Origin of the sequence: Saccharothrix sabaoui (assembly GCF_051756985.1) — a bacterium.
GTDB lineage: Bacteria > Actinomycetota > Actinomycetes > Mycobacteriales > Pseudonocardiaceae > Actinosynnema.
In genome coordinates, this window is sequence record NZ_JBPKJK010000024.1 from 1 (window position 1) to 57,671 (window position 57,671).

Annotated in this window: 51 protein-coding genes and 1 pseudogene (1 of these 52 running past the window's edge); 29 read left to right on the forward strand and 23 right to left on the reverse strand. The window is 70.7% G+C overall.

Going from position 1 to position 57,671, the window contains the following annotated elements; genetic code table 11:
- Nucleotides 1-241 (forward strand): hypothetical protein (locus tag ACR807_RS09870; protein WP_438920930.1); only part of this gene is annotated, 241 nt, incomplete at its 5' end.
- Here the strand turns inward: ACR807_RS09870 and ACR807_RS09875 are convergent.
- Nucleotides 182-913, reverse strand: a complete 732-nt coding sequence (locus ACR807_RS09875; protein ID WP_438920931.1) for a hypothetical protein — start codon at nt 911-913, stop codon at nt 182-184. The two genes, ACR807_RS09870 and ACR807_RS09875, sit on opposite strands and share 60 nt — an antisense overlap.
- A 55-nt stretch (nt 914-968) precedes the next feature.
- Nucleotides 969-1,412, reverse strand: coding sequence for a hypothetical protein (locus ACR807_RS09880; protein WP_438920932.1), 444 nt, complete (start codon nt 1,410-1,412; stop codon nt 969-971).
- A 668-nt stretch (nt 1,413-2,080) separates the two neighbouring features.
- Between ACR807_RS09880 and ACR807_RS09885 the strand changes: the two genes are divergently transcribed.
- From ACR807_RS09885 to ACR807_RS09900, 4 genes and pseudogenes are all read left to right on the forward strand, one after another.
- Nucleotides 2,081-2,533, forward strand: a complete 453-nt coding sequence (locus tag ACR807_RS09885) for a hypothetical protein (protein ID WP_438920933.1) — start codon at nt 2,081-2,083, stop codon at nt 2,531-2,533.
- A 115-nt stretch (nt 2,534-2,648) separates the two neighbouring features.
- Nucleotides 2,649-3,133, forward strand: a pseudogene (locus ACR807_RS09890) (helix-turn-helix domain-containing protein).
- Between the two features lie 727 nt (nt 3,134-3,860).
- The gene (locus tag ACR807_RS09895) at nt 3,861-4,163 is read left to right on the forward strand and encodes a hypothetical protein (RefSeq protein WP_438920934.1); all 303 of its coding nucleotides are present in this window, start codon (nt 3,861-3,863) and stop codon (nt 4,161-4,163) included.
- A 230-nt stretch (nt 4,164-4,393) separates the two neighbouring features.
- Nucleotides 4,394-5,845, forward strand: a complete 1,452-nt coding sequence (locus ACR807_RS09900) for an FAD-binding oxidoreductase (RefSeq protein WP_438920935.1) — start codon at nt 4,394-4,396, stop codon at nt 5,843-5,845.
- A 1,132-nt stretch (nt 5,846-6,977) separates the two neighbouring features.
- Here ACR807_RS09900 and ACR807_RS09905 read toward each other — a convergent pair.
- Entirely contained in the window at nt 6,978-7,208 is a 231-nt protein-coding gene (locus ACR807_RS09905; RefSeq protein ID WP_438920936.1) for a hypothetical protein, read from the reverse strand.
- A 420-nt stretch (nt 7,209-7,628) separates the two neighbouring features.
- Between ACR807_RS09905 and ACR807_RS09910 the strand changes: the two genes are divergently transcribed.
- The 6 genes from ACR807_RS09910 to ACR807_RS09935 all read left to right on the forward strand — a co-directional run bounded on the left by ACR807_RS09910 (nt 7,629) and on the right by ACR807_RS09935 (nt 12,686).
- Nucleotides 7,629-8,492: a pyridoxamine 5'-phosphate oxidase family protein gene (locus ACR807_RS09910; RefSeq protein WP_438920937.1), complete on the forward strand. Its 864-nt coding sequence runs from the start codon at nt 7,629-7,631 to the stop codon at nt 8,490-8,492.
- A gap of 167 nt (nt 8,493-8,659) precedes the next feature.
- Nucleotides 8,660-8,791 carry a keywimysin-related RiPP gene (locus ACR807_RS09915; RefSeq protein ID WP_438920938.1) on the forward strand — a complete coding sequence of 44 codons (132 nt, stop codon included), beginning with the start codon at nt 8,660-8,662 and terminating at the stop codon, nt 8,789-8,791.
- Nucleotides 8,792-8,797: 6 nt separating this feature from the next.
- Nucleotides 8,798-10,702, forward strand: a complete 1,905-nt coding sequence (locus ACR807_RS09920) for an asparagine synthase-related protein (protein ID WP_438920939.1) — start codon at nt 8,798-8,800, stop codon at nt 10,700-10,702.
- Nucleotides 10,674-10,940 (forward strand): lasso peptide biosynthesis PqqD family chaperone, encoded by a 267-nt coding sequence (locus ACR807_RS09925; RefSeq protein ID WP_438920940.1) that lies wholly within the window; start codon nt 10,674-10,676, stop codon nt 10,938-10,940. The genes ACR807_RS09920 and ACR807_RS09925 overlap by 29 nt, the downstream gene beginning before the upstream one ends.
- Nucleotides 10,937-11,383, forward strand: coding sequence for a lasso peptide biosynthesis B2 protein (locus tag ACR807_RS09930; RefSeq protein WP_438920941.1), 447 nt, complete (start codon nt 10,937-10,939; stop codon nt 11,381-11,383). Before ACR807_RS09925 ends, ACR807_RS09930 begins: the two co-directional genes overlap by 4 nt.
- A gap of 190 nt (nt 11,384-11,573) precedes the next feature.
- Nucleotides 11,574-12,686 (forward strand): T6SS phospholipase effector Tle1-like catalytic domain-containing protein, encoded by a 1,113-nt coding sequence (locus ACR807_RS09935; protein WP_438920942.1) that lies wholly within the window; start codon nt 11,574-11,576, stop codon nt 12,684-12,686.
- A 188-nt stretch (nt 12,687-12,874) separates the two neighbouring features.
- Here ACR807_RS09935 and ACR807_RS09940 read toward each other — a convergent pair whose 3' ends face one another.
- Complete coding sequence (locus tag ACR807_RS09940; RefSeq protein WP_438920943.1) at nt 12,875-14,965, reverse strand: tetratricopeptide repeat protein; 2,091 nt, start codon at nt 14,963-14,965, stop codon at nt 12,875-12,877.
- A 498-nt stretch (nt 14,966-15,463) separates the two neighbouring features.
- Between ACR807_RS09940 and ACR807_RS09945 the strand changes: the two genes are divergently transcribed.
- Nucleotides 15,464-18,250: a toll/interleukin-1 receptor domain-containing protein gene (locus ACR807_RS09945; protein ID WP_438920944.1), complete on the forward strand. Its 2,787-nt coding sequence runs from the start codon at nt 15,464-15,466 to the stop codon at nt 18,248-18,250.
- A gap of 145 nt (nt 18,251-18,395) precedes the next feature.
- On the opposite strand, the gene ACR807_RS09950 is transcribed toward ACR807_RS09945, so the two are convergent.
- From ACR807_RS09950 to ACR807_RS09960, 3 genes are all read right to left on the reverse strand, one after another.
- Complete coding sequence (locus ACR807_RS09950; protein ID WP_438920945.1) at nt 18,396-18,578, reverse strand: hypothetical protein; 183 nt, start codon at nt 18,576-18,578, stop codon at nt 18,396-18,398.
- A 578-nt stretch (nt 18,579-19,156) separates the two neighbouring features.
- Nucleotides 19,157-20,116 carry a diacylglycerol/lipid kinase family protein gene (locus ACR807_RS09955; RefSeq protein ID WP_438920946.1) on the reverse strand — a complete coding sequence of 320 codons (960 nt, stop codon included), beginning with the start codon at nt 20,114-20,116 and terminating at the stop codon, nt 19,157-19,159.
- Between the two features lie 134 nt (nt 20,117-20,250).
- Entirely contained in the window at nt 20,251-20,376 is a 126-nt protein-coding gene (locus ACR807_RS09960; RefSeq protein ID WP_438920997.1) for a hypothetical protein, read from the reverse strand.
- A gap of 583 nt (nt 20,377-20,959) precedes the next feature.
- Here ACR807_RS09960 and ACR807_RS09965 point away from each other — a divergent pair.
- Nucleotides 20,960-23,851 carry an AfsR/SARP family transcriptional regulator gene (locus ACR807_RS09965; protein ID WP_438920947.1) on the forward strand — a complete coding sequence of 964 codons (2,892 nt, stop codon included), beginning with the start codon at nt 20,960-20,962 and terminating at the stop codon, nt 23,849-23,851.
- Between the two features lie 80 nt (nt 23,852-23,931).
- Here ACR807_RS09965 and ACR807_RS09970 read toward each other — a convergent pair whose 3' ends face one another.
- The 6 genes from ACR807_RS09970 to ACR807_RS09995 form a co-directional block, all read right to left on the reverse strand.
- On the reverse strand, nt 23,932-25,629 hold the full coding sequence (locus ACR807_RS09970) for an AMP-dependent synthetase/ligase (protein ID WP_438920948.1): 1,698 nt from the start codon (nt 25,627-25,629) through the stop codon (nt 23,932-23,934).
- A 63-nt stretch (nt 25,630-25,692) separates the two neighbouring features.
- Nucleotides 25,693-26,451, reverse strand: coding sequence for an SDR family oxidoreductase (locus ACR807_RS09975; protein WP_438920949.1), 759 nt, complete (start codon nt 26,449-26,451; stop codon nt 25,693-25,695).
- Nucleotides 26,452-26,458: 7 nt separating this feature from the next.
- A complete protein-coding gene (locus ACR807_RS09980) occupies nt 26,459-27,382 on the reverse strand; it encodes an alpha/beta fold hydrolase (RefSeq protein WP_438920950.1) in 924 nt (307 codons plus the stop codon).
- Nucleotides 27,383-27,434: 52 nt separating this feature from the next.
- Nucleotides 27,435-27,848, reverse strand: a complete 414-nt coding sequence (locus tag ACR807_RS09985) for a RidA family protein (RefSeq protein ID WP_438920951.1) — start codon at nt 27,846-27,848, stop codon at nt 27,435-27,437.
- A 61-nt stretch (nt 27,849-27,909) separates the two neighbouring features.
- Complete coding sequence (locus tag ACR807_RS09990) at nt 27,910-34,107, reverse strand: non-ribosomal peptide synthetase (RefSeq protein ID WP_438920952.1); 6,198 nt, start codon at nt 34,105-34,107, stop codon at nt 27,910-27,912.
- A gap of 49 nt (nt 34,108-34,156) precedes the next feature.
- Nucleotides 34,157-35,947, reverse strand: a complete 1,791-nt coding sequence (locus ACR807_RS09995; protein WP_438920953.1) for a non-ribosomal peptide synthetase — start codon at nt 35,945-35,947, stop codon at nt 34,157-34,159.
- An 826-nt stretch (nt 35,948-36,773) separates the two neighbouring features.
- On the opposite strand from ACR807_RS09995, the gene ACR807_RS10000 reads away from it, so the two are divergent.
- The 4 genes from ACR807_RS10000 to ACR807_RS10015 all read left to right on the forward strand — a co-directional run bounded on the left by ACR807_RS10000 (nt 36,774) and on the right by ACR807_RS10015 (nt 40,327).
- A complete protein-coding gene (locus ACR807_RS10000; RefSeq protein ID WP_438920954.1) occupies nt 36,774-37,106 on the forward strand; it encodes a transposase in 333 nt (110 codons plus the stop codon).
- Nucleotides 36,992-37,312 (forward strand): transposase, encoded by a 321-nt coding sequence (locus ACR807_RS10005; protein ID WP_438920995.1) that lies wholly within the window; start codon nt 36,992-36,994, stop codon nt 37,310-37,312. The genes ACR807_RS10000 and ACR807_RS10005 overlap by 115 nt, the downstream gene beginning before the upstream one ends.
- A gap of 145 nt (nt 37,313-37,457) precedes the next feature.
- A complete protein-coding gene (locus ACR807_RS10010; RefSeq protein WP_438920955.1) occupies nt 37,458-38,426 on the forward strand; it encodes a helix-turn-helix domain-containing protein in 969 nt (322 codons plus the stop codon).
- Between the two features lie 116 nt (nt 38,427-38,542).
- Nucleotides 38,543-40,327 carry an alpha/beta fold hydrolase gene (locus ACR807_RS10015; protein ID WP_438920956.1) on the forward strand — a complete coding sequence of 595 codons (1,785 nt, stop codon included), beginning with the start codon at nt 38,543-38,545 and terminating at the stop codon, nt 40,325-40,327.
- A 120-nt stretch (nt 40,328-40,447) separates the two neighbouring features.
- On the opposite strand, the gene ACR807_RS10020 is transcribed toward ACR807_RS10015, so the two are convergent.
- On the reverse strand, nt 40,448-41,254 hold the full coding sequence (locus tag ACR807_RS10020) for a DUF4394 domain-containing protein (RefSeq protein ID WP_438920957.1): 807 nt from the start codon (nt 41,252-41,254) through the stop codon (nt 40,448-40,450).
- A 123-nt stretch (nt 41,255-41,377) separates the two neighbouring features.
- Here ACR807_RS10020 and ACR807_RS10025 point away from each other — a divergent pair, with 123 nt between their 5' ends.
- Nucleotides 41,378-41,893 (forward strand): sigma-70 family RNA polymerase sigma factor, encoded by a 516-nt coding sequence (locus ACR807_RS10025; protein ID WP_438920958.1) that lies wholly within the window; start codon nt 41,378-41,380, stop codon nt 41,891-41,893.
- 209 nt (nt 41,894-42,102) lie between these two features.
- On the opposite strand, the gene ACR807_RS10030 is transcribed toward ACR807_RS10025, so the two are convergent.
- The gene (locus ACR807_RS10030; RefSeq protein ID WP_438920959.1) at nt 42,103-46,122 is read right to left on the reverse strand and encodes a Dyp-type peroxidase; all 4,020 of its coding nucleotides are present in this window, start codon (nt 46,120-46,122) and stop codon (nt 42,103-42,105) included.
- 283 nt (nt 46,123-46,405) lie between these two features.
- Between ACR807_RS10030 and ACR807_RS10035 the strand changes: the two genes are divergently transcribed.
- Complete coding sequence (locus ACR807_RS10035; RefSeq protein WP_438920960.1) at nt 46,406-46,552, forward strand: hypothetical protein; 147 nt, start codon at nt 46,406-46,408, stop codon at nt 46,550-46,552.
- Between the two features lie 45 nt (nt 46,553-46,597).
- On the opposite strand, the gene ACR807_RS10040 is transcribed toward ACR807_RS10035, so the two are convergent.
- On the reverse strand, nt 46,598-47,068 hold the full coding sequence (locus ACR807_RS10040) for a transposase (RefSeq protein ID WP_438920961.1): 471 nt from the start codon (nt 47,066-47,068) through the stop codon (nt 46,598-46,600).
- Between the two features lie 379 nt (nt 47,069-47,447).
- On the opposite strand from ACR807_RS10040, the gene ACR807_RS10045 reads away from it, so the two are divergent.
- The gene (locus tag ACR807_RS10045; RefSeq protein WP_438920962.1) at nt 47,448-47,618 is read left to right on the forward strand and encodes a hypothetical protein; all 171 of its coding nucleotides are present in this window, start codon (nt 47,448-47,450) and stop codon (nt 47,616-47,618) included.
- A 92-nt stretch (nt 47,619-47,710) separates the two neighbouring features.
- On the opposite strand, the gene ACR807_RS10050 is transcribed toward ACR807_RS10045, so the two are convergent.
- Together ACR807_RS10050 and ACR807_RS10055 are read right to left on the reverse strand one after the other, a co-directional pair.
- On the reverse strand, nt 47,711-47,959 hold the full coding sequence (locus ACR807_RS10050; RefSeq protein ID WP_438920963.1) for a transposase: 249 nt from the start codon (nt 47,957-47,959) through the stop codon (nt 47,711-47,713).
- 100 nt (nt 47,960-48,059) lie between these two features.
- Nucleotides 48,060-48,590, reverse strand: coding sequence for a hypothetical protein (locus ACR807_RS10055; protein ID WP_438920964.1), 531 nt, complete (start codon nt 48,588-48,590; stop codon nt 48,060-48,062).
- Nucleotides 48,591-48,915: 325 nt separating this feature from the next.
- On the opposite strand from ACR807_RS10055, the gene ACR807_RS10060 reads away from it, so the two are divergent.
- Complete coding sequence (locus ACR807_RS10060; RefSeq protein ID WP_438920996.1) at nt 48,916-49,623, forward strand: integrase core domain-containing protein; 708 nt, start codon at nt 48,916-48,918, stop codon at nt 49,621-49,623.
- Nucleotides 49,624-49,712: 89 nt separating this feature from the next.
- On the opposite strand, the gene ACR807_RS10065 is transcribed toward ACR807_RS10060, so the two are convergent.
- The 3 genes from ACR807_RS10065 to ACR807_RS10075 form a co-directional block, all read right to left on the reverse strand.
- The gene (locus tag ACR807_RS10065; RefSeq protein ID WP_438920965.1) at nt 49,713-50,969 is read right to left on the reverse strand and encodes an MFS transporter; all 1,257 of its coding nucleotides are present in this window, start codon (nt 50,967-50,969) and stop codon (nt 49,713-49,715) included.
- A gap of 292 nt (nt 50,970-51,261) precedes the next feature.
- Nucleotides 51,262-51,462 (reverse strand): hypothetical protein, encoded by a 201-nt coding sequence (locus ACR807_RS10070; protein ID WP_438920966.1) that lies wholly within the window; start codon nt 51,460-51,462, stop codon nt 51,262-51,264.
- Nucleotide 51,463: 1 nt separating this feature from the next.
- A complete protein-coding gene (locus ACR807_RS10075) occupies nt 51,464-51,790 on the reverse strand; it encodes a hypothetical protein (protein WP_438920967.1) in 327 nt (108 codons plus the stop codon).
- Nucleotides 51,791-51,916: 126 nt separating this feature from the next.
- Between ACR807_RS10075 and ACR807_RS10080 the strand changes: the two genes are divergently transcribed.
- The 3 genes from ACR807_RS10080 to ACR807_RS10090 all read left to right on the forward strand — a co-directional run bounded on the left by ACR807_RS10080 (nt 51,917) and on the right by ACR807_RS10090 (nt 53,134).
- On the forward strand, nt 51,917-52,054 hold the full coding sequence (locus ACR807_RS10080; RefSeq protein WP_438920968.1) for a hypothetical protein: 138 nt from the start codon (nt 51,917-51,919) through the stop codon (nt 52,052-52,054).
- Between the two features lie 97 nt (nt 52,055-52,151).
- Nucleotides 52,152-52,301 (forward strand): hypothetical protein, encoded by a 150-nt coding sequence (locus tag ACR807_RS10085; protein ID WP_438920969.1) that lies wholly within the window; start codon nt 52,152-52,154, stop codon nt 52,299-52,301.
- Nucleotides 52,298-53,134, forward strand: coding sequence for a hypothetical protein (locus tag ACR807_RS10090; protein ID WP_438920970.1), 837 nt, complete (start codon nt 52,298-52,300; stop codon nt 53,132-53,134). Before ACR807_RS10085 ends, ACR807_RS10090 begins: the two co-directional genes overlap by 4 nt.
- 237 nt (nt 53,135-53,371) lie before the next feature.
- Here the strand turns inward: ACR807_RS10090 and ACR807_RS10095 are convergent, their stop codons facing one another.
- Together ACR807_RS10095 and ACR807_RS10100 are read right to left on the reverse strand one after the other, a co-directional pair.
- Nucleotides 53,372-53,953: a hypothetical protein gene (locus tag ACR807_RS10095; protein WP_438920971.1), complete on the reverse strand. Its 582-nt coding sequence runs from the start codon at nt 53,951-53,953 to the stop codon at nt 53,372-53,374.
- A 248-nt stretch (nt 53,954-54,201) separates the two neighbouring features.
- Entirely contained in the window at nt 54,202-54,378 is a 177-nt protein-coding gene (locus tag ACR807_RS10100) for a hypothetical protein (protein WP_438920972.1), read from the reverse strand.
- Nucleotides 54,379-54,635: 257 nt separating this feature from the next.
- Between ACR807_RS10100 and ACR807_RS10105 the strand changes: the two genes are divergently transcribed.
- The 5 genes from ACR807_RS10105 to ACR807_RS10125 all read left to right on the forward strand — a co-directional run.
- Nucleotides 54,636-54,854 carry a hypothetical protein gene (locus ACR807_RS10105; RefSeq protein WP_438920973.1) on the forward strand — a complete coding sequence of 73 codons (219 nt, stop codon included), beginning with the start codon at nt 54,636-54,638 and terminating at the stop codon, nt 54,852-54,854.
- Nucleotides 54,855-54,999: 145 nt separating this feature from the next.
- Nucleotides 55,000-56,229 (forward strand): sensor histidine kinase, encoded by a 1,230-nt coding sequence (locus tag ACR807_RS10110; RefSeq protein WP_438920974.1) that lies wholly within the window; start codon nt 55,000-55,002, stop codon nt 56,227-56,229.
- 3 nt (nt 56,230-56,232) lie between these two features.
- The gene (locus ACR807_RS10115) at nt 56,233-57,078 is read left to right on the forward strand and encodes a hypothetical protein (RefSeq protein WP_438920975.1); all 846 of its coding nucleotides are present in this window, start codon (nt 56,233-56,235) and stop codon (nt 57,076-57,078) included.
- 40 nt (nt 57,079-57,118) lie between these two features.
- Entirely contained in the window at nt 57,119-57,289 is a 171-nt protein-coding gene (locus ACR807_RS10120; RefSeq protein WP_438920976.1) for a hypothetical protein, read from the forward strand.
- Nucleotides 57,274-57,671: the 5' portion of a LuxR C-terminal-related transcriptional regulator gene (locus tag ACR807_RS10125; RefSeq protein WP_438920977.1), read on the forward strand. It continues 19 nt past the right edge of the window; 398 of the gene's 417 nt are visible here — the first part of the coding sequence; it begins with the start codon at nt 57,274-57,276; the stop codon falls past the right edge of the window. The genes ACR807_RS10120 and ACR807_RS10125 overlap by 16 nt, the downstream gene beginning before the upstream one ends.

Sequence of the window (57,671 nt, forward strand, 5' to 3'; positions counted from 1 at the left end):
CGTGGCGTCGCTGCTGAGCCTGCCCCTGAGCCTGACCGGGTTCGCCTGGTACGCCGTGCGTGCCCGCCGCAGCGGCGGAGGGCAGTCGCTCATGTCGCCGTTCCAGGAGATCTGGGACCCGATCGCCCACAGGACGAGCATCGAGATCCGGGCGGAGGCCGAGCGGACTCCGCAGACACCCTCACCAGGCGACCCGCCGTTGCCCCTGCCGCGGCGCCCCGACGAGCCCGCCGATCAGTGACGAGGGCGTCCGCTCATCGGCAGGAGCGAACGCCGGGCGGAGTCGAACGCGTGCCCGCGTGCGGCAACGGGTTCCCGGTGGGCGGCACGGTGACCGGGCGGTGCCAGCCGGGTGTGGGCAGTTCCCACGGCTGGGCGATCGCACCTCCGGGCTCGATCCGTACGCCTGGACTTGAGTGGCGTCCTGCGTCCGACCGGCGCGCCGCGACGCCTTCACCAGGTGGCACATCGTCGGTGGCGCGGACGTGCGGCCCGGCAGTGGATGCGGCTCGTCGTGCTCCAGCGACTCCCGGAGCACCGAGTCGGCCTCGTCGTGGCGTCCGAGCAACCCGAGCAGTTCAGCCGGCTTGATGCTGGCCACCCCGCCCGCCTTGGCGGCCTGTACCCGTAGTGGACGCTCTGCCTCTTCGAGGCAGTCCAACTCGCCGAACTTCTCCACCGGCAGGTTCGCTCCCCGCAGGCTGTGCTCGGCGCTGAGGGCGTACCACTGGACCGCCTCCGGGACGCGGTCGTGCCGCACCAGCCAGGCGCCCAGCGCCCACATCGCGCCGATCGGATTGCCCATGCCGGCGAGCTCGCGCAGCAGGGCGAGGCATTCCTCATCCCTGTCCCGGCGGTCGAGCAGGCCGTGCAGTTCGCCGGGTGAACAGTCGAGCGGCTCTCCGGGCACCATCACGCCTTCAACGCCCGCAGCGCCGTTGGTGAGGTCACCTCACCGGAACGAAGCGTCAGAACTGCGGGTCCAACTCGCTGGCCCAGGTCCGGTCGCCGGCCGGGATCTGCCAGTAGGTGCGCCCGTCGATCGGGAGGAACGCGGCGGCGCGCCCCGCGGCCTGGGGGTCGAGCCGGCACAGGGTGGAGTAGTTCACCGGTGACAACCCGGTGCCGACGAGGTTGCAGCTCCACCGGTACTCACCCGCGGCCAGTGTGATCATCCTGTTGCCCGGGTCGTCCAGGCCCGCGATGCGGTGCCTCCACTCGTAGCGACCAGCGGCCAGCGTGATCAGCTTGGCGCCTCCGGACGGCAGCGCGGCACTTCCGGTCGAGGTCGAGGCGAGCAGGATCGTGCGGGAAATCCTGGCTGTCTCGGCGGCCATGGCCGGGGCGGTGCTGACCAGCCCGGACACCAGCACCGCCACTGCTGCGACCGCCGCTGTGCGAATCTTGCTCACGTCGTCTCCACTTCGATGGTCGAACGCGTACCCGGCCCACCCTGACGTGAACGAGGACCGGCGCGCCGGTGCACGGGCGATCACCACCCGGACGAACCAACGAGGGATCGCGCCGTTGACGCCGTGGTGTTCTTCAACACCGTGACCGACTGGTGGTTGCGGTGATGGTGCGCTCGGGGCCGTGGCAGGCGGAGTTCGACGGGACCGGTCGCAGACGCGGCGCACCGCGTCGCCCTCCTCGGGCACGACGTCCTCCGTGTTCCGTGCGCACCGGACGGAAGCTGCCTCCACCGTCGTGATCGGGACGACCGCAGTCCTGCGGTGATTACCACGAGCGGTGCTCGGCCACGCGACGCGCCCGCTCTCCGTTCCCGGCTGTTCAGGACCTGGGCCTGGTTTTCGGGTTTACGCTGCTCAAGCCCGTTTCAGTGCTTTGCCGGCCGATCGGGTTGACGTCGAGGACTTGTGGACTCCGGCGTCGGAACCGTTCGAAATCCGCCTCGAACGGCGCGCGGCCGTACGGGTGGCACCCCGTGTTCGCGGCGCGGCAGGCCGGTCCATTGGTGAGCATTAACGAGTCAGACCGAATGTTTGTTACTGCTTAACACCACCTGGACGGACTGCGAATGAACCGAATGTGGAAGCGCGTGGCTGTGGGCGTAGCGGCTGTGTCCGGAGCGCTGTTGGTCGGCGCCCCGGCGGGCGGCGCCGCGTCGACCCAGGCGGAGGCCGCCGACCTGTTCTGCCTCGTGCAGGCCGGGGAGACGACCCGGTGCGCGCCGACCCAGGCGGAGATGCTGGAGATGGCGCCCGCGGCCAGCCACGTCCTCAACCTCTGGGAGCACCCCGACTACGGGGGGTTCCACCTGGAGGTCTGGAACCCCAGCGGCGACTGCACGCCGGAGTCGGACTTCTCCCCGGCCGACGCCGGGTCCGACATCCCCCTGCTCAACGGCCAGCGGTGGGTGTCCTCGGTCCGCAAGATCGACACCGGCCACTGCAACTGGATGTTGGTCGGCCCGAACGGGTACCGCTCGACGGAGGTCGAGAACGACTGGCCGCGTCTGGGCACCCTCGGCAACAACTGGGACAACCGCGCGGTCAGGGTCCTGGTCGACTAGGTGTTGCGGGTCATGACGTTGGTGACGGCTGGTAGGGCCTGAGACGAGGGACGGGTCTTTCGGCGGTAGGACGAGAAGTGCGACCAACTCGTCCGCCAAGCAGAAAGACCCGTCCGTGCTTCACGGTAACGCGCCGCTGTCCGTCGAAGGCCGCCACCGCCTGGTCCAGCGCTGCAGAACCCGTTCCACCGCCCATGTCGCAGCGGAGATGGGCATCTCACGCCAGTGCGCCTCCAAGTGGGTCAACCGCTACCGCCGCTTCGGTGAGGCAGGTCTGGCCGACCGCCCCAGCGCCCCGCACCGACAGCCCGCCGCCACCCCCGCCGAGGTGGTGGCCCGAATCGAACGGCTGCGGCGGGAGCGCAAGTGGTCGGCCCGCCGCATCGCCCTGGAACTCGCCGAAGGTCGAGCGCTACCAGCGCATCCTGGCCGAGGAACTCCTCTACGCGCACGTCCGGACCAGTGAACAACACCGCACCGACCCTCGCGGTCTGGAACGTGCACTACAACTACCATCGCCCCCACACCGCCGCCGGAAACCGACCACCAGCCACACGGCTCCACACCGGCGTCACCAACGTCCTGGCCTCGTACGACTAACCGTCACCACCGAAAGTGCGCCAGAGCCTCAAGATCGGTGTGTTCGGCCCGATTGAGCGTGGTCGAACGCAAGGCGGACGAGGCGATGGCGGCGGTGCGGCACGCGGAGCGACTGTGAGCTGATGCCCGCACCGGGCTGCTGGACGTGCTGAGGGGATCGGCACACCACGATCTCGCCGAGCAGTGGGCCGCCTTGAGGCCGAGAACGCCTTCGACCTGACAACCCTTTCGCGGCGGTGCTCGGCGTTCACGGCATGGCGGGAAGCATTGGACACGGTGCTGGTCGGGCTTCGCGATCCTGCACCCACCGGTGCTGCATCCGGGGCTGCGCCGGCACGGACGCCCCGGCGATCACCGGACGCCGCTCACGCGCCGGGACCGGCACCTGCGCGGACGCGACAGCCCCAGTCGGAGACCGGCGACCGCGCGACCGCCCACGACGGCTCCCACTACCCGGAGCAGGCACGATGGGCAGTGGACGATCTGCCCCGCCGAGTGCGGCGCGGCGCCGAAGGCGAGAAGACCGTCGGTCGCGTGCGTGTGGGCGAGGTCGACCACGGCACCATGACCTCGGGCCGGGACGACACCTGGACGCCGGCCGTCGACTCCCGCACGGCCCGGCTGGTGCCGGGCACCACCGCGTTCCGATCATCGCGCGTTCCGCCCGGATCGACGTCCTCGGCACCGCCGCGAACCACCGCGACACGATCGGTGGACGACGGCGTGGGTGTTCGGCGCGGCGGTGCGTCCCTGGGCGCCGCGGGCGGGGGCAGTCGGTCGGGCGGGTGTGGTGTTGGTCGGTCCGGGTGGCGCGGAAGCCGGCGACCTCGCACCGGTCGGCGCGGCTCCGGGCGCGGTGGTCGGTACCGGGGTCGGTTTCGAGGATCAGGACGACGCGGCGGCCCTCCTCCGCGATCGGGAGCCCGAAGCGCCGACGGCCTCCGCCGGTTTCGGACTCGGCACCCACGCCGCGTGGCGGGAAATCCCTTCGGGTGCCGACCAACCACTGTGGACCCGCGAGTTCGGATGAACCCGTTGACCCGGCTGGCTGAACGGCCTTCCCGAGCCCAACCGGTGCGGAGATGCTGATCGTGCGGGTGCCCCCTGTGGGCGTCTGTCGCAGGTCCCACCCGGTCCGGTCGCATCGGTGGATCCTGCGGCCCATGTCCGGTCCGTGCCGGGATCGACGCAGTGGAGGGAACGAGCATGCCGGTCAGTCGGAGAACCCTGCTCAGTGCCGGTGCCGCCACCGCGGCCGCGGTGGCTTTCGAGCACAGCGCCTCCCCAGTGGCGGCGGGTACCGGGCTCGGCGTGGACGCCGCCGCCTGGCGGGAACTGCGCCGGACCCTCAGCCCGGCCGCTTGGTCGTCCACCGCCGCGCGGCGCTTCGCGGACTGCGCCCCGGTGGACAACCAGCGCTACGCCTCCCCACCCCCGCTCAGGGAGATCGTCTGCCAGGACGAGCACGACGTGCAGGCCGCCGTGCGGTGGTGCACGAGGGACGGGATGCCCTTCAGGCTCCGGTCGGGCGGCCACAACTACGCCGGCTACTCGACCACCGGCGAGGGGGTGGTGATCTGCATGGGGCGGTCCATGCACTGGGTGCGCCCGCGCGGACGGCGGCTGCACCTGGGCGGTGGCACGACCAACTCCGACGTGTACGACGCTCGCGGCACGGGGCTGTACTTTCCCGGTGGGCGCTGCCCGGGTGTCGGCGTGGCCGGGCTTACCCTCGGCGGCGGGCTCGGGTTCAACGACCGCAAGTGGGGGTTGACCTGCGACCGGCTCGTCGAGACCCGCGTCGTGCTGGCCGACGGCACTCTGGTGCGCGCCAGCGAGGACGAGAACGCCGACCTGTTCTGGGCCTGCCGCGGCGGGGCGGGTGGCAACTTCGGCGTCAACACCGCCTTCGTCTTCGACGCCGTGCCGGTGGAGCGGTTGCGCGCCACCGTCTTCGACCTGACCTTCGCCCCGGAGGCCGGTGTCCCGGTGGTCGAGGAGCTGCAGCACCTGCTCGACACCGACCACACCCGCGCCCTCGACGTCCGGATCGGGTTCCGGCACACGCGCGACGGCGAGGCGTCGCTGTGGGTGCTCGGGCAGCGCCTCGGCCCCGAGGCCGTCCTGCGCCGCCTGTTCCACAGGTTGCTGGCCTTGCGCTCGACCCGCGCCGTCGTCGAGGAACTCCCGTTCTGGGAGGCGCAGGACCGCTTGATGGACGTCCCGGAGCACAGGGAGTGCTACACCTCGAAATCCCTCGTCCCCGACAGGTGGCTGGACGTGGGCGCGCTGACCGCGGTCATCGGGTGGGTCCGCGACTGGGACCCGGGTTCGGCGCGGGCGGACGGCTACGTGACCCTGTTCGCCATGGGCGGCGCCGCAGCGGACCCCGGACCGCACGAGACCGCCTACCCCCACCGCGCGGCGCGCTTCGTCATCGACATCGGCAGCAGGTGGGCGCCCGGCGCCCCGGTCGAGGAGGTGGACCGGCTGCTCCAACGGACCCGTTCCCTGCACGACGACCTGCGCGTCCGGCTGGGCACCGACGCGGCCTACGTCAACTTCCCCGACCCCGACCTGCGCGGCTGGTCACGTGCCTACTACGGGGCCAACTACGAGCGCCTGGTCGCGGTCAAGGGCATCTACGACCCCTTCAACCGGTTCCGCTACCCCCAGTCCGTCGGCACGCCCGAGGCGGGGGCGACACGGTGACCCGGGCGGGCATGCCGCGCGGGCGACCCGGATCCGCGCTCCGGTCGGGGCATCCGGTCGAGGGGAGCGGTGACCCCGGTGTCGCGTCTGCCGGCCGTGAGGGCGGCTCCTCGGTATGCCGGCGAGGTACCCTCGCCGGCGGTACCGCGACCGAGCACTTCCTCTGCCGGTGTGCGGTGGGGTCACCGGGCACACCAAGTCCACCCTCGTCGTCAAGTCACCGAGGCCCGCGGGGACCGCGGTCGGGCTGCTGCCCACCACGGTCGGGGAGGACGGCCGGAGCACCGACACCCGGGTCGGGTTCGCCGCGACCCCGGGACGTCCTGGGCGTCCCTCACCGTCACGGCGCCCACCGCGCTGACCGCGCTGACGAGGACCTGACGCGGTCGGGCGTCGAGGTCATCGCCGACCGGGGCTCGACCGACTGCTCGCTGAGCCTCGGGCAGTCGGTCGTCTGTAGTGTCTCGGGTGACGCGTGAAGGCATCGAGAGCAGCACCGTCCTGTACGTCGCCGCCGTCACCGCCGAAGGTCGCCGCTCCGGCGCCAGGACCGGAAGGTCTCCGGCTGGACCTCCACGAAGGTCCCGTGGAAATGACGGGGACCGCGCGCACGAACGGGCATCGAGCAGCGGGGCGCCGACCACCGGGGTGGTGAGTCGCCCCGTGCCCGGCGGTGGCCGCGTCACCGGCCACGGGAACAGCGGATCGTGGCGCCTCCCGAGCTGGGGGTAGTGCTCGCGGCCGGAGCACTACGGCAGTTGCAGGCAGCCAGAGCCCCGAGCGTCGTGGACGCTGGTCGAGTCGGACGCCGGGCCGCCCTCCACCGTTCAGCAGGAAAGGTCCGGCCGCTCGCGTTGATCGTGATGGCGCCGGCTCCCTCGTAGGTCACCCGCGATGCGCAGTCGAAGCACCCGACCTCGAGGGCGTGTCCATCGCCGACCGCGCCCCGTACCGGCAGCCGACGTGCAGCGGACCGGCCTGGGCTGCGGTCGCCGGGCCGGTGAGCAGGGCGGCGGTGGTGGTGGCCGGCAGGACCGTCATCAGCCCGCGCGTGTCTCCTCCGTGGTCATCCGTTGTCGTCGTGCGCCCCTGCCGCGGCCATGACCCGTGCCCGGCCGCGGCAGGGCCGGGGTCAGCGAGGGGTGATCGCGTAGACGTTGCCCTCGGTGCGGCCCATCGACAGCACGCAGCCCCAGTACTGGTGGGGTTCCACCGGCCTGTCGCCGTCGGGTTCGCGCAGCGCGCCACCCCACAACCGGGCGCAGTACCCGAGGAAGTTGGCCTTCTGCTGCGCGAAGTCGTTGTCCGCAGGCGGGTCTATCTCCGTTTCGGGCAGAGCCGAGAGGTTTTCGGTCGTGCTCATCGAGTTGACCCCTGCCGGTGTTCGGGCCGCGTTGTCGACCGCCCGGGAGGTGATCTGCGCCGTGCGCGAATGCCCGCGGTGACACCTGCGGGTACGGAACCGACATAGGGCGGGCGCGGTGCTCGCAGGCGTTCCTCGTTGCGCACCAACCGGATAGGCGCGAAGTTCCGACTACCGGATGACATCCGGTCGCCGTGCCGCGAGCGCGATCGGTGTTCGGATTCACCTCCGGGGATGTGCCGTCACCACATGGTGGGGCGCCGTTGCCCTGTCTCGACAGCGCTCCACCTGGGATTACCCGACCGAGTGACTCGTGGTCCGCGGCTCCGAACCCCTGTTAGCGTCCGGTCGCGGAACGAGGCGAACAGCCGACGCGGAACTCGACGCGACCAGGACGTCACCCGATCCACCGGAGAACACATGACCACCGACGAACCGACGGTGCAGGGACCGCCCAAACCCCCGCGGTACGAACCGGACAAGTACACCCGGCCCTCCTCCAACATGTCCTGGCACCTGGTCAAGTACGACAAGAAGACGGTGCACGCGATCCTCAAGGAGGGCTGCTACTGCCACGTGGGGTTCACCGCCCCCGACCCCGACAGCCCCCCGGACGCGCGGTACGACCTCAAGGCGCCCGCCGTCCTGCCCCGGCTCTACGGCTTCCAGGAGAAGGGCCCGCCCGACAACCCCACCGGCGTCGTCTACCTGCACGGTTCCCGCGACTCCCGGATGACCCGGTTGATCACCCCGGAAAAGTCGGGAGCCGTGCCGGTGCCGCAGAAGATGGTCTGCCTGGCGGTGACCCACGTGGACGCCCTCGTGCTGGCTCGCTCGACCCTGCACAACGCCGTGGCCTACCGCTCCGCGGTGGTCTACGGGCACGCTGTCCTGGTGGAGGACCGGCACGAGAAGGAGGAAGCCCTGCGGGTGATCACCGAGCAGGCGGCCCCCGGCCGCTGGGCCGACTCGCGCCCGCCCAGCACCGACGAGCTGGGGTGGACGGCGATCACCCGGGTCGAGATCGAGCGCGCTTCGGCCAAGGTCCGCACCGGCGGACCGGCCGTCGACAAGGCCGACGGCGGCGGGCACTGGGCGGGAGTGCTGCCCATCCGCCCGGTCTACGGCCCACCGATCTCCGCCCAGTACCTCCCCGCGCACGTCGACGTCCCCGCGTACGTCCGGCTGCTCACCGGCATCCGGGGCGGCGTGGACATCACCATCACCCCGCCCCCGGAGGGCCCGCCACCCCCCGAGGGCTCACCGGGCGCTCCCTCCGTCTGAGACGGACCCGTAGCCCTGTCGGGGCGGTGGTCGTGCACGTGCCGTGGTCGCGGGTCCCCTCATGGGGTGCTCCTGGGACGGGTGGCGTTTTCCCGCCGCCGAACGGGAAAACCGAGCCGATGCGGCCGGACGTGGCCGTAAAACCGTTGGAAGACAAGGAGAATGACATGGACGTGGAGATGACGACCGCAATGCCGTACGAGCCGCCTGCCCTGGTGGAGGTGGGCGGGTTCAGCGAGGACACCCTCGGGTGGGGCCATTGGTTCTTCGACGGCTACAGCGAGGGCGACCGGGGATAGGCGCTGATGTCCGGGCGAGGTTGGTTGGTGCTGCCGGACGCGCCGGGAACCCGGTCGTGGTGGCCGGGGCTGACCGGTGCGGTGGCCGGGTGCGAGGTCGTGCCGCACGCCTCGGGACGGCCGTGGCTGGTGGGGTCGTGGGCGCCCGGTGAGCTCACCCTCGCCCGGAGCGGGTCCACCCTGGTGGCGGTGATCGGCACGTCGCCGGTCACCGCCGCCGGGGCGGCCGAGGTCGCCGCGCGCATCGGACGGGTGGAGGACTTCGGCGCGTCGACGTTCGCCGGTTGCGCGCACGTGGTGGTCTCGGTCGACGGGGTGGTGCGGGCGCAGGGCACGCTCAGCGGCCTGCGGCAGGTGTTCCACACGCGCCACGACGGGCTGGTGGTGGCGGGCGACCGCGCCGACTGGCTGGCCGCGCTGACCGGTGCGGGCGTGGACGAGGAGCTGCTGGCGGCCCGGGTGGTGTGCGGAGGGCGGGAACCGCCGCCGCTGGCGGGGCGCCCGCTGTGGCGGGGCGTGCACGCCGTGCGGTCCGACCACTACCTGCGCGTGGAGGCCGACGGTCGCGCCGCGCGTGAGGTGCGCCGGTGGGTTCCGCCGGCCCCGGAGGTGCCGCTGGCGGTGGGGGCGCGGCGGTTGCGGCAGGCGCTGACCGAGGCCGTGGCCGCGCGCCGCCCCGACACCGGTCCGTGGGGCAGCGACCTGTCCGGCGGGGTGGACTCCACCTCGCTGTGCTTCCTGGCCGCCGGTGCCGACGCCGGCGCGGGGCTGGTGACGCTGCGGTGGGGCGAGGCCGAGGCGGGCAACGACGACGCCGCCTTCGCCGCCCGCGCCGCGGCAGCGCTCCCGGCGGCCCGCCACCTGGTCGTGCCCCAGCGCGAACTGCCCGCCCTGTTCAGCGATCCCGGCCGCCCCGGCGACCCGGAGGCCCCGTACCGGTTCGCCCGGACCCTGGCCCGCACCACCCGCACCGCGCTCCTGCTGGCCGAGCACGGCGTGGGGGTGCACCTGGCCGGGCACGGCGGGGACGAGGTCTTCCACGAGAGCCCCGCCTACCTGCACGACCTGCTGCGCACCCGGCCGCAGGCGGCGCTGACCCACCTGCGCGGCTTCCGCGCGCTGCGCCGCTGGCCGTGGTCGGGGGTGATCAGGGCGCTGGCCGACCGGCGCGGCCCGGACGCCTGGTGGCGCGAGCAGGCCGACCTGCTGACCGGGCCGCGGCCCTCGCCCTACGCGCCGACGTGCCTGCGGTGGGGCCCCGCGCTGCGCGCCTCGGCGTGGGCGACCCCGGAGGCGGTCGCGGCCGCCCGCCGGGTGCTGCGCGCCACCGCCGAGCACGCCGAGCCCCTGGCACCGCAGCGCGGGCAGCACGCCACCCTCGCCGTGCTCGGCGGCAGCGGACCCGCTTACCGGTCGTTGGCGCGGGTGTTCGCGCAGGCCGGTGTGCGGCTGGAGATGCCCTGCTTCGACGACCGGGTCGTCGACGTCGCCCTGTCGGTGCGCGCGCACGAGCGACGCACCCCCTGGCGATACCGGCCGCTGCAGGCCGAGGCCCTGCGCGGCATCCTGCCGCCGGAGATCTCCGCCCGGACGACCAAGGGGGAGTTCGGGCAGGACGTGCGCGACGGACTGGCCCGCAACCTGCCCGCCGTGCTGGCCCTCTTCGCCGACTCCGCCCTGGTTCGTGCCGGCCTGGTCGACCCCGACGCGCTCCGCGACCGCATGACGGCGCCCCAAGCCGACAACACGGCCCTGTTCGCGCTGGAGGACCTGATCGGCTGCGAGACCTGGCTCCGCGCCACCACCGCGGCCACCTCCGCGCTCACCTCCGCGACCGCCGCCACCCCGCACGCGATGACCGCACCGGACCCCGGGAGCAACGATGAACCTGCGCCTGCGCCTGCGCCCTGACGTGACCACCACCGACACCGAGCACGGCACCGTGCTGCTCGACGAACGCAGCGGCCGCTACTGGCAGCTCAACCCCACGGGCACCCGCATCCTGCACGCCCTGCTCGCCGACCAGCCCCCGGAACGGGTCGCCGCCGACCTGGCCACCCGCCACGGCCTGTCCCCGGAGCGGGCCAGGGCCGACGTCACGACCATCACCGACCGGCTCCGGGCGGCGAACCTGGTGACCGGGCCATGACCGTCCCCGTCACCCTCGAACAGCGCGTCCGCCTGCCCGTGCACCGGCGCCTGCTGCCGCTGCTCGCGGTGGCCCTCGCCCGGCCGCTGACCGGGGTGAGCCCCCGGCGCCTGCGCGCCGTCCTGGCGACCGCCCGCCGCGGCGCCCGGCCCGCCACCGCGGCCCAGGCCGCCGCCGCCCGTGTCGAGGTGGTCTCCGTCAGCCTGCGCTGCGCGGGGCAGGGCTGCCTGCAGCGCTCGATCGCCACCGCCCTGCTCTGCCGCGCCCGCGGCACCTGGCCCACCTGGTGCACGGGGGTGCGCACCCACCCCTTCGCCGCCCACGCCTGGGTCGAGGTCGACCACCGCCCCGTCGGCGAGCCCCACCCGCCCGGCCACTACCGCACCCTCATCGCCATCCCGCCCCGCCAACCGCGCGGCACGCGGTCCCGGCACCGCGGTTGACGACGGACGGTCGTCGCCCCCGTCGTCCCCTGCCCGTCGTCCTCCTGCCTCGCCGGCAGCGGGGCAGGAGGAACGGTCACCGGCCGTTCCACCGCTGGTCGAGTGAGCGGCTCGATCACGTCGGCGCCGCGCTGCCCCCTCGTGCCGCGCACGTCGCGGTACCCGCCCCGCCCGACCACGTGGAGGACGTGTGACGACCCGCCGACCCGAGGACACCGGCCGCAACCTCGTGCTGTGCCTGGACGGCACCTGCAACGAACCCGAAGCCGGCACCACCAACGTCGCCCGCGCCTACGACATCGCGGTCAAGGACCAGGGGCAGGTGGTCTACTACAGCCCGGGTGTCGGCACGATGGGCGCCCGCGGCGCCGTCACCGGCCTGGGCAAGGCCGCGACCCGGTTCGCGGGCGTGGTCGTGGGCTACGGCGTGCGGGAGAACATCGAGGAGGCGTACCGCTTCCTGATGCGCTTCTACCGCCGGGGGGACCGGATCTTCCTGTTCGGGTTCAGCCGCGGTGCCTACACCGCCCGAGCCCTCGCCGGCCTGCTGCGCACCGTCGGCCTGCTGCGGCCCGGAGCGGACAACCTCGTGCCCTACGCGCTCAAGCTCTACACCCGCAGCGGCAGGGCCGGGCGCGGGCGGGACGAGGCCGCGTTCTGGAGTTCGTGCTCGGACTTCCAGGACAAGTTCGGCAACCCCGACTTCCCCGGGCGCTTCGCGGCGCAGATCCGCTACCTGGGCGTGTGGGACACCGTCAAGACGGTCGGCTGGCTGAACTGGCGCGCCCGCTACGAGCAGGCCCGCTGGCCCTTCACCCGGAAACTGCCCAACGTCACGTGCGGCAGGCACGCGCTGGCCATCGACGAACGACGCCGCCACTACGAGGAGTACCGCTTCCACCGGGCGGAGACCGGCCACGGCGGGCGGCTGCGCGAGATGTGGTTCGCCGGTGCGCACAGCGACGTCGGGGGCACCTTCCCCGACGACCACCGCCTGTCCGACATCGCGTTGCACTGGGTCCTCCGCGGCGCCGTCACGGCCGGGCTGCGCGTCGACCCCGCCGCGTACCTGCGGCACGTCACGGTGCCCATCGACGACGGCCCGCCGTCCACCCACGCCCTCGGCGCCATCCACCCCAACGGCATCGCCTGGGCCCTCGTCGGCCCCGGCCGGCACCACCGCGTCATCGCCCCCGGGGACGAGGTCCACCCCAGCGTCCACGAGCGCATCACCTCCACCCGCGGCACCGCCCACCCCTACCGGCCCGCGCTCCCGGCCACGGCGGCGCCGGGCCGCGCGTGACGCACCGCCTGCGCCCGTCGCCGGCTCCCGTGCGCGCACCTCCGTCATCGAAGTATTGCGACGACCAGGTGAACTCGCCGTGGGTGCAGCAGTCGTAATGCCACACCTCACGATCACCCCCCCGGAAGGCCCAGGGGCAGAGTCGCCGCAGCTCGGTACCCCACTGCAGGGTCCTGGCACCCCACAGGTCAACCCGGCCGCGCGATTGCGCGCACCAGCGCGGATGCCGCCGCCGTGCGGTTGTCCTCCAGCGCGGCGATCGCTGCGGACAGCAGTTGCGCCAGCGGGTCAGAGTCGGGCAGCAGTGCGCGCAGTCGCCGGCACGACTTGGCCGCGTAATTCAGGTTGCCCACCTGGTGGTGTAGTTCTACCGCCCGCTTGAGGTGCGTCCCGGCCGGACCGACTCGGCCGGCGTCCGACTCCAGGTCCGCCATCGAGTCGGCGACGTGCGCCAGCCCGTAGAGGTTGCCCGACCGGGTGTACAGCTCTTCGGCGCGCTGGTGGTAGCGCTTGGCCTCAACCGGCTCGCGCAGGGCTCGGCACGCCTGGCCGAGCAGGCCGGCGGTACTGGCGGTCCCGGTGTCGTCACCGAGGAGTTCGTACAGTTCGAGGGCACGTGACCCGGCGTCGAGGGCTCGATCGAACGAGCGGGCGTGCAAGTGCGCCGCAGCGAGGCCGTTGAAGGCGTTCGCGCGTCCTGGCACGTCGCCGAGCATGTCCAGGTTGTCGAGCGCCTCGAGGTACAGCTCCGCGGATCGCTCGTGGTCGCCGTTCTCCCGATGTGCCCGGGCGAGCTGCTGCTGCAACCGGACCTCGACCTGGGCGTCGCCGAGTTTCCGGATCGCGACCAGAGCAGTCGCGTGGGTGTCGATCCACTCTTGTCGGCGCGCGGTCAGGTACGCGAAGTTCGACGTCGTCCACGCGAGCTGCCAGACGTACGGGTGGAATTCGTTCTCGGCTGCGACGCCGATCGCGGCGAGGACGTTGTCGTACTCCGCGTCGAACCACGCCAACGCGTCGGCGCGGTTCGCGAGGCTCGGCAGGAGGTCCGGGCGCAGGCAGGGCTCCATCGGCACGGGCCGTCGGTGGGCGTTGATGAGCCGGTCGGCGCGACTCGCCGCGTGCACCTGGTGGTTGAGCAGCGCGACGAGTACCGACGCACACCGTTGCGCGGAGTCCAACCGCTTCGCCGTGTCCGCGCCGAAGGCGTGGGTCAACGCGTGGAACGCGTATCGACCGGCCGATGTGCGGCTCAGCAGGTGGCATCGGATCAGTTCGCTGATGACCTCGCGAGCCTGGAAGAGGTCGCCGTCGATCATCGCCGCCGCAGCCGATGCGTTGAACTCCGAGCCGGGGTGCAGCGCCAACGTCCGGAACCCCTCTGCCACCGCTGGTACCAGGTTGTCGTAGGACAGGGCGAAGACCGCCCGCATGTCGGCCACGTCCGGCATCCGGAGGGTGTCCAGGGCTGCGTCCTTGCTCTCCAGGGCTTTGACGACGGGGGTCAGCAGGCTGGCCGGTTCGTCTGCGGCGCGTGCGGCGACGATGTTCAGCGCCAAAGGGTGTCCACCGCAGGCCGCCACGATGCGCTCCACGGCCTTGTTCTCCGACTCGACGCGGGAGGTGCCCAACCGCCTCGCCAGCAACTGGACGGATTCCTCGGTGGTCAGCGGCCCCAACGGGATGCGTTCGGCGTCGTGGTGCACGTCCAAGCCGTCGAGACGGTGCCGCGCGGTCACCAGCGTGAAGCAATCGAGCGAGGTGGGCAGCAGCGGCCGGACCTGCGCGCTGTCGCGCACGTTGTCCAGGATCAACAGCAACCGCCGCTGGTGGAGCATGCCGCGCAGCAACCCCGTCCGGGCGTCGGGGTCAGGCGGAATGGACGCCAGCGGCACGTGCAACGCGTTGAGGACCAACCAGGCCGCGGTACCGGAGTCGAGCGCGGCTCGCGTCTCGTCGAAACCGCGCAGGTCGACGTAAACCTGGCCGTCCGGGAACAACTCGCGTTGAACGTCCGCCCAACGAACGGCCAAGGCGGTCTTGCCTATTCCGGGCGGTCCGTCGAGCACGCAGACCCGGCTGCCGGACGACGACGTCACCAGCTCGTTCAGCCGTCGGATCTCGGCCGCGCGGCCGACGAAGCGGCGCGTGCCGGAGGGCAGGTTGTAGGGAATCGAGGAGGGCGCTCGGTCGGTGTGCAAGGTGACCCCGCCGTTGATGACACCGGCTTGGACCATCGCCGCTATCGACTGGGCATGCGCCGTGTTCTCCGTTGTCATCCACCACCCCCTTCGTGCACCTGGGCGAACCGGTAGGACGAGGGCCTCCGTCGATCCCAGGGATTCGGAGCCGCACTTCGGTCGTCCGAAGGTCTTGCTTCACTCGTGGACGAGAAGCATGTACGGGCGACGCTTCGGCCATTCTTCTCGGGTTTGTGCGAACCGGCCCCTGCGACTGGCGCACGACTGATCATAGGTCGTGCCGTACGCGTTGGGCAGGGCTTACTGCGACGCCCAAGCCGCGGTCATCGCCCGTTCGGGTTGACGGAGCGGGCTCACCATCCTCGTGATCGCCCGGGTGGTTCGTCGACCACACGCTGCGGATGACGTTGTGCGCTGTCGGCGCCGCCTTGTACTGGTGGATCCACCGCTCACCGTCTGCCGGTGCCGCAACAAGCGGTCGGACGGGTGTCGTGCCGGTGAACCGCTGCGGGGATCGGAAGGAGTCTCCTACACTCGACGGCTCGGTCGACCCCTCGATGCGGAGACTGGTACCTGGTGAGTGGGACGGACTACGACAGCTTCATCTCCTACAGCCATCGCGGTGACCGACCGGTCGCCAAGGCGCTCCAGCGCACGCTGCACCGGCTGGGGCGACGCTGGTACCGGATGTCGGCGTTGCGGGTGTTCCGCGACGACACGGCGTTGGCCGCCGCACCGAACCTGTGGACGGCCATCGAGCGCGCGCTGCTGCGGTCGCGGACGTTCGTGCTGCTGGCCTCGCCCGAGTCCGCCGCGTCGACGTGGGTGGGCAAGGAGGTCGCGCTGTGGCGCGAGGAGCGCTCGCGCGACGACTTCTTCCTCGTCCTCACCGCCGGCGAGCTGGTCTGGGACGACGCGGCGGGCGACTTCGACCACGACCGGTCCACCGCGCTGCCCGAGGCGGCGCGCGGGTGGTTCGACGCCGAACCGTTGTGGATCGACCTGCGCGGCCACCGGGAACGCATCGAGCGCGCGGGTTTCCGCGACTCGGCCGCGGCGGTGGCGGCGGCGATCCACGGCGTGGCCAAGGACCGGTTGTTCAGCGAGGACGTGCGGCAGCAGCGGCGGCTGGTCTCGGTGCTGTCCGGGTTGCTGGTCCTCGCGCTGGTCGCCGGCGGTGTCGCCTTCTGGCAGCGCGGCGTCGCGCTGGAGCAGCGAGACCGCGCCGACGCGCAGGCCCGGGTCGCGCTGTCCCGCGCACTGGCCGCCGAGTCCGACGTGCGAACCGCCACCGACCCGCAGCTCGCCGCGCAGTTGGCGCTGGCATCCCGCGCGGTGGCGGGAACGGCGGAATCGGGTGGGGCGCTGCTGCGCAGGCTGGACGAGAACCGCCACATCCTGGCCTACCCGCGGCGAGGAAGTGACCAGCCCAGTACCTTCATGCACGCATCCTCCGGCACGGCATCCCGAGTCGCGGTCACCGGTGACGGGTCGGTCGTGGCGTTCGCCCACGAGGGTGACCCGGAGGTGACGATGTGGCACGTGCGGGAGCGTCGAGAGGTGGGACGGCTGCGCACCGGCAAGCCGGAGCCGGAGTTCGGCATGACCTGGAACGGCCTCTCGTTCGACCGCACCGGGTCGGTACTCGTCGCCTCCGACGGCCGCGACCTCATTGTCTGGGACACCGCCGAACGGAAGGTCGTCCGCACTGTCCCGGGTGCCGGCATGGTCGACGACTTCGATCTTTCTCCCGATGGCCGGTGGATGACGCACGTCGACTCGGATTCGGACGTGCAGACGGTGCGGCTCTGGCGCGTCGACACGGGGGAGGAGGTGGTCGTGCCCACGCGGCCTGCGCCGCCCTCGATGCCGATGGTGGAGTTCGACCGCGACAGCACGTACTTGTACGTGTCGTTCCCCGACGGCATCCACGCCTTGCGTCTGGAAACCGCCTCCTGGTCCGGCGATCCGGTAGTGGTCCCGGACGAGGGGCGATTGCACGCTGTTGCGCACGATGCGCGCCAACTCTTCCTGGTCGGGGAGGGCGTCGTCCAGCGGTGGCACGAGACCGGAGCGCGGCTTGACGACGTGCCTCTGGCCGGCATGACCCCGGGCACCACGGTGGACGTGTCTGCTGACGGCCGGACCATCGCGGCGACGTCGGGGACGCGGATCGTGGCGGTCGACACGGTGACCGGCCGCAGCACCGACCTGGTTACCCACCGTTCGGCTACGGTGGATTCCGCGCTGTCCGGAACGGGTGACGTGGTCGTCTCGATCAGTATGAACGGTGACGTCGTGGTGTCCACACCGACCGTCGACCACCGGTCGCCGGCGAGCACACCGAATTCACGGCCGATCCTGTCGGCAGCCGTCGCGGCACGGGCACCGGTGGCGGCGTTCGGCCGGAAGGACGGGATCGACGTCGTGGACCTGTCGACCTTGGAGACGCGCCGGCAGTTCCAGACCGGCTTGTGGCCGGAGGAGCCAAGGATGGCGCTCAGCCCGGATGGGCGGCGGCTCGCCGTCCTGGAGGAGGAATCCGTTCACGTCCTCGACGCCGACACCGGCGCTGCCATCGCGCGGTGGCCGAGGGCATGGCCCGGGGCGGTGCTGGACGGCGCAGTGGGTGTCGCGTTCGTCGGTGACGGCACGCGGCTGCTGGTCGAGTCCGACGGCGGCCCCGGTCTCCTCGACGTCGCGACAGGCGAGGTCGTGCAGGTCTTCCCGGTGAGGGAGTCCACTGGCGGTGGGTTCGTCACCACCTCCGACGGCCGCTTCCTCGCTCTTTCGCTCAGATCCGTCTCCGCCAGAGTCAGCGAGGGTGGCTCGGTTGTCGAGATCTGGCGTTGGGATGGCCATCGCTACGTCGATCCGGTGCGCGTCTCCGAACCGGTCATTGCTCGAGCCCTGGCGATCACCGAGGACGGGGCCACCCTGGGAATCGCCGACATCGACGGGCGGGTTGTCCTGGTAGATCTCACCCATCCGGAGGAACGCCGGTACCTCCGAGGCGGGGACGCGTACGGCTGGATCGCCTTCACCTCCGATGGTGACACGGTAGTCCAAGCGGATTGCAGGTCCGGCGGCGTGATCTCGTGGGATGTCGCGGAGGGTGTGCAGGGGGCGGCGTGGCACCGGCGACCTGTCCCCGAACAGGCGACCTGCCCGGACACCGTGCCGCTGAAACCGACGCCCGCCAACGGGATCCTCGTAAGGGACGCGGAGAGCGGGATGACGCTGTGGCGGATCGATGTCGCCGCTGCCGCAGACGCGCTGTGCTCCGCCAACGGCGCCCTCGACGAGGCGAATACGGCCCGCTACCTACGCGGTCTGACCGGCTCGGTTCCCACCCCCTGCTGAGGAGTGCCACGCAACTCGCCTTGTGGTTGTCGGCCGAGCGCTCCTCGGTCAGTCGATGAGGGCGCGATCGTGAAGGCGGGCGATGCCTGTGGGGTGCCAGACGTCGGCCACGGGGTCCGGCCGTGGGAACGGTCTGCCCGGCGGGTCAGGCGACATGGGTTCTTACCCGTTGACGAGGCGGCCGAGGACTGGCCGGCGACGTGTCGAGGTGCAGCGCGGCTCTGCGGTCGGCTGGTCTGACCGTGGTGGTGGCCGACGCGGTGAGCCGGTCGACGAGGGCGGGGGCGTCGGGCAGTGCGTACTTCTGCTCGACTTCGATGTCCTTCACACGGGGGCATCCCGGTGTGGTGGCGCGCCCATGCCCCCGCGTCCTGTACGACCCCACCGAGTTCGCCGCTTCCGACGAACAGCGCGGTCCCCACCGCGAGCACCACGGGATACGCGCCGCTCACGTAGGCCAGCGCCGTCAGTTCCGGACGGCGCAACGGGGCGAGCAGGATCAGGGTCACGCCGGCGATCGTGGCGGGGTTGAGGGAGTCGAGCGCCGCCAGCCCGGCGATCACCGCCGGTCACATCGACGGGCCGGCAAAGGCGCAACGCCTGCGGTCGCTGTCCTGAACCCGTCTCCCAACTCCTGCCAAGAGCTCATCACGGAGCAGCGCAGCCCCCGGCAGGATCGGTGCGCCCTCGCGCGACGGGCAACCGTGGCGGCGGTCACCTGCCGGCCGTCGCTGGTGCTGTGCCGGTCCGGGCAGGGGAGTGAGGCATCCTCGGTTCCGACCATGCTCGCCGCGTGCAGGTCGTCATGCTCGCGCGGCAACCGCGCCAGCGCTCTCGCGGTCACCCGGAGTGTTGATCGCAGCCGGCGATCGACGACGGCTTTCGAGCGGACGGGGATCGTCGAGTTCACGTCGGCACCTTGACGACGAGCGCTCCGGGGTCCACCTCGACCTTCAGCGACCTGGTTGTTCCGCAGACTTCTCCGTCGACCTCGAACGGTTTGGTGCGGCTGCTGCGCAGCTCCAGGCGTCGGAACCGGAACCGCTCCACCGCCGGTCCGTCCACCCGGCGGGAACCGATCAGGCGTCCCGCCGTGACGAGCCAACCCCTGGTGTGCACGTTACGCAGCAAGGCCAGGTCCAGGAGCCCGTCGGCGGGATCCGCCTGCGGCAGGAGGGAAACCCCGCCCTGCAAGGCGCCTATGTTGCCGACGACCGCGCCCAGGACGCGGCGGGTCAGCCAGGGGCCGTCGTCCAACCGGACGGTCACCCTGCCGGCGCCCGACCTCAGGCCCTTGAGGACCGCCGGTAGGTATGCGGGCCATCCCAGGATGCGTTTCATCCTGGGCGAGGTGTCGCGGACCATCTCCGCGTCCAGACCGATGCCGCCCATGCCGACGAAAGGGCGGCCGTCCAGCAGACCCATGTCGACGCGGCGGTCCACCCCGTCGAACGCCGACGTGACGGCGTCTTGCACCCCGCTGCCGATCCCCAGGTTCCGGGCCACGAGGTTGCCCGTGCCGATCGGCACGATTCCCATCGCCACGCCGGTGTGCGCCAACCCGGCGGCCACCGCGTTCACCGTGCCGTCCCCACCACACGCCAGGACCAGCCGCGGGTGGTCGCGCAGGGCGAGTGCCGTCACCCCTGTCCCGGCATCGTCACGGGTGGTCTCGAACCACCGCGGCTCGCACCAGCCGCGGTCGCGGGCGGTACGGGATACCAGGTCCCGGAACCCGGGGTGATCCACCACGGCGACCGGGTGGACGACCACTGCCACACGAAGCCTGTCACGCCCTGGATCCACCCGAACCGCCTTCACGAGGTCGACACCGGTCCGGGTGCCCCGCGACAGGCGAACGTACACGTGGGACGCGACACGCGAAGCGTTGCGAGCCCGGCCGGGTCCGCAACGCGGTCACGTCCGTCACGGCGGCTTCCTGCGCGCCTCACTTCCCCCGTTCTGGACGATCTACGACCCGGAGGTGGTCAGGGTCGCGCTCAAGCGCCCGGACGCGGCTTCGACCCCTTGATCCGTTCGACGAGTTCGTCGCGGTACTCGCGCACCGCCTGGAGCTTCGGTTCGTCGCCGGCCGCCCGTGTCAACGCGCCTTCCAGGATCTTCACCCCCTGGTGTTCGTGCCACGGACGACTCCCTCCAGGCCCTGTCGGACCACGTCTGGAAAACCACCGGCTACCGGGGGAAGCTCAAGGGTGCGGCATTCGAGTGAATCTGTTGCTCTCTTGTCGTAGCCGGTGCTCGTCCGTGTCGCCGTGGCGAACCCCGGACGACCGAGGACGGTCATCGTGACGAGCACGTCGACAGAGCGGGTGGCGCTGGATGGCCGGCTGCGCCGCCCGCCATCCCGGGTACGCCCGAAGGGCGGCAGCGCGAGACCTCGGCCAGGCCGGTGGCCGGCCGCGGGGTGATCGTGGCCGCGGGCTCGATGCGCTGGTGGGGGAGTGCGAGCGGCACGGGGTGCGGCTGTGGCTGTCGGAGGCGGGCGCGCCCGCGGAGTTCGGCAGCCCGGTGCACCAAGTCTTGGTGACGGTCTCTCGCTTTCCTCCGTCGGGGTCGGGCACCGGTGGCGGTTCGCGACCTCCGACCGTCCCGGCTCGGACCGGCCGTGGGAGCCGCTGTCGTGATGCGGAATTCGACACGCACTCGACTCGCATTGAACCGCCTGGTCGTGTTCGGTACACAGGACTGGTGGTAGGCGACGGCGAGCAAGGCGCACCACCGGAGGTCGCGGCCTGCGTGCTGGGCAACCTGGAAGTCCGGTGGAACTCCGTGCCGGTGCCGCTCGGGCACGCCAAGCAGAAAGCGGTGCTGGCGGTGCTGTTGACCGAGGCCGACCGCGCGGTGTCGGTGGACCGCTTGACCGAGGGGGTGTGGGGCGGGCACGCGCCGGCCCGGGCACGGTCGGTGCTGCGGACCTACGTGTCCAACCTGCGCCGGGCACTGGACGGCACCGGGATGACGATCACGTGGAGTGACACCGGCTACCAGTTGACCGCCGTCCCGGGCAGCGTGGACCTGCACCGCTTCCGCCACCTGCTCGCCCAGGCCCGCGACAGCGACGATCCGCGCGGCGCCCTGGCGCTGGTCGACCAAGCGCTGGCGCTGTGGCGGGGCGAGCCGCTGGCCGGGCTGGACACCGCATGGGCCCAGACCACGCGGGAGCACCTGCGCCGGGAACAGGCCGCGGCCCGAGCCGACCGGACCGATTGGGCGCTGGAGTGCGGCCGGCACGGCGAGCTGCTGCCCGAGCTGGTCACTCGGGCCGCCCAGGACCCCCTGGACGAACGCCTGGCCGGGCAGCTGGTGCTCGCGCTGTACCGCTGCGGCCGCCAGGCCGACGCGCTGGAGCACTACCAGCACACCCGGCGACGGCTGGCCGAGGAACTGGGCATCGATCCCGGCCCGGCACTGCAGCAACTGCACCGGCGCATCCTCACCGTCGACCCCACCCTGACCGGCCCGACCGTGCCCGCGGCTGCGGAGAGCGCCCTTCCGGCGGTGGTGCCGCGCCAGTTACCCGCTCCGCCGGCGGCGTTCGTCGGCCGCCGCGACGAACTCGACCGGCTCGACACCGCGCTGAACACCTCGGCGCCCGACACCTCGGACCCGGCCGGCGTGGTGGTGATCTCCGCCCTCGCCGGCGCGGGCGGCATCGGCAAGACCTGGCTGGCGCTGCACTGGGCTCACCGCCACGCCGACCGGTTCCCCGACGGGCAGTTGTTCGTCGACCTGCGCGGTTTCAGCCCCGACAGCCGGCCCCTCGACCCCGTGGTGGCGGTGCGCGGCTTCCTCGACGCACTCGGTGTCGCCCCGGGCAGCCTGCCCGCCGACCTCGACGGGCAGACGGCGCTGTACCGCAGCCTGATCGCCGACAGGCGAATGCTGATCGTGCTGGACAACGCCGCCACCACCGACCAGGTCACCCCGTTGCTCCCCGGCACCCCCGCGTGCGCCGTCCTGGTCACCAGCCGCACCAAGCTGGCCTCGCTGATCGACCGGCACGGCGCCCGCCACCTGCAACTGGACACCTTGTCCGGGGAAGAGGCCCGTACCCTCCTGGTCGAGCGCCTCGGCGAGCAGCGGGTGGCCGCCGAACCCGAGGCGACCGACGAACTGGTCCAGCTGTGCTGGCACTACCCGCTGGCGTTGGCGATCATCGCCCGCCATGCCCGCCTGCACCCGCGGGTCCCGCTCGCCGAACTCGTCGCGGAGCTGCGCGAACTGGGTCTGGAGCTGCTGGACGACGACGATCCCGCGGCCAGCCTGCCCGCCGTGCTGTCGTGGTCCCTGCGCGGCCTGACCGCCGGGCAACAGGAGGTGTTCGCACTGCTGGGCGTCGCTCCCGGCCCGGACATCGGCCTGCCTGCCGCGGTTTCCCTCACCGGCCTGTCGGCGGAACAAACGCGCAAGGCGCTCAACGCCTTGGAAGGCGCCTCTCTCGTCGACAGGCGCGCCCACGGCCGCTACGCCATGCACGACCTCATCCGCGACTACGCCACCACCCTCGCCCACGAGCTGGCCGAGTCGTCGCGGCAGGCGGCACTGCGTCGGGTGGTGGACTTCTACCTCCACACCGCCCACGCCGCGGATCGGCTGCTGGACCCGAACCGCGCACCGACCAGGCTCGCCGCTCCCGTCTCCGGCTGCCGTCCCCAGCCCTTGGACGACCAGGCCGCGGCGCTGCGGTGGTTCGCCGACGAGCACACCTCGCTGCTGGCCGCCCAGCGCCTCGCCGCCGACCACGACTGGGCTGCGCAGGTCTGGCAGCTGGCCTGGTGCCTGGACACCTTCCAAGTGCGGCACGGGTACCTCCACGACGCGGTCGTGATGTGGCGGCGGGGAGTGGCCGCCGCCGACCGCGACGACGACCCGGCCGTCCGCAGCCTGGCCCACCGCCTGCTGGGTGACGCGGCCGGTCACATCGGGGCGCACGACGAGGCCGCGGAGCACCTGACCCACGCCCTGAGGCTGGCCGAGCACACCGGCGACCGCGATGCCCAGGTCCGCGCCCAGTACACCCTCTCCCGGGCCTGCGAGAAGCGGGGCGACCACCAGCGGGCGCTGGAGCACGCCACCCGTGCCCTTCGGTTGTGCTCGGAGTTGGACAACCCGGTGGTGGAAAGCATGGTGCTCAACACGGTGGGCTGGATGCAGACGCACCTCGGCGACCACGAGGCGGCTCGCGCCTCCTGCGAGGCCGCCCTGCACCTGGCCCACCGCGTCGACGACCACGAATGCGAGGCCGATTCCCTGGACAGCCTGGGGTTCATCGCGCACCGCACCGGCGACCACGTCGGAGCCCTGGAGCACTACCGCCGCGCCCTCGCCCTGTTCCGCGACCTCGACAGTCCTTACGACGAGGCCGCCACCCTCGACCGGCTCGGCCACACCCACACCGCCCTGGGGCGTCGCGAAGAAGCCCGTGCGGCGTGGCGGGAGGCACTGGAGCTGTACCGGGCACAGGAACGAGGCGGTGACGCCGAGCGCATTCGGCACCAGCTCGACGAGCTCGACCGCACCACAGCCCGGGCACAAGCGCCGACCTCGAGTTCAGCCGGTCACAGCAACAGTGCTGGTTGAGGCAGGTGTGCGCGGCGAGGGCGGGGATGCCGGACCGGGCACCATCGCTCAGCACAGCTCACCGGCGTCCTGCCGCATCCTCAGGAAGGTCGGGCGTAGATCTCGTCGATGACATCGGAGTAGCGTTCCGCGACCGCGGGGCGCCTCACCTTCAGGGTGGCGGTCAGTTCGCCGTCGGCCACCGACAGCGACTTCGCCAGGATTTCGAACCGCCGGACCCGTGCGGTCGGGGCGAACGCCGAGTTGACCCGGTCCACTTCGTCCCGGATCAGGTCGCGGACATCCTGGTTGACGGCGAGCACGGCGAGATCCGCCGGGAGTTGCTTCTCCTGCGCCCACGGGAAGATCTCCGCCGGGTCCAGGGTGATCAACGCGACCGGGTACGGTCGCTGGTCGCCGATCAACACCGCCTCGGCGATCCAGCGACAGCGCCGCAGTTCGTTCTCCAGGTTGGCGGGCGTCAGGTTGTCGCCGCCTGACGTGATGATGACCTCCTTCTTCCGGCCGGTGATGGTCAGGAAGCCCTCGGTGTCGAGCGATCCGAGGTCACCGGTGCGGAGCCAGCCGTTGTCGACGACCTCCGCCGTGGCCTCCGGGTTGCGGTGGTAGCCGACGAACACGTTCGCCCCCCGGACGAGGACTTCGCCGTCCTCGGCGATCCGCACCTCGACGCCCGCATCCGGACGACCGACCGTCCCGATCCTGCAAGCCTCCTCCCTGTTCATCGAGATGACCGCCGTCGTCTCGGTCATCCCGTACCCCTCGAAGATCGGGACCCCGTGCCCGGAGAAGAAGTTCAGGATCTCCGGGGCGATCGGCGCGCCACCCGTGATGGCCATCCTCAGTCGATTGCCGAACCGGCCCTGCACGTGCGCCGACACCGCCTTCTCCGACTGCGTCCCGACCAGGCCCGACACGGCACCGTAGATTTTCTCGAACAACCGCGGCACGGACGGGAGGATGGTCGGGCGGACGTCCGGCAGCTCTTCCGCGATCCGGCTGGTGTTCCCGCCGAAGTACGCGAGGGTCGCGCCGTTCTCGAAGCTGAGGAACTGCACCGCGCGGGCGATCAGGTGGGACAACGGCAGGTACAGGTAGGTCACGTCGTCCGGCGTCGGCGAAAGGTTGATCTGGTCCGCGTCGAGCGCTGCGCGCCAGTTGCCGTGACTCAACAGGCATCCCTTGGGGTTGCCCGTGCTCCCGGAGGTGTAGACGATCGTCGCGATCCGCTCGGGGGTGACAGCCCGCGCACGTCGTTCCACATCCTCGGCCGGTACCTGCCGCCCCCTCTCGACGACGTCGGCCATCGTCATCGCGACCGGTTCCGGGCTCGTGGCCGGATCGATCGAGATCACGTGGTCCAGGTGCCGGAGTCCTGGCTTCAGGGCGGTGACCTTCGCGAGCTCCTGGACATTTCCGCAGATCGCCACCCGCACGTCCGCGTCCTGCAGTATCCACTCGTACTCGGCCGCCGAGTTGGTCGGGTAGACGGGAACGCTCACCGCGCCGACCTCGGCTATGGCGAGATCGCAGACCGTCCACTCGGCGCGGGTTTCAGCGCATATCGCGATGTGCTCGCCGGCCGCCACGCCCAGGGCCAGCAGGCCGCGGGCGAAGTGGCGCACATCCGCGGCCATGTCGGTGTAGGTCCGTTCGAGCCATTCGCCGTTGCGCTTGAACCGAATCGCGGTTCGCGTTCCGTGCTTCGCCCCCGCGGCAGAGGCGAGGAGTGCCATGGTCGGCACGGCGAGCGGTTCGTGTACCACCTCGCGCGTCATCACAACTTCCTCTCGCATTGTCGAGCACGGTGGTCCGTGCCGCTTCGACACCGATCCCGGTCGTCAGGGGGCGGCCAGTGCGCCGCCGTCGACGACGATGGTCTGCCCGGTCATCCAGGACGACGTCTCGCCCGCCAGGAACACGGCGACGCCGGCGATGTCCGAGGGCTCACCGATCCGACCCAGCGGGATCAGCTTCTCGAGTTCCTCTTCGTGACCTTCGAGCAGCACCTGCGCCATCCGCGTCCGGACGACACCCGGCGCGATCCCGTTGACACGCACTCGTGGCGCGAGTTCCGCGGCGAAGCTCTTCGTCAGGGAGATGCCGGCGGCCTTCGCCGAGTTGTAGTAGCCGATCCCCGGCTCGGTCGCGTAGCCGCCCACCGAAGAAATGTTGATCACGTTGCCGCCCGCCACCGCCATCGACGCATGCCAGACCGCCTGGGTCCACAACACGATCGACAACTGGTTGACCTGCACGATCTTCGCGGCCCGCGGTACGTCGAGATCGACCAGGGGTCCGACATAAGGGTTCGTGCCGGCGTTGTTCACCAGGATGTCGATCGACCCGAACTCGGCCGTCGCCGCGGCGACGCACTCGCACACCTGCTCCTGTTCCCCCACGTGCGCCGCCTTCGCCAACACGCCGATGTGCGGGTTGGCGTCACGGATCGAGGCCGCAACCCGGTCAAGCGACTCCTGACGTCGGGACACGATGACGACGTTGCAGCCCTCGGCGGCGAACGCCTCGGCGATGGCGCGCCCGATCCCCCTCGACGCCCCGGTGACGAGGGCCGTCTTCCCGGCGAGTCCCGACTGCATCCGACACCTACCTCGGACGTCCGGCGTGCGCGTCCGCCGCCGTGCTCGCGGCTGCCCCTGCGGGTTGCGAGCGCACTCCGGGCAGGAACGCCAGGATGATCTCCGCCAGCCGACCCGGCTCCTCGAAGTGGACGGCGTGACCGGTCCTGAGGTTCTCCACCGCGGGTGCCTTGCCGGCGACCACGAACTCCCGCACCCGTTCGACGTCGACCAACCTGTCCTGCGTGCCGAACACGACGAGGACCGGCACGTCACCGGTGCGGGAGAACTCCTGCACCGCCCGCGCCGCGATCTCCCCGCACACTTCGACCATCCCCTCCGTCACCTTGACGAGGCGCAGCCCGTCGTCGACGACGAACTCCTGCCAGTCCGGCCGTGACGTGAAGTCGGTCGGCTGCAGCGGCACCGTGATGAACGCCCGCGTCGGCTCGGGCACCAGACCGAACTCCCGGACGACCTCCAGGGCCGACTCGACGGACAGCCGCAGGACGTCCCCGTACCTCTCGTTGAAGTAGAAGCCCGGAGCGATCAGGGTCAAGGACGAGACCACGTCCTCGTCGGCCACCTGCGCAGCGGCCACGGACGCCACCTGCCCGCCGAAGCACCACCCCGCCAGGTGCACGCGCCGGAACGACCCCTTGAGCGATCGGACGAACTCGACGACGTCACCGATGACGCGCTCGGTGGACTCCAGATGTCCCCGGTCCACCGTGTTGAGGCCGGAACCGCGCCGGTCCGGAGCGATGAAGGACACCTCCGAGTTCTCGACGACGGCCTCGGCGAGCGGCGCCTGCCATCCCGAGTGGCTCACCCCGCCGTGCAGGACCACGACCACATCGTCGCCTTCCGGTGCGCCCCAGAGGCGGTAGTGCGTCACGTAGCCGTCCGATTGTTCGTAAGTCCGGACACCGGACTCGGGCAGTACGATCATTTCTTCCCTCTCCGTGCACTGTTCGGCATGTCGTGGGTCGACCAGGTGCGGCTCATTGCTGCGCGTCGTGACCGGCCGCGTCCGAGCGGCAGGCCCACGCGTCCACCTCCACGCGCAGTGCGGCGTTGGCGAGGCCCGCCACGTACAGGATGATCATCGGCGGCTCGTTGGCGCCCAGCCATTCCCCGAGTACGCCCACCAGCTCCCTGAAGTCCAGCTCGCCGACCAGGTAGACGGTGATCTTCACGAGGTCGGCGACGGTCATACCGGCCGCTTCGAGGTTCCGGCGGAGATTTTCGAGGGCCACCGCGAACTGCTCGATCGGATCTTCCGGCACTTCCCCGTCCAGGCCGACACCGACCTGCCCGGCGAGGACCAACCAACGGTGCGGACCCGTGACCTCGATCTGGTGGGTGTAACCGCCCAGAGGTGCGTGCACCGTGCCGGGGTTCCTCGGGCTCTTCATCGAGCGACCTCCTCTTCGTCGTCGAAGGCGGCGCCTGGACGATCAGGTCCGCCGCAGGTCTTCACTCGCCGGGTGGCAGGCTGTCGACGGCGAGCTCGTCCACGTGATCCACGAGGTGGGCCAGGACCGTGTCGTACAGCCTGCCGATCTCATCGAGCCGATCCTGCGGAACGACCTTCGAATTCGCGTTGAGGGTGATGACCACGCGAGCCTGCGCGATGTCATGACCGACGTTCGTGAGCAGCGGAGCGTCGACGTGTTCGAACCACTTCACGTCCTCGACCACGCCGGTGCCGTCGGGGCGCCGGGCGACGTCGCCGTACGCCGTGAAGTGCGTGTAGTTGAAGACCGTCTCGAACACCGTGGCCCGACCGAGGTCCTGCTCGATCCGCGCGAGGGGGTACCGTCGATGCGGGAGGATCTCCAGGTCGCTGTCGAACGTCTCCTTGATGAGCTCGCGCCACGTCCGCGCGTCGACCCGCTGCCGGAACGGCAGGAAGTTCAGGAACAGCCCGAGCACCCGCTCCCCGTCGTCCTCCTCCAGCCTGCCGTTGCTGAACAACCCCGTGACGACGTCCGGGTCCCGCACGAGCCGGCTCACGACGCACAGGTGGCAGGCCAGCATCACGTACTTCAGCGAGACGCCGACCTCGGACGCCACCGCCCGCAATTCACGCTGCCGCGCTTCGCCGATCAACAGCTTCGTCTCGCTCCAACGGTCGACCGCACCCGCGGTAGCCGGCCTCGGTAAGGCGGCGAACGTGTGCTCGGCCAGCTTCTCCGCCCAAAAATCCCGCTGTGCGGCGGATGACCGCAGGCAGTCGAGCTCGGCCCGCACGTAGTCCCGGTACCTGAGCGACGCGACAGCGGTCACCGGCCGGGGTCGCCCCGCCAGCAGCGCGCCGTAGACCGCCAGCAGGTCACGCACGAACAGCGACAGGCTCCAGCCGTCGAGGATCGAGTGGTGGAAGCTGACGGTCAGCGTGAACTCCCCGGCTCCTCCCCGGTGCGCGAAGAACCGGACCAGATGCGGATCGGCCCAGTCGAAGCCGGTCTGCTTCTCACGCTCGAACCACTCCGCGAACAGCCGCTCCCGCTCGCCCTCGTCCACCGAGCCGAGATCGGTCACCTCCACGGCGGGAACCACCGCTGAATGCACCAACTGCATGGGAACGGAGTAGTCGTGCATCGAGAACGCGGTCCGGAACACGTCGTGCTCTGCCACGAGCCGATCGACGGCGAGCCGCAGGTGATCCTCGTCGAGGGGCAGTGCCAGGCGGTAGCTGAAGACGTCGTGGTAGGTCGCCTGCGCCGCATCCTCGGCCGTCTTGCGAAGCATCCGGACCTGCATCGCCGTCGCCGGGTAGGCGTCGACCACCCCGGCGGGGAACAACCGCTCCGACTGTGCCACCAACTCGAACGGCACCGCGCGTCGATCCAACGGCGCACCGGCCGGCGGGCTGGTGCTCGCGATCGCCGCGAGACGTCTCACCGTCGGGTGGTCGAACAGGTCCTTCATGGTCAGGCCCAGACGAAGCCTCTTGAACGCGGACACCACCCGGATCGCGGTGATGGAGTCGACGCCCAGTTGGAGGAAATTCTGGTCGCTGCCGAGAACCTCCACCCCGATCGTCTTCGCGATGACGCCGGCGATCGTCTTCTCCAGTTCCGAGCGGGGCCCTGCACCGGCCGGCGGGGCGGCCGGGGCGCCCGAGTCCGCGGCGAGCTCCGCCGGAAAGGGCTCGCTGCGCGACACCAGGTCGTCCACGGCGTCGAGGTACTCGGCGACGTAGCGCTCCGCCAACGGGACGTCGAGCTTCGCGCCGTCGTAGTTGACGATCAAGCGCATCCGTCCGAGGAAGTGGTCCCGGTGGACGTGCACGACGATGGGGAAGTTCGTGTGCTCGAAATAGCGTGCACCGTTGATCCGGGCCGCTCGGGCGTCACCGCCCTGGTAGACGTGGAAATCCGTGTAGTTGAAGACCGAGTCGAACCACACGCCGTCCTGCGCCGTCCGCTGGATCTCCGACAAGGGGAAGCGGCGGTAGGCGAGGGCGCTCTGCTCGATGTCGAATACCCTCTTCACGAACCCGTCCCACGCTTCTTCCCCCAGTTCGACGGGGAACGGGAGGGTGTTGAGGAACAGGCCGACCATCTCCTCGCCGCCGCGCGTCTCGAGCCTGCCGTTGGCCACGATGCCGGACACGACTCGACGTTCGTCGAGGAGCCTGCCCAGGACGCGCATGTGCACCGCCAGGTACACCGCCTTCTGCGGCACCCCCAGCCTGCCGGCGAGCCTTCGCACGGCGTCGGCCGACGCCGGTGGCACGACACGGTCGACGGATGCCGGGATCGGCAGCGCATCGGCTGCTTCGTCGGTGCGCGACCGCGACAACACAGATGCGGAGAAGCCGTCGAGGGCCTGCGACCAGAACGCGACCTGCATCGGGTCACGTGCGGCCTCGCGTTCGAGGGCGACGTACGAACCGTATCGCCCGGGTTCCGGAGTGGTCTCGACCTCGCGGCCGTCCACCAGGTCCGTGTAGACCCGCAGGAACTCCTCCACCACGAGTGCCACGCTCCAGCCGTCGAGCAGGGCGTGGTGGAACGAGACGGCGATGTTCATCTCTTCCGCCGAGCGGACGTGCACCTGGACGCGGAGAAGTCGTCCGCCGTTCAGGTCGAAGGCGCGGTGCCGCTCCGCCTCGACCCAACGATCGATGATCCCGGACTGGTCCGGCCGCGCCAAGTGCGTGAGGTCCACGATCCCGACAGGGATCTCCGACGTGGGTCGAACGACCTGCAGTGGTTCGCCGCAACCGTCGAGGTCGAACGTCGAGCGGAGTTGCGGGTGCCGCGCGACGATCACCTGGAACGCGTCGTCCACACATCCGACGTGCACCTTCGCGTCGACTTCGTAGTCGAAGACGTCGTGGTACACCGAGGATTCCTCGTGCAGCATCGAGTGGTAGATCATCCCGGCCTGCAGCGTCGTCAACGGCCAGGCATCCTCCGCGGCACCGCCGAGCACCCGCCTGTCCGCCGGGTCGACCAGGGAGAACGGGACCCCGGTGGCGCCGGCCGGTGCCTCTGCTCGCCGCGACACCATCAACTCCGCGAGCTCGCGGATCGTCGGTCGGGCGAAGATGTCCTGCACCTCCACCGCGTAGCCCGACTCCCGGAGCCGGGCGGCCACCCGGACGCTCTGGATGGAGTCCCCGCCGTGGTTGAAGAAGTTCGCGTCGACGCCGACGCGGTTCAGTCCGAGGACTTCGGCCCAGACCTGTGCGAGCAGTGCCTGTTCGGGCGATGTCGCAGCACCGGGTTCCTCGGCGCGATCGGAGTCGGCGAGCGGGTCCGGGAGGGACCTGCGGTCCAGCTTCCCGTTGGCCGTGGTGGGCAGGGCCGGGAGCTCGACGATCACCTGTGGGATCATGAATTCCGGGAGCCGCTTCGCCAGGTGCTCCCTGATGACCGCCCGGTCGAACTCCGGTGCGACGACGTAGCCGACCAGGATCTTGCTCGTCGGCGTCTCGCGGACGACGACCGCCGCTTCCTTGACGATCGGCACGTCCATCATCGCCGCACCGACCTCGTCGAGTTCGATCCGGAAGCCGCGGATCTTCACCTGGCTGTCGATGCGTCCGAGGTACTGGAGCTGTCCATCGGCGAGGTATCTCGCGAGGTCGCCGGTCCGGTACAGCCGTGCCGTCGATCCGTTCGAGAACGGGTTCGCCACGAACGACTTCCGGGTCAACTCGGGTTGATCGTGGTACCCCGTGGCCAGGCCCACGCCACCGATGCACAGCTCGCCGGGCACCCCGGTGGGCTGAAGCTCCAAGTGCTTGTCGACCACGTACAGCTGCACGTTCGCGATCGGCCGACCGATGGGCACGACCTGGCCGGGGTAGTCCCGTGCGCACGGCCAGTACGACACGTCGATGGCGGCCTCGGTCGGACCGTAGAGGTTGTGCAGCTCGCAGTCCAGCTTGTCGTGGAAGTCCTCGACGGTCTTGTACGGCAGGGCCTCACCGCTGCAGATCACCCGGCGCAGCGAGCCGCCGAAGTCGCCCAGGTCCTCCTCGTCGAGGAAGACGCTGAGCATCGAGGGCACGAAGTGCGCCGTGGTGATCCGGCGATCCCTGATCAGGCGCTTGAGGTAGTCGGCGTCACGGTGTCCACCGGGTTCGGCGACGACGATCCGGGCCCCGGACATGAGTGGCCAGAAGAACTCCCACACCGAGACGTCGAAGCTGAAGGGCGTTTTTTGCAGGACACGGTCGGTCGCGTCCAGCCGATATTCCGACTGCATCCAGCACAGCCGGTTGAACAGCGACACGTGCCGGTTGACGACGCCTTTCGGGCGCCCGGTCGACCCGGAGGTGTAGATCATGTACACGGGGAAGTCCGGCGAGAGCCGACGGGTGAGGTCGGTGTCCTCCTCGGCACGCGCTTCCGTCACGGACAGCACGGCTACCTCGTACTCGCCCCCCGCCAGTTCTCGACGGTACCGCTCCTGGGTCATGATCAATCCGAGATTCGCGTTCTCGATCATGTACCGCGTCCGGTCGGCCGGGTACTCGGGATCGATGGGGACATACGCCAAGCCCGCCTTGACGATGGCGACCAGCGCAACAACCATCTCCGACGAGCGCTCCATGTAGACCCCGACGAACGGCGAAGCACCCGACTGGTCGCGTGCGCGCAGCGATCGGGCGACCTGATTGGCGAGTCTGTTCAGCTCGTCGTACGTCATCGTCGCATCGAGGAACTCCACGGCGACCGCGTCCGGAGTCCGGGCAGCTCGGGCTTCGAACGCATCGACGACTGTCGACTGCGGGTAGTCGACCTGATCGCCTCGTGACCGGAGCAGGATCTCCTGCCGTTCGTCGAGCGGGAGAAGGCCGAGGCGGGAGACCTCGCTCTCGGTGTTCATCGCCAGCTCACCGAGCAGATGGGTGTAGTGCCCCAGCATCCGTCGGATGGTGTCCTGCTCGAAGAGGTCCGTGTTGAACTCGACCTCGAACTCGTAGGTGTCGTCGTGCTCTCGGACGTAGAAGAGGACGTCGTACTTGGCGGCTCTGCGGGTGACCGGGAAGAGTGAGCAGGTCGTGCCACTGCCGAGGTCGAGGAGCGCTTGTCCGCCCAGCATTGTGAACATGGTCTGGAAAACCGGGTGGTAGCTGGGGTCGCGCTTGACGTCCAGGCTCTCCAGCACCTTCGGGTAGGGGGCGGCACCATTGCGCAGAGTTTTGTGCGTGACGTCCGCGACGCGGTCGAGGAGAGCGGGGAACGTCATGCGGTCCTCGATCCCCAGTACCAACGCGGTCGTGTTGACGAAGCACCCGACAACGTTCAGGAGGTCCTCGTCGTCCCGGTTGAGCAACGTGCTGCCGATGCTCAAGGAGTCCTGACCCGTGTAGCGGTTGAGCAGAACCGCGTATGCCGCGAGGAACACGGTGAACTCGGTGCTCCGGTAAGATGCGCGACACTTCGCCAACAGTGCTGCGACATCGGACTTCGGTACGTGGACCGAACAGGTCGAGCCTGCGAACGTCTGCTGAGGCGGCCGCGGGTGGTCGAGGGGCAGCCGGAGAAGTTCCGGTCCGTCCAGGAGAAGGTCGCGCTGCTGGTCGATCCTTGCCGTGAAGACACCCTGCTCGAAATCCCGCCGCAGCGCCACCGCGTAGTCGGTGTAGGTGACCGCCGGCTCCTCCGGGGACGCGAACTCCCCCGACCCGACCATCGCCCGGTAGTCCTGGCCGAGTTCGTCGACAACGACCGAAAAACTCCAGCCGTCGGTGGCGATGTGGTGGATGGTCAACCCGACCACCGCCCCGTCGTCGACGAGTACGACGAGAGCCCGCAGCACCTCGCCCTCGGCGAGGTCGAACGGCCGTGCGTAATTTTCCGCGATCAGCTCCCGGGCCTGCGAGAGGGCCTCGGTGCCGTGACCCCGGAGATCGACGACCTCGAAAAAATCCCGCACATCGGCACGGACGACCGCCCGCAAGCCGCTCGTCGTCTCCACCACGGCCGTGCGAAGTGCCTCGTGACGCCGGACCAGCCGGTTCAGCGCGTGGCCGAGCACGTCCACCTGCACGTCCCCGGTCAGGCGGAAGGCCATGAGCTCGTTGTACGCGGGGCCGCTCGATCGCGAGGCGCGGTCCGCCAACCACACGGCTTCCTGGGTATAGGTGAGCGGAACACTCCTGGCCTCGGTTGCCGGTGTTCGCTGTGGATCGATGAGCGTACTCATCCCGAGTCCCCCATGTGAGCGGTCGCGTTGGACCTGGATTTGCGGATCTTCAGAATTTCGGCAGGGATCGCGGCGTGCTGCTCAAGCTGTCCCCGTCCTTCAGTCGACCGATCAGGTCGCCCACGGTCTCGGCGGCGAGAACGTCCGCGGGCTCGACCGGCAGGTCCCACGTGGCGCGGATCCGGTGCGCGACACGCACGGCCAGGATCGAGTTCCCGCCCAACTGGACGAAGTTCGCCCCGGACGGCACTTCGGCAGTTTCGAGCAAGTCCCGCAGGATGGTCAGGATGCCCGCGTGCACAGGATCCGAGGGCTCTTCCGGCCGCCTGGTCCCCGAATCGGCCGAGTCGAGGTCGAGGAGCTGCAGCATCGCCCCCCGGTCGGCCTTCCCCGTTGCGCCCAGCGGCAATTCCGGCAGGAGGACCCAACGCGCCGGCACCATGTACGCCGGAAGGTCGCGGGCGAGCAAGGCGGGAAGGGTTGAAAGCACTTCCTGCGCATCGGCCGTGGTGTCGGCCGTGCGCGGCAGGACGAAACCGACCAGTGTCGCGGCCGGACCATCTCCCACCTTTTCCACGAACGCGGCGTCGACCACGCCGGACTCGACGATGACCCGTTCCACCTCTTCGAGCTCGATGCGGAACCCGCGGAGCTTGACCTGGCGGTCCCGGCGGCCGACCATCTCGAGCGCGCCGGTCGACAGCCTCTTGACCAAGTCGCCGGTCCGGTACACCCGGGCACCCCTGGTCGGCTCGATGACGAACCGATCGGCGGTGAGATCGGGAGCGCCGAGGTAACCCGAAGCGACTCCCGGCCCACCCAGGCAGAGCTCACCGACGCCACCCTGCGGAACCTCCCGCAAGTGCTCGTCGAGGACGAGCAGGTCGGTTTCCTGCAGCGCGTACCCGATGGGCACCCGGCCAACGCCTGCGAGGCTCTCCGCAGTGCACTCGAAAAAGGACGCTATCGCCGAACCCTCGGTCGGGCCGTAGCAGTTGACCAGGCGAGCGGGAGGCCGCGTTTCGAGGACCCTGCGCACCGTCGCGACGTCGAGTTGTTCGCCTCCGACCAGCAGGTTCTTCACCGTGTGGAACGCATCCGGCCGCTCCCGGGCCACGGAGTGGAACAGCGAGGTGGTCAGGAGCATCGACGTGATGGCCTCGTCGCCGAGAAGACGGAGCCAGTCGTCCATGGTCATGCTGGTGAGCTGGGGGAACGGCACCACGGTCGCCCCTGAGGCCAGGGCGCCCCAGATCTCCCAGGTGGTCCCGTCGAACGCGGGGTTGCAGGTGCTCGCGATCCGATCGCCCGGTTCGATCGTGCAGAAGTTCGGCGACACGACCAGTCGGACCACACCCCGGTGGGGGATGACCACCCCTTTTGGACGTCCTGTGGATCCGGACGTGTAGGTGACGTAGATGGTGTCGTCACCTGCGGCCGACCCGGTCGGCACCTGCCCGGCGGGTAGCCGGTCGGGGATGCCCAGGGATCGCACGGGCCATGATCCGGCACGGTCGTCCGATTCGGCGCAGACGACATTTTTCACGCCCGAGTCCTGGAGGATTCCGCGGATGCGGTCGCTCGGCGCGAAGGTGTCCAGCGGCAGGTACGCCGCTCCGGCGCGAAGGATGCCGAGCAGGGCCACGACCAGGTCGGCGGAGCGCGGCAGGCTGACGGCGACGAGATCCCCTTTTCGCACCCCGGCGCCGGCCAGGTGCGCGGACAGCCACGCGGACTTCTCCCAGAGTTCACGGTAGGTGAGAACTGCTCCGCCCAGCGGCTCCCGCACGGCTTGGGAGTCCGGTCGTCGTCGGACCCAGTTCGCGACGAGGTCGACCATTCCCACGGCGGGGTTGCCGGGCGGGGAGGCGCCGCCTGTGGCGCAGGACTGCCCAGTCGGCAGGGTCGTGCGCGGCGTTGTAGAAATTTCTCCTCCAAAGATTCGTGTGGCCACGAAGCGCGCTGCCGAACTTGTGGCAGTGCGTGATGGCGTCACCACGTCCACTGCGGACTGGAGTCGGGTGTTCGTCCGGATCCTGGAACTTCGGTCCCTCCCGCCGGATCCGGATTGATTTTCCGGATCCGCCCGATTTCGACCTGGGTCAGCTCTGGTCGACTGCTTTCAACGAACTTCCGCCAGGAAGGAAGCCGGGCTCCTCGCTGTTCGCAAGAATTTCGCCACGACAGGTCCTTCCGGTTCGGCGATGTCGCGGGTGCTCGGCGGTAGTCGTTCCCGCCGCCCGGCACCGCCGACGTTCTTCGCCGGTCGCGGCCTGTGATCCTCCGACCGCCCCGGCTCGGGCCGGCCGTGCACCCACTGTCACACCACAGGGTTCAGGATCCGCCCAACCTGCGTTAAATCGCCCGGTCACGGGGCCTTCACTCAAGGCCGTGCAGTCAGGGCGATGGGCAGGCGGTCGAGGAGCGGACCAGGCGTGTCGTGGTGGTGGGTCACGGCGCAGGCTGGGCAGTGGAGAGCCTGGCGGGCGAGGCTCCCGGCGAGTGGCCGTTTCCGAGCTTGGGCAGGTGATGGCTCTTTGGTGCCCGGACAGGGGAACTCCTGGTAGATCGGACGTTGTCGAAGCGCCGCTCTGCCAGGAGTTCCGTTGTTGTCGTGCCCGATCCCCGTGGACAGGTCCACCAGGGGTGCCCTCTGCTGCCGTCTGGTGGCCTCCCGTCAGCCCATCCGACGGACGGCGCGGTGTCCCACCGATGTCACCGACGCGCAGTGGGCCGAGCTCGATCCGCTGTTGCCCGATCCGGCGTGCCCGGCCGGTCGGGGCGGGCGGTGGGAGAAGCACTGCCGCCGGGTGATCGTGGACGCGATCCTGCACGTGGTCGACAACGGCATCAAGTGGCGGGCCCTGCCGGTGGACTTCCCGCCGTGGCAGACGGTTTACAAGCGTTTCGCCGCCTGGGAGACGGCGGGAAGAAGGTCGCGGGCCGCAAGCGCCACATCGTCGTGGACAGCATGGGCCTGCTGTTGGCCGTGTCGGTGACGCCTGCCTCGACGCAGGACCGGGTCGCCGCCCGCGGCCTGCGGCGCCTGCGCGACACCGCCGGGAAACGGGCCACGTTGGTGTGGGCCGACGGCGGGCACCGCCGCCGCGCCCGAGACCACGAACGCTTGTGCCACCACCACGAGGTCATGGTCCGCTGGGCGATGATCCGCATCACCAGCCGCCGACTCGCCCGACACCAGTAGCTCGGAAACAGCTACGTACAGGTGGTGCCGGTCTTACCGGCCCGGAACCGGCCGCGACACCGCGGCTGCCGGGTTCGCCCTCCGAGGGCGGTGATCGTAGTAGAAGTATCACGTGCCGTTAGCACTGCGTCGTTAGCGTGACGGCATGGCAGCTCCTGTCGAGGTGTTCCCGTCAGATGCGTTCGACCTGCCGCCGGAGGCCGAGGCCGCGTACGGCGAGCTGCTCACGGTCGCGCCCGTGCCCGAACAGGGCTTCCTCGCCGGTGCCGGGCCGCGGGCGGCGCGCTGGGTTCAGCACTTCGTCGGTCTCGGGCTCGTGCACCGCGACGAGGACGGTGTGCTGCACGTCCGCCCGCCCCGGACCGCGCTGGAGACCTGGGCCACCCGGCGGGAGCTCGCCGCCGCGCAGGCCAGGCAGACGGGGGACGCGCTTGCCCGGCTGTACGCCGCGTGCCGGGGGCCCGGAGCGGGCTTCGTGGAGGTGGTCGAGGGCAGGCGCGCCGCCCGTGCGCTGTTCCGCACGCTCCAGCAAGGCGCCCGCGAGCGGGTGCGCGGCCTGGACCGGGGCCCGTACCTGCACGACTCGCCGGCCGCACCGGAGCAGGTGCAGCTCGACGCGATGCGCCGGGGGCTGCGCTACCGGGCGGTGTACGACGCGAGCCTGTTGCACGACGACGTGCTGCTGGCAGCGGTCGGCAAGGCCGCGGTGGCCGGCGAGGAGGCGCGGGTCTTCCCCGACGTGCCGCTGAAGCTGCTGCTGGCCGACGACGACCGCGGCCTGGTGATGCTGCCGCGCCCGGCCGAACGCGAGGCCGACGCGCTGCTCGTGCACCCGTCGCGGCTGCTGGAGGTGCTGTCCGAGGTCTTCGAGGTGTTCTGGCGGCTCGCCGCGCCGCTGCCCGCCACCGCGACCGCCGACCCCGCGGGACCGGACGCGCAGGCCCAGCGCCTGCTCGTGCTGCTCACCGCGGGCATGACCGACGAGGCCATCGCCCGTGACCTGGGCGTGAGCGAGCGGACGGTGCACCGCCGCGTCAGCAGGCTCCAGGAGCTGCTCGGTGCCCGCACCCGCTTCCAGCTGGGCGTGCAGGCGACCCGGCGCGGCTGGCTTTGACGGGTCCCGGTCATGTCCGGTTCCCGACACCGCCACCCCCTGCCGCGAGGACCGTCGCCGGGCGAGGGTGGAACCACCGGGAGCGTTCCCGACCGTTGCTCCGAGAGGACACGACCATGCCTTCACCCCTGCGCGGACCGCGCCGCAACCGGCGATCCGCAGCGGTCCTGGGAGCGTCGCTGCTCGCGGCCGTGGCCCTGGCCGCCACCGCCACCACCCCTGCGACGGCCGCACCCCGCCCGCCCGCGGAACCGGACACCGCCACCCTCGCCGGCGTGCTGCGCCACCAGCAGGTCGCCTGGGGACCGTGCGCGTTCACCGACCTCACCCCCGAGCAGAACGACCGGTTCCAGGCCGTGCCGGGGCTCGCCTGCGCGACCATCACCGTGCCGAGGGACTGGCACGACCCCGCCGACGGCCACACGTTCCAGGTGCGCGTGTCGAAGACCGCCACCGCCGGCACCGCCCGCCAGGGCATCGCCCTGGTCAACCCCGGCGGCCCCGGCGGCGCCGGGCTGCACTGGGGCGCGGCCATGGCCACCATGGCGCCCGCCCTGGCGGACCAGTACGACTTCGTCGGCTTCGACCCGCGCGGCGTCGGCGACAGCACGCGGGTGCCGTGCACCGTCACCGTCGACAGCGAGGTCGTCAACTCCACCGACGAGCAGACCGAGGCGTACGTGCGGGGCTGCGAGGACACGCCCGGCACGGAGTTCATCACCACCGAGCAGACCGCCTACGACATGGACTTCATCCGCGTCCTGCTCGGCGAGCGGAAGACGAGCTACATCGGCTACTCGTACGGCACCTGGCTGGGCACCTGGTACGCGGCCACCTTCCCCGGCAAGGTGCACCGGATGCTGCTCGACTCGTCCACCGACGTCAGCGAGAAGTCGTTGCAGCGCACCTGGGACCTCCAGCCCTACACGCGGGACCGGGCGTTCCAGGAGCAGCTGCTGCCCTACGTGGCGCGCCGCGACGACCTCTACGGCCTGGGCACCGACCCGATGGCGATCCGCCGGGCGTGGGAGGAGGCGGGCGGCACCCGCACGTTCACGGGCCAGATCATGTTCGCCTGGTTCATCCTGCCCGCGCTGTACGACACGTCGACCTACGAGATCGCCGGCGCGGCGGTGAACACCGTCGCGAGCAGCGGGCAGGAGCCGGCGGCCGAGCAGGTGGTGCGGCGGTTCGTCGACGAGCAGCTCGCCCGCCCCGCCCTGGCCGCCGACCTGCGCGACGTGCTGCTCCAGGCCCGTGAGGGCGCGTTGGGCGCCATCGCGAAGGGCCCCGCCCGGCTGCCCGCGACCACCGACGTCAGCACCTTCGAGGTCGACTACACCTTCGAGCTGATCCGCTGCCAGGACGGCCAGTGGAACCAGAGCCGCGACTACTGGGAGAAGTCCGCCGCGAAGCTGCTGCGGGAGGCGCCGCTGATCGGGCCGTTCATGCAGAACGTCCCGGCGTGCATGTTCTTCCGGACCGACAACCGGATGCCCAAGCCGGACTCCCGCACGTTCCCGCGGGTGTTGGTGCTGCAGAGCGAGATGGACGCGGCCACCGCCTACGAAGGCGCGCTCGCCACGGCCAAGCACCTGCCGGGCGCGAAGATGATCAGCGTGGACAACGAGGGCACGCACGGCGTCTTCCCGTACCTGGCGTCCTGCGTGGACGCCCCGGTGCACGCCTACTTCCACGTCGGTCTCATGCCGAACGACCGGTTCACCGCCTGCCAGGCCCTGCCGCTTCCGGGTGAGGCGACGGCCTTCGAGGTCGGCGGCACGATCGGCCCGAAGGGCGCGATCAAGATCGAGACGGTCACCGACGACATGCGCCGGGCGGCCAAGATGGTCAAGCGCCTGCTCGCGCAGCAGGCGCTGGAGCCGGGGACGACGGCCTGACGGGTTCGTCGGCCCGCCGGCCGACGAACCGGGGTGGTGGGACGTGCAGACCGTCCCGCCACCCCGCCGGTCGTGGCGTCGTGCCCTGAGCCCGGTCGCGGGCACCCTCGTTCCGGTCGCTCAGGCGCGGAAGGCCAGGCCGATCACGTCGCCCGGCGCCAGGCCCACCAGGCGTGCGCGCCCGGTCTCCAGGTCCACTCGGTGGATCGCCGGGCCGGAGGCGACGAGAGCGGTGCCGTCGGGTGCGATGTCGAAGCCGTTGCCCGTGTCGATGCGGACGCCGAGGCGGCCCACGGTGAACAACTGGCCGGTGTTGGGCGACACGACCGGTGTGGCGCCCGCCCTCGTGCCCTGGGTGACCAGGGTGCCGCGCGCGGAGTCGATGGCGTAGAGGGTCGTGCTGGTGGCGCCGGCGACGCTGTTGGTGTAGCCGGCGGCGGCGATCTTCGGTGCCGTGCGCGCGTCCGGGTAGGCCAGGGTGCCGTCCACGGCGGCCACCGCGCCAGTGTCGGGGTTCAGCCGCAGGTTCTGCCCGGTGGAGGTGACCAGGCGGATGCGGTCCACGGTGGGGTTGAAGTCGAAGCCGACCGCGCGACCGTCCAGGGTGGCGGGGGTGCCGATGCCGGTGGCCTGGCCGGTGCGCGGGTCGACGGTGTAGAGGCGGCCGGACCCGCCCATGCCGTAGAGCGAGCCGGTGGCGGGCCGCACGTCGATGCCGACGAGGCGGTCGTGCCGGTCGAGACCCCGCACGCGGACGCGGTGGCCGAGCAGGGGCAGCGTCGACGAGCCCGTGGTGAGGGTGCCGTCCTGGGTGAGCAGGTGCACGTCGGCGGTCTGGCCGCCGGTGGCGTTCGCGGTGCCGGGTGCGACGACGACGGCCGTGAGGGCGGCGGCCGCGACCAGCGCCGCGGTGCGGGTGGAGCGCATGGGGTCCTCCTGGGGTGGGTGGATCGCCCGTGTGTACGTGCCTGGAAGCGGTTGTGTTGAACGTCGGCTCGAACTGCCCGGCCTCCTGGCGCGTACGTCCAGCGAGCGGAGGGCGGTGCGGGGGTGGTCGAACGCCTGCGGTTCGACCTGGGTGCCGAGGACGGGGTGCGTGCGGCGTACGCCGCGCACGGCCCGGAGCTGCACCGCTACGCCCACCGGCTGCTCGGCGACGACGGCACGGCGCAGGAGGTGGTGCAGGACGTGTTCCTGCGGGCGTGGCGGGCCGCGGGGCGGTTCGACCCGGACCGGGCGAGCCTGCGGGTGTGGCTGTTCGCCATCGCGCGCAACGCCGTGCTCGACCACGTGCGCCGGGCCCGCCCGACCGCACCGGAGCACCCGCCGGAACCGGTCGACGCGGGGTTCGCGGACGCGGTCGTGGACCGGTGGCTGGTGGAGGAGGCGCTGACCCGGATCAGCGCGAACCACCGGACCGCGCTGGTCGAGACCTACCTGCGTGGTCGGTCCTACCGCGAGGTGGCAGCCGAGCTGGCCGTCCCGCAGGCCACGCTGCGCAGCCGGGTGTTCTTCGGCCTCAAGGCGCTGCGCCTGGTCCTGGAGGGGATGGGGGTGCGGCCGTGAGCCGGTTCCCGTCCCGCGCGCGGCAGGCCCGCCGTCGTGTCGTCCCGCGCCTCGGCTGCCAGGTCGTCGCGTCGCACGTCGTCCCCGTGCTCGGCGAGCAGCGCCTCGCAGTGCGCTCGCGGCTCCGCCGTGACCGCGTCACCCCACGACCACGCGGCGGCCACCCCCGCCGACGTCAGCCATCGAGGGGGAGGGTGTCACCGCGGTCGTCAGCCCGATGTGGCCGGGATCGGTGAGGTGTCCGCCGTGTCCCGCGGTGACCCGGTCGCGGGTGACGGGCCGTGCGGCACCGTCGGGAACGGGGTGTCGGCAGTGCTGATCGGGCGGCGCTGGTGTTGGTGCTGGTGGTCGGGGAACATGCTGATGAAGTACTCGCTCCAGCCGCCCATGCGCACGCGCAGCAGGTCGTACTGCTCGGGATCGCGGCGCGCGGCGGTCATGGTCTCGGGGTCGGCGCAGGTGATGGTGAGCAGGTTGGAGCCGGTGCCGCGGGCGAACTGCTCGATGACCTGCACGAGGGCTTCGTGGGGGAAGTCCTCGCGGATGTTGAAGTCCGTGGGGGCGGCGTCCCACAGGGCTTTCGCGCCGTCGCCGGCGAAACCGCGCAGCGAGGCGATGATGCCCTTCTCCTGGTGGTCGACGGGCAGGTCGGCGGGGCTGGGGGCGGGGCTGAGGTCGGAGGTCAGTGTTTCACCGCGCCGTCGTCCGTCGGGGGAGGCGCCGGTGGCCGCGCCGAACTCCAGGTAGTTCTCGAAGGTGCCGACGCCGGGTTGGAGCTGGATGCCGAAGGGGTGCTCGGGGGTGCCGATGCGCTTGGCCAGTTCGACCATGGTGCGGGCGGTGGGGGGAGCGGGCCGGGTGAGGACGGAGACCACGGTGTCGCAGACCCGGCTCAGGAACCGGTTGCCGAAGTCGTCGACGTCCTTCACGCCCCGGCCGTAGCGGGGCAGTGCCAGCGCGGCCCTGCGCAGGTCGCGGAAGCGCTCCGCGTGGGCGGCGATGCGGCCGGCGCCCACCGTCGAGTTGGTGAAGGGCTCGGCCATCGACTCGCCCCAGTCGCACAGCAGGGCCTCGACCAGCTCGGGCAGCGAGGTGGCGGCGGTGGTGGGCTCGTACACCAGGTGCTTGATCGCCAGGAGCGAGTTGATGGCGTTGGGCAGGGCGATCAGACCGGGCGCGATCACGTTGTAGCGGGCGCCGCCGGCGTAGTAGTCCAGCCCGGTCTCGATGCAGTCGTCGATGAAGCAGGACATCAGGGGCGAGGGGCACACGTCGCTCATCTGCCCGAACGCCGCCAGCTGGCCGTCGACCTGCTTGGCGTACATCCAGCGCACGTGCTTGAAGTACAGCTCCAGCAGCTGCTCGAAGGACGTGATCTCGGCGGGCTCGGGGGAGGTGAACGACACCTTCTGCCCCCGGAAGTACATCGGTCCGGCGGTCAGCCAGGACTTGCCCTGGTTGAGGGTGGCTTCCAGCGCGTGCAGCATGTTGACCTGGCCGAGGGTGAACCAGTTCTTCCCGACGAACTGGGGTTCGTAGCAGCCGTCGCAGGCGTAGTCGCGGGCCACGTCGAGGGGCACCTCGCTGCGCCAGCGTTGGCCGGCCTTCTCCCGCACGGGGGTGAACTCGGTGCGGCCCTCGCCGTCACCGATGCGCTCGCCGCTGCGCACCAGCCCCGGGATGATCTTGGCGTCGTTGAGCAGGATGGGGTGCGCGCCGCCGCTGAGCAGCGCCCGCGCTGCCTCCTCGGCGTACTTGCGGGGCATGTCCGGGCGCACGCGCAACGACAGGCACGGCGCGTTGAGCGGCAGCCTGCGGGCCGCGAGCAGGCACAGCATCGTCGTGTCGTTGTAGGCCGGTGTGCCCTCGCCGGGCGCCCCGTCGGCCAGCGTCCCGCCGATCGTGACCTGCTGGACCCACTGGTTGTTGGCGCCGCCCTGGGGGTAGTTGCCGCTGAACCCGCCCATCGCCATGTTGCCGAAGGGCTGGTGGTCCTCCACGAACGTCCGGTTCCACAGGACCTTCTCGCCGAGCTTGACCCAGAAGCAGTCGATGATCTCCTGGGCCTGCTCGGCGGTGATCAGGCCGAGCCGGTCGTCGCGCTCGCGGAAGGGCTCCAGGAGCTGGTCGAGTCGGCCGATGGCGGTCGGCTCGCCCACCAGGTGCAGGCAGGAGTGCAGGGTGAAGATCAGCTGGGCGGCTTCGAGGAGCGTGTCGGGCGGCTGGTGGGCCAGCTTGCGCATCCGGCCGTGGATGGCCAGCAGGTTCTCCAGCTCGGCCCGCTGGGACGGCTTGGTGTCGTGGGCGAGCTGGGCGGCCAGGTCGGCGAAGGACAGGCAGTGGTCGCTGACGCCCTCCAGGGCCAGCACGACCGCGCGGTAGAACTGCCGCTTGCCCTCGTCGTCGGTGGTGTCGAGCTTGGCCGTCACCTCCGTGATCAGCCCGTCCAGGCCCTTGTCCAGCAGGCGCTGGTAGTCCGGGACGACGTGGCCGACGCCGGAGGCCGCGCTCAGGCCGCGGAAGAAGTTCTGCAGCTGCTCGTCCTCGCGGGTGTAGTCGATGACGTACTTGCCCTGGCCCAGCCCCAGGTTGGGCATCCCGCCGACGATCAGCTCGGCCGGGTCGATGTGGTAGGTGTCGGCGCCGTTGACGGTCCTGCCGTTCTCGCGCCGCCGGCCGCGGAACCCGTAGTCGTGCCCGGCGAACACCTTGCCCAGGCCGATCTTGATGGCCCAGCCCATGCGCTCCACCACCGGCAGGGCCATCACCTTGCGGGCCTGCTCGACCCCGGCGTACCGCTCGACGTAGGCCGACAGGTGCCGGAGCTCCTGCTGGGCGCGGTCGAAGTACCAGCCGTCCTGCCACCGGGAGAACGTGCTCTCCAGCAGCCGCAGCACCCGCCCCGAGGGCGGCCTGCAGTGCTCGCGCTGGTCAGCGGGGATCGTGGACATGCGGTGCATGTAGTCGTGGTGGTTGTAGTACATGTAGCCGTTGTCCGAGCGGCGGTCGAAGTGCCGGTCCAGCCGCTCCCAGTCCACGCCGGGGAACTTGTCCCACGACCGCGCCAGGTCCGGCACCGGTGTGCGGTCCAGCCGCAGGTTGAGCTGGCTCGGGATGAAGTAGAACCCGCCGAGGTCCGAGCGCACGTTGGACAGCAGCCGGTCGGCCATGAAGCCGTCGGTCCGCCCGATCTGCTGGTCCATGATCTTCTCCAGCGTCGCGATCGAGTTCGCGAAGCCGGCGAAGTAGATGCCGCGCTCGTCACGGCGGCTGGCGCCCTTGGTCAGCAGGTCGTCGTCGTCCAGGGCGGGGGAGGTGCCGTAGGGCAGGCTCAGCCGCAGCAGCGGGGTGGTGTCACCGGCTTCGTCCTGCGCGCGGGAGCGGCTGATGTGGCTGCGGTCGTCGCGCGACGGGATGATGACGTCGTCGGCGGTGCGGCCGACCAGGTCCTCGATCTGGTCGGGGTTCATGTTCAGCAGGTTCGACCAGTTGATGGTGAAGCGCTGCGCCAGCACGAACGACGCGCCGAGGTAGTCCGGGTCGTCCAGGCCGACCAGGGTGTGCTTCTGGAAGCTGACCGGGCTGGTGGGGTTGTTGAGGTTCTCGGAGAACCGGCACCCCACGACCTTGCCGCCCCGCAGGTCCTTGCGCACCGACTTGGTGGCGGCCTGTTGGTGGACGGTCCTGGTGGGGTCGATGCGGCCGGTCGCGGCCAGCATCGCGTCGAGCCGTTCGAACACCAGGGGGCAGTGGTCCTGGTTCGTGGACTTGATGTGGAACCACAGGTCCGCGCCGGAGTCCACGAAGGTGCCGTTCGAGCGCTCGAACACCTTCGACGGCGCGAACCCCTCGTCCGCTCCCCGCTCACCGGAGGGGTAGCGCATCCGCATCCCCTCGGGTGGCTTCATCCCTTCATCGCGGCACCACTCGTGCCACAGGCGGAAGCCGACGCCGGTCACGACGGTGGTGTGGGCACTGCCGAAGTGCGCGTGGATCTCGTCGCGCAGTTCCTCGAGAATCCCCGACAGTTGGGACAGCGTGGGAGCGAGGTCGTCCTCGGCGCGCCAGAACGTCGCGAACACCGCGTACGGGGACGGGTAGATCAGACCGCGCTGCACGTGTTCCCACACGTCGTGCCCGACAGGGCCGTCGGCGGCGGCGAACAGGTCCATCACCTGGTGGGCGCCGATATCGGTCGATGTCGTGGTGTGCGACTCTTGCAGCGTCAAGATTCCTCCAGTGCCCGGGATCGACACCGCGTCGACCACTGGTCGATGCTGGCAGGGATCGGCAGGCCCGCGCCGCTGTCGTCGGGCGTGTGACCCGACAGGGGAATGCCGTGGCCCCTTCGGGGAAGACGGCCGGCGCGACGTCGTCATCGCGGTCACCGGACGTACTCGATGTTCGTTCTTCGGGTTGCCCGAATGCACCCGCGGGTGCAGCTTCCTTGGTCTTGGATGGGCCGCCACGTCGAGGCGGGATGGCGGGCCCCGGCTCCGTCTGTCGAATCCGGTGATTCCGCGGGACGGCTTTCGGGAAGCCGGATCGGCCGGGCCGGACGCGACCGAGGACGGGGGCGGTGACATCCGGGACAAGTCGTCGGCGGTGTTCACCGGCATGAAGTTCGCGGAGCTGTCGCGGCCGATGACCAGCCCCTAGGTCGTGTTTCAGATGTGGCGTAGCCAGGTGTTGATGGCGGCGATGTCAATGATGGCCTGGTCGCAGAGCTGGTCGATGGTCGCCTTGGTCCCGCGGTGTCGCAGGTAGGCGCGGTTGGCCTTGGAGCTGTAGGCCTTGTCCGGCGGTGACCAGCAGCGACAACGATCGACCGCCGGCGTCGGCGCGGGCCTGCAACGCTGCCGGGGTCCGCCGCCGGACCCCGGCCCGCTGCCGGCGCCGGAACACCCCGTAGACGGTCTGCCAGGGCCCGTACCCGGGCGGGACGTCACGCCACGGGGCACCGACCCGCACCCGCCACCGGGTGCCGTCGCTCAACTGCCGCTTGCTCCACTTCGGCGGACGGCCCGGCCTGGCACCGACAGGCAACAAGGGGTGCAGCACCGCCCACTGCGCGTCGGTCAGGTCGGCCCGTCCCGCTGCCGCTACGCCGGCCACGAGGTCTCCGGTACTGCGGTTCTGCTTGGTCGTTACACCGCTTACCGGAGACCTCGCCACGTTCCGGCCACCGACACGCCGCCGCTCACCTCACCTCTGAAACACGCGCTAGCCTGCGAAGTCGGAGGGCGTCGAGGCCCAGTGGCTGGAGGCGGCGGAGTCCTGAGGTGCGTCGGCGAAGTCCCTGGGACGGGACCCACCGGGCCGGGAACAGGGCCGTCCGGTGCGCTGTCGTCGTGGTGCACCGGTGTTCTCGGCCGGCGGGCGGTGTGGGGCAGGAAGCGCCAGACGAGCGCGGTGGCCGCGACGGTGACGGCTCCGGCGACGGTGGCGGCGGAGGCAGCACCGCGGTCGATCCAGACGGACGCCCCTTGGTCCACGTCACCGGGGTGGACATGCCGGTTGTCGACACCGTCGCGCTGCCACGGAGGAGCCGAAGGTGAGCGACACCTACGAGATCCGGCGCCGCGTCACCTTCAACGACACCAACGCGGCCGGCAACGTCTACTGCGCCACCTTCGTGCTCCGGCAGGGGATCTGCCGCGAGCAGTGGGCGATGGAGTACGTGCCCGTGTTCACCGGTCGCCTGCACGAGGACTCACCGCCGTGACCGCGAGCTGCTCGATGGAGTCGCGCGGGAACTGCACCTGGCCGACCACGTCGCCATCCGGATGACCATCCCCTCGGCCCACCTCAACCTGATCACCCTGAACTTCGAGTTCTTCCGGCTCGACGCCGACCGGGAGCGAAAGAGTGACGACGTTCCTCGGCCGACACGCCGCCCGCCGGCGCAGCGGCCTGGGCCTGTTCGGCGGTGCGCACCCAGCTGCGCGGGGTCTCGTGGTCGACGCCCAGCTCGCGGGCGACCTGACGCAACGGCCGGCCCGAGGAGCGGCCCAGCGCGACGGCGTCCCCGCGGAACTGCTCGGGGTACTTCGACTTGCCTGGCACGAGGGCGTCCCTCCCCGGACCGCCGTCCGGGATCAGGGTGTCCGGTTCAAGGGGACAGCCTTGGTTCTGTGATCGGTCGGGAGCGAGACGATGTCCGCGCTCAGGCGAGTTGGGTGATGGTGATGGCGGCGGGGCCGCTGGTGGAGGTGACGCCCTCGGGGGTCAGGCACTGCGTCGGCGTGCCGTTGACCAGCGCCGCGGTCATGACCACGGCGGCTCCGGTGAACCTGCCCGCGGTCACCGTGCCCTGGTAGACCACGACGACCTCGTTGCCGGGGCGCAGCACCACGAGCCCGACCGCGGCCACGGTGGTGGTCTCGCCGGTGTTCCAGGTGATCGTGACCGTGATGGAGACGCCACCGGCCAGGCAGGACACCAGGCCGTTCGCGACGATCCCGTACCCGCCCGAGGTGATCGCCGGCGATCCGCTGGACACGCACGAGCCGTAGTTCGCGCTCGAGGTGATCGCGACGGTTCGCGGCTGCATCGTCACCCCCGGCTGGTAGGTGTTCGCACCAGCTCCCACGCAGGACAGCAGTTCGACGTCCGCGGCCTGGGCCACTGGCGCGACGGCCACCGCCCCGACCGCCACCAGTGCCGCGGCGACGGCACCCGCGACGGATCGCCGCACCCGGGACAACGATTTCCCGATTTTATCCGCAGTCATCGAAGCACCCCTCTGCGTCCGGAACGCGAACTGATGGCCACTGTAACCTCAGGGCGATGCGGCGGTCGGGTGAAATCGACATGACACTTTCCGTGGGTACCGGGCACGGTGGAACCGCAACTTTCGTCCTTGGCGACCGTTGTGTCACCTGTATGCCTCCACGGATCGGCAGACCGTTCACGGATCGGTCCTGTGAGTGTGGAAAGTCGGCGTGAACCGGCCACGCCGAATTGTTTCGCTCCAAAAAACAGCCGCCGTTGGTCGTCGTGGTGCCGGGCGTCGCCAGTCGATGCTCGCGCGACAGCCGGCGCGCTCGGCGCACCGACGCGGCGAGCACCGTGCGGTCCGCCGACTCTGCGGCGACCTCCGCGCGCATCGCCTTGGTCAGCTTGGCGTGGCGGCTTCGGCGCAGGTGAAGACGCGGGTCGGACGTGGTCGAAGTCGTAGGGCGCGAGGTTCGGTGGCACCTCGGCCACAGCGCTGCGCAGGCAGATCCGGGAGCTGGAGGAAGAGCGCGACGTCCTGCGCAAGGCGGTACCACTGGAAGGCCACCGAACCCGACCGGACGGCGCGCGCCACGGACAACGCCGCCGAAAGCCTCAACGCCTCCTTCAAACGCGAAACCCTCCAAGGCGCCCGGAGTTGGGACAGCAAAAGGGAAGCACGCCTGGCGGTGTTTGACCGAGCACACCGCTACAACACCCAACGCCGTCACCCCCACCTCGGTCAGAGATCCCCGATCGACTACGAGGACAGCCTCACCCCGACACCGGCTGCGCATGACCCATGCCGCATAACCCCGTGTCCAGCGTCCGGGAGCAGGGCCCCTCGGTCTCGCCCGTGGTGCCTGCTTTGTCTGCGAACTCCCCGCCGGCAACCCCGACCACCCCGTCACATCGCGACAACCCTCCACCGGCGAGGGTGTCCGTTACCTGCCGGAGGCCGCCGGGGGAACCGCGGCGTTCTCCGTTGCCCAGTTTTTCGGTTTCGACGCTGACCTGCAACATTGCGGTCGAGAAAAAGGCGAACATGCACTTTCGGTTCAATACCTTGAGCTGTGGCGGCGGACACCGCGGATTTTCGCGTTTACCCGGCTGGTTCATCGGTAGCGCGTGCCAGGGCCCGGTTGTTCAGCACGGGGTAGAAGGCCAGCGCCACCAGGATGAGGAAAGCGCCGGCGGCGACGTACGAGACCTGAACGGTGAACACGCTGGCGAGAACCCCGCCGAGCGCCGCACCGACCGGTCCGCCGATCATCACCACCAGTCTGCTCGACGAGAGCACCCTCCCCAGGAGTTCGTCGGGCACGATCTGCTGACGCAACGTACTCACAACGACTTTCTCCGCGGTCATCAACGCACCGGTCGCCATCATCATCGCGGCCGCGACCCACGGATCGGCGACAAGCCCCAGAACCAGAATGGCCGCGCCCACGCCGGTTTTGCCCGCGAGCATCACCGTGCCGGGGCCGAATCGCCTGCTGGCGGCCGCGGCGGCCAGCCCCCCGAACGTCGCGCCGACCGCGGTGGCCGTCAGCAGCAGACCGAAGCCGAAGTCCGGAAGTCCGAGAACCTCCTTGGCCAGCAGCGCGAGCATCGCGAACTGAGCGGTGGCGGCGACGTTGCCGAGGCAGGAGACCGTGGCCAGCGCCCGCAGGGTCCGGTTCCGGAACAACCACCGAACGCCCTCGACGATGTCGCTCCGCACGCTCCTGCGCGGAGCTTCGGGCTTCTCCTCCGGCTTGGCGTCCGGTCGGATCGAGAGGATCAACAGGCCGCTGGCGACGAACGAGAGAGCGTTGCCGGCGAACGGCAGGAAGTTCCACACGCCGAACAGGGCGGAGCCGACGGGAGGCCCCACGAAGTCCTCACCGTTGCTCTCCGCTGCGAAGATCCGCCCGTTGGCCGTCGCCAGGTTCCGCGGATCCCGCGACACGAAGTCGGGAATGGCCGACTGGGCGGCGAGGTCGAAGAAGACCTGGCCGACACCCAGCAGGAACGCCGCGAGCACCAGCCACAGCAGGTCCACCCGCGCGGTCCCGATCAGCATCGCGAGGACGACCAGGACGGCGAACCGGCCCAGGTCCGCCCACACCATCACCCGTCGGCGATCCAGTCGGTCCACCACGACACCGGCGTGCAGCGAGAGCAGCACCCAGGGAACCTCGGCGGCCATGACGACGAAGCTCAACGCCATCGGACTGCTGGTGCTCTGCAGGGCCAGCAGGGGCAGCGCGGCGGCGTGCATGCCGGTACCGATGGCCGACACGAGCGTGGCGCCGAAGAGCCTGTGGAAGCGACTTCCCAGTCTCACCTTGACGTCGTCAGATTTCTTCGTGGGCACTTCGGGAATTCCTTCGGTTGGGCTTTCGAAACAGACGAATCCCGCATTGGTCACCGCGCTGGTTGTCGTTCTGAGCCGTACCCGCCGCGACGACCACGCCGTCGTTGATCGATCAGCGTGCGCGAATTGCGTTGTAGTCCTGACGCAGTCGAGCAGTTCACATGCGGCAGGGAGCATCGTGAAGGCTCCTGTCGGCCGCGGCGAGGATGACGGCCGTGACGACCGACCCGGCGGCGAGCGCCACCCGGGCCCGGTCTTCCGCCTACGCATGGCCGCTCCCCGTGGTGCGGGACTACGAGCCGATCGGACGGTCGGACAGGTGGGCCGACTCGGTGAAGAAGGCGCGGTGGAGGGGCTCGTCGGTCGTCGGGACCTCGACGGTCGTGAGCAGGTGTCGGGAACCCGTCGTGCCGGCGCGGATCGGTTCGTCGAGCTGCTCGACGTGGTCGACCCGCAGGTGCACGCCGTCGTGCTCGAAGACCTTCGGTTCCACGTCAGACCACCCGCCGCTCGGCGAGCGCGGCCACCCGGGTGAAGTACTCGCGGAACAACGGCTCGTCGCCGGCCGGCACCTCGGTCGACTGCGTGTTGGTGTACCTGAAGGCGGACCGGTCGGTGCCGTAGAGAGCGGCGTTCGGATCGCGAACGACGCCGAAGACCAACCGGCCGGGCTTGTCCGGTTTCTTGTAGTGCACCACAGCCCCGAGCCAGCGCAGCGGAACCCGGAACGTGTGTTCGGCGAGGGCCAGGTCGAACAGCTCGAACACCCCCCGGTCCACGCGCAGGTGCAGGTCCTCGTAGTCCAAGGTGAGCGGGTCCACACCGGAGAATAGCCCGGCCGTGATCACGGTGGACAGGCTTCCGCCCTTGCCAACGGCCAGGTGGTCCCGGTGCGTCCCAGGCGCTTTCGGCACCGGGGTCGCAGGCGTGCCGACGACCGGGCGGCGTTGGAGGGCATCCTGTACGCGGTGCGGAAAGGCTTCCGCCGGTTCCGCGTCCGCACCGAACGTCGAGCCGACGTCCGCCAGGCCATCCTCAGCCTCGCCTGCTCGATCACCTGCCTGCGAAAAATCATTCCGAACTGATCACCAAGGCGATCCGACAGATCGAGAAGGTGTTCGGGCACCTGGCCCCGCACCTCTCTCGCGAAGCTACGGCTCGGAGAAGCCCAGGCGGAACGGTATGTTCGAGGACGCGTACGGCAACGGCTGGAAGTGGAACCCGAACGAGCAGGAGTGGGATGTCCGGATCAGGGACGACGACATGAACTGCTTCGCCGAGGACGGCGGTCACGCGGACATGTCGCCGGAGGGGCGGGTAACGCACGGATGAGGTTTCGCGAGACCGACGTCGTCGTGAAGATCGGGCTGAACGTCGAAGTGCCCGACTTCACGACGGCCTCGACCGTACCCCGGTCGCTGGTCGACCGGTTCGCGGCGGCGACGTTGGAGATCAAGCGGGCAGACCCGGAGGGCGGCCGGAAGGGCTTCAACGCCTGGGTCGACCACACCCGCACGAAGCAGGCCGGCGAAACCGATCGGCAGGCCGTGCTGGCAGCGGTGCGGCCGGTGTTGGCCGCGTACGGGCTGAACGAGGAGTTCTTCGACTTCTACGAATCGGACAGCGGGGTTCTCTCCGGTCACTACGGGTTTGACGACGTGCCGTGTGACGGTTACACCCTGTTCCAGGTTTCAGCCGACCTCGGCGGCGGCAAGACCGTCGGGCAGCGCCCGGCGTACGTGACCCGCGACGACTTCACCCCGCGCGAGGACGACGACGTCATCTCGCGGGTGCACCTGCGAGTGCCGGTGCGCGACCCGAGCGCCGCGCTGGACGTGTGCCGGTCGTACGTGTCGGAGTTGCGCGCGTCGACCGTCGCGATCACGTCGTCGAGCGTGCTCGGCAGCGCCGAGGACTTCTGCGAGGTGGTGCTGCTGTCGGCACTTCCTGCCGGCAGCGGCGGTGGTGACGACGTCGAGCGGAGGCTCCGGGCGGTGGCCGACCGGGTCTTCCAGCAGGTCGGCGTGGACGGCAGCGGGTACGAGGTCCGGACGTCGCAGGGCGCGCTGGTCGGTGCGTTCGAGATCGGCGAGAGCGCCGCCCCCGGGCAGTACGTGCGTGCCGTGTACGTCCGGGTGGATGATGACCCGTTCTGCACCGGCTGATGCGATGTCGACCGGTCTGACCGGTGTACCGGTCAGACCGAGAACCCGTCCTGCGGTTCGGTCCCGCGGATCGCCGCCGAGGGCGGGGGAGGGCGGTCACCTGCGCGGGAGCCTCTTCGACGTATGGCGCGGCTCCGGCCTGACCTGACGTCGCGCTCCACGATGGAGCGGCCTGTCATCGTCCCGGGTTGGCGGGCTTGCAGAGCGAACGCCGTCCCGCACGGCGGGAACTCGCCGTCAACGGGCCGCCGAACGCGGTGACGGCACGAGAGCAGGCACGTGGATTCCTCCGCGGGTTGTCGTGCTGCCCACCAGGACCGTGGTGGTGCACAGGGGCATCGGCGGCGCACCGGGTACCGCCTCAGAGATCACGAAGATCAGCGGGGCGGTCGTGCGGCGGAGGCCGGCTTTGACGTCCTCGCTGTCGAGCAGGCGGAAGGCCACGTCCAGCGCGCGGCCGAAGCACCCCCTCCTGTCGTAGCGCACCAGGCCCGTGTGGACGACGAGCCGGAGCCGGAAGCGCCGGTCGCGCCAACGGCGGTTGTGGTCGGTGAGCGCGGCGGTGAGGGTCCGGGACAACGGGTGAACCAGTTCCGGCAGCGGTCGTCGGCGGATCAGGGCCAGGATGCCGTCGCCCCGGTCGATCAACGGGTCGTGGTCGCCGCCCGCGACACCGGCGGCGGACAGGGCCTGCTGGAACAGGTCGTACATCGCCACCCGGATGTGCGCCTTCTCGTCGTCGGACCTCGTCGTGGACCCCTCCACGTCCACGGCGACGATCGTGCGCTCGCCTTGCCTCGGCACCAGGGGTCGGCTCATGGCGGTGCTCCGTGAACGGTGGCCCAGGCGTCCTGGGTGGGGCACCCGGGCGAGGTGGGTGATCAGGCCGTGGCGCGGGCCGCGAGGAAGTCCGCGCCCCACGTCGTCTGCGGGTTCGGCCGCTGGTAGCGGAGGTGGGAGTCGATGTCCGGACTGGAGGCGGTGCAGATGAACTCGGTCCGGCAGCAGTCCCGCGATCGCTGGTCGACCCCGGCGTACCAGGCGTCCCAGCCCTCGGCCCCGATCGGTCACGGGCTGTGGGCCGGGTGGATCACCCCTTCGACGTCCAGGCCGACGCCCCGTTCGGCGAGCAGGTTGCGGGTCCCCTGGACGGGCGGGGGTGGCGAGGACGGACCGAGGTCCTCCGGACCGAACTCCCCGGCCGAGCCACGCGCACCGATGAGCAGCACCTTGGCGCAGTCCACCGGCTGGTAGCTCAGGCCGCAACGGGGCAGCCTGCTGTCGAAGGCGTTGAACGGTGTCCCGTTGACGTGGAAGTCGGAGATGAACTCCGCGCCGACCTCGTCCCGGATGCCGCTGCCGTTGACGAACGTGCCGTGGTTCCGGCACCGGACGGTGATCGCCGTGCCCGCCGGGACCTGACCCGGCAGCGTGGCGTTGAACGACGGCGCGGAACGGGTGTTGACGGCCTGGGCTGTGGTGGAGGTCGGGGGCGGCGGAGATGATGTCGACCTGCGCGGTGGCCGTGCTCGCGCCGGCCCGGACGCGCACGTCGTTGCCGCTGGTGTGGTGGCCGGTGACGGCTCCTGCGGACGTGGTCGTGCCCAGCATCCCGAGCACGGACAGCAGAACGGCGCACACGGCGATCGCGCCGCGTCCCCCGTACGGGTTCTCGTTCATCCGGCCCTCCTCGGCCCGTCCTCGCGACGGGCGTGGCTGAAGGGTCACGCCGGTGTGACCGGCGGGTCGTGCCGCTCGTCCGGGGGGCAGGTGCGGCCCGGTTCGTCGACCTGCGGGGCCCCGCGCGCCTGCCCCCCGAAGAGGGGGCACGGCGGTCATCGACCCGGGCCGGGTCCGGGAGGACGATGAACAGGGTGTCGAACACCTCGCACCGCGCCCACGACACCGCGCCCGACGCGGCGGTGTTCCAGGAGGCGGTCGAACTCGGAAGTCGACTGGCGCTGCGCCCCATGGGAGCGAGGGTCGCGGCCCTGTACGAGACGACCACCGTCGCGGCGTTGGCGGCGGGGCTGTGGGACAGGTGGTCGGCTTCCGCGGCGGTGGTCGTCGCGGTGGCGTCGGCGCACGGCGTGCTGCTGCACCTCGGCTGCCGGTACGGGCGGACCGGGGTCGCCGCGACGATCGTCGTCCTGCTGCCGGTCACGACCGCGTTCGTCGTCGGTGTCGCACCGGACCTGGGCGCGCACAACGCGCAGCTGGTGATCGCCGTGCTCGTGAGCGGGTCGGTCATGGGCCTGTCGATCTCGGTCGGGCCCTGGTGGGGTGTGCTCGCGCTGGTCGTCGGCGTGGCCGGCTGGGCGTTGCTGCTGTGGCCAGCGGGGCGGGCGGTCGACCTCGGGGTGGTGTTCACCGGAGCGGTCTTCACCGCGGCGCTGGGCATCACCGCGTCGGTCATGGTGCGCCGCGGGGCGAAGTTGACCGAGCGCCTGATGACGGCCGCGGAGACGTCGCTGGCCGCTCGCGCGGTCGCGGACGCCAGGTGGCTCGCGCGGATGCGGCACAACAGGACGTTGCACGACACGGTCCTGTCCACGTTGACCGTTCTCGCGCACGGCGGCGGCGGTCTGCCGGCCGACGTCGTCCGTCAGTCCTGCCGCCGGGACGCCGATGCGCTGGCGGCGCGCCTGGAGGCACCTTCGACGCCGTCCGTCGAAGTCGCGGTCGACGCCGACCGGGGTCTGTGGTCGGAGGTGCGGCGCACGTGGGCGGTGAGGTCGCTGGGGGTCGAGGTGTTCGGCGACGCCGCCGCGCTCGCACTGGACGGCGTGAGGGCGGAGGTCGTGGCCGCGCTGTCCACCGCCCTCGACGAGTGCCTGACCAACGTGGCGGAGCACTCCGGGGTCTCGGTCGCCACCGTCAGCGTGCAGCTCGGCCGGTCGGAGGTGCACTGCGCCGTCGTCGACGAAGGCCGGGGCTTCGATCCGGCGGCCGTGGCCCCGGACCGCCTGGGCCTGGCGGAATCGGTGCGCGGCCGGCTGCACGACGTCGGGGGGACCGCGGCGGTCTTCTCCCGGGTCGGCGAGGGGACCACCGTGCTGCTCACCGTGCCGCGGGACACCGGACCCGGGCGGTAACCGGTGGCGGAGGGCGTTCACGCGGCGAAGGGCCGGGTCCTGGCGGGGATGACGGTCGTGCCCAACGCGGGACGGATCGCGCTGGCTGTGGGCACGGTCAGCGCCGTGTTCTCCGCGCTGCAGCTGGTGACCTGGTGGGCCACCTGCACGAACCCCTGGGTGGCGGTCGCGGCATGGGCGTTGGTGCCCGCGGTGGTGGTGGGCGGGGTCGCCGTGGGCACGCGGAGGGGCGGAACCTCGCCGGCGGTCTTCATGGCGGGCTGCGTCGCCGTGCTCTACGGGGTGGACCTGCTCGTCATGGCGGTGCTGCCTCCCGCGGAGAGGTACGGACCGGCCGCGTGGAACTGGGGCGCGGTGGCGACGACGCTGCTCGCGCTCTCGCCCTACCGCCCGGCCCGCGAGGTGGTGATCGCCGCGGTCGGCCACGCGGGGATCGGTGCCGCCGCCGTGACCGTCGCCGATCCCGGCGCGCGGATCGACGGGGTCGCCGTCGGGGAGGAGTTGACGACCTCACGCGACAGCACACCGGTCGAGGTCGTCGGATCACTGGAAGGACTCGGCCGCGACGACACCACGTACCTCATCGCGCTCGTCGGCCTCCTGCGCGGTTTCACCGGTTGGCGCTCGGTGCGGATCACGGTCGGCGGGTCCGCCGTCGTGGCCGTCGTCGTGACGGCCGCGGGCCCCGCGGCGCTCGCCGCGGCGAGCGACCCGTCCGTCCGGGCCGCCGCCGCAGACCTGGGCGGTGAGGTCCGGCTCGCACCACCCGACGTCCTGTTCGTCGAAACGCGGCGGCCGAGCCGCGGGGACAGCACGGCATCCGCCTCCGAGCGTCACACGAACGGGTGAAGCAGTGATGATCTGCCGACGCTGGTGCGACGATGGCGCGATGGGAGTCGTCCACGGCCGAGCGGAGCCGATCCGGCTCGCGATCCTGGACAACGACCCCATCGTGCGCCACAGCCTCCACAACTGGCTGTGCGACGCCGATCCCGAGGTGTCGGTGGCGGTCGTCGTGGGCACGTGGTCGGACGGTCATCGGGAGTGCGGACCGTCGTGATCAGCGTGCTGTCCCAGCCCTGGCACGTGAAGCAGAGCATCGGCGCGGGGGCGCTGGGCCACGTGTCGAAGGACGCCACCGCCGAAGAGATCATCGACGCGGTCAAGGCCGCGGCGGCGGGGACCTTCCACATCACGCCGGCTCTGGCGAGGATGCTCATCGTCGGCGACGACGCGACCCATCCCGACCTCAGCCGGCAGGAGATCCGCGCCCTCACGCTCTACGCGGCCGACCTGCCCATGAAATCGGTCGCCCGACAGATGGGGATCAGCGTCCACACGGCGAAGTGCTACATCGACCGCGTGCGCGAGAAGTACACCAAGGCCGGACGGTACACGCGGTCCAAGCTCGAACTCCGCCGGCGGGCGGTCGAAGACCACCT

What these genes read in the sequence shown, in the direction of transcription:
- ACR807_RS09875 (WP_438920931.1), bottom strand. Translation starts at nt 913, where the DNA reads ATGGTGCCCGGAGAGCCGCTCGACTGTTCACCCGGCGAACTGCACGGC.
- ACR807_RS09905 (WP_438920936.1), bottom strand. Translation starts at nt 7,208, where the DNA reads ATGAGCACGACCGAAAACCTCTCGGCTCTGCCCGAAACGGAGATAGAC.
- ACR807_RS09910 (WP_438920937.1), top strand. Translation starts at nt 7,629, where the DNA reads ATGACCACCGACGAACCGACGGTGCAGGGACCGCCCAAACCCCCGCGG.
- ACR807_RS09915 (WP_438920938.1), top strand. Translation starts at nt 8,660, where the DNA reads ATGGACGTGGAGATGACGACCGCAATGCCGTACGAGCCGCCTGCCCTG.
- ACR807_RS09920 (WP_438920939.1), top strand. Translation starts at nt 8,798, where the DNA reads ATGTCCGGGCGAGGTTGGTTGGTGCTGCCGGACGCGCCGGGAACCCGG.
- ACR807_RS09925 (WP_438920940.1), top strand. Translation starts at nt 10,674, where the DNA reads ATGAACCTGCGCCTGCGCCTGCGCCCTGACGTGACCACCACCGACACC.
- ACR807_RS09930 (WP_438920941.1), top strand. Translation starts at nt 10,937, where the DNA reads ATGACCGTCCCCGTCACCCTCGAACAGCGCGTCCGCCTGCCCGTGCAC.
- ACR807_RS09940 (WP_438920943.1), bottom strand. Translation starts at nt 14,965, where the DNA reads ATGACAACGGAGAACACGGCGCATGCCCAGTCGATAGCGGCGATGGTC.
- ACR807_RS09970 (WP_438920948.1), bottom strand. Translation starts at nt 25,629, where the DNA reads ATGACGCGCGAGGTGGTACACGAACCGCTCGCCGTGCCGACCATGGCA.
- ACR807_RS09975 (WP_438920949.1), bottom strand. Translation starts at nt 26,451, where the DNA reads ATGCAGTCGGGACTCGCCGGGAAGACGGCCCTCGTCACCGGGGCGTCG.
- ACR807_RS09980 (WP_438920950.1), bottom strand. Translation starts at nt 27,382, where the DNA reads ATGATCGTACTGCCCGAGTCCGGTGTCCGGACTTACGAACAATCGGAC.
- ACR807_RS09985 (WP_438920951.1), bottom strand. Translation starts at nt 27,848, where the DNA reads ATGAAGAGCCCGAGGAACCCCGGCACGGTGCACGCACCTCTGGGCGGT.
- ACR807_RS09990 (WP_438920952.1), bottom strand. Translation starts at nt 34,107, where the DNA reads ATGAGTACGCTCATCGATCCACAGCGAACACCGGCAACCGAGGCCAGG.
- ACR807_RS09995 (WP_438920953.1), bottom strand. Translation starts at nt 35,947, where the DNA reads ATGGTCGACCTCGTCGCGAACTGGGTCCGACGACGACCGGACTCCCAA.
- ACR807_RS10010 (WP_438920955.1), top strand. Translation starts at nt 37,458, where the DNA reads ATGGCAGCTCCTGTCGAGGTGTTCCCGTCAGATGCGTTCGACCTGCCG.
- ACR807_RS10015 (WP_438920956.1), top strand. Translation starts at nt 38,543, where the DNA reads ATGCCTTCACCCCTGCGCGGACCGCGCCGCAACCGGCGATCCGCAGCG.
- ACR807_RS10020 (WP_438920957.1), bottom strand. Translation starts at nt 41,254, where the DNA reads ATGCGCTCCACCCGCACCGCGGCGCTGGTCGCGGCCGCCGCCCTCACG.
- ACR807_RS10060 (WP_438920996.1), top strand. Translation starts at nt 48,916, where the DNA reads ATGCTCGCGCGACAGCCGGCGCGCTCGGCGCACCGACGCGGCGAGCAC.
- ACR807_RS10085 (WP_438920969.1), top strand. Translation starts at nt 52,152, where the DNA reads ATGTTCGAGGACGCGTACGGCAACGGCTGGAAGTGGAACCCGAACGAG.
- ACR807_RS10090 (WP_438920970.1), top strand. Translation starts at nt 52,298, where the DNA reads ATGAGGTTTCGCGAGACCGACGTCGTCGTGAAGATCGGGCTGAACGTC.
- ACR807_RS10095 (WP_438920971.1), bottom strand. Translation starts at nt 53,953, where the DNA reads ATGAGCCGACCCCTGGTGCCGAGGCAAGGCGAGCGCACGATCGTCGCC.
- ACR807_RS10105 (WP_438920973.1), top strand. Translation starts at nt 54,636, where the DNA reads ATGATGTCGACCTGCGCGGTGGCCGTGCTCGCGCCGGCCCGGACGCGC.
- ACR807_RS10110 (WP_438920974.1), top strand. Translation starts at nt 55,000, where the DNA reads ATGAACAGGGTGTCGAACACCTCGCACCGCGCCCACGACACCGCGCCC.
- ACR807_RS10120 (WP_438920976.1), top strand. Translation starts at nt 57,119, where the DNA reads ATGGGAGTCGTCCACGGCCGAGCGGAGCCGATCCGGCTCGCGATCCTG.